Source organism: Acidibrevibacterium sp., from assembly GCF_049965395.1.
GTDB classification, from domain to species: Bacteria; Pseudomonadota; Alphaproteobacteria; order Acetobacterales; family Acetobacteraceae; genus Acidibrevibacterium; species Acidibrevibacterium fodinaquatile.
In genome coordinates this window covers 1-56469 of the sequence record NZ_JBMFWJ010000013.1, presented here as the reverse complement: position 1 = coordinate 56469, position 56469 = coordinate 1, and the positions used below count along the sequence as shown (strand labels likewise).

The 56469-nt window shown below is 66.9% G+C and carries 51 protein-coding genes (1 of these 51 only partly in view); 27 read left to right on the top strand and 24 right to left on the bottom strand.

The window, feature by feature from the left end; translation table 11 throughout:
- From ACP5M5_RS06210 to speE, 3 genes are all read left to right on the top strand, one after another.
- Nucleotides 1-2899, top strand: partial view of a hypothetical protein gene (locus ACP5M5_RS06210; protein WP_427936220.1) — the 3' portion only. 200 nt of this gene lie to the left of the window's left edge; only the last 2899 of its 3099 coding nucleotides appear in the window; its start codon lies off the left edge, out of view; its stop codon occupies nt 2897-2899.
- Nucleotides 2900-3023: 124 nt separating this feature from the next.
- Entirely contained in the window at nt 3024-3491 is a 468-nt protein-coding gene (speD, locus tag ACP5M5_RS06205) for an adenosylmethionine decarboxylase (protein ID WP_114912570.1), read from the top strand.
- Nucleotides 3491-4354 carry a polyamine aminopropyltransferase gene (speE, locus tag ACP5M5_RS06200; RefSeq protein WP_427936219.1) on the top strand — a complete coding sequence of 288 codons (864 nt, stop codon included), beginning with the start codon at nt 3491-3493 and terminating at the stop codon, nt 4352-4354. Before speD ends, speE begins: the two co-directional genes overlap by 1 nt.
- Nucleotides 4355-4363: 9 nt before the next feature.
- On the opposite strand, the gene ACP5M5_RS06195 is transcribed toward speE, so the two are convergent.
- The 6 genes from ACP5M5_RS06195 to ACP5M5_RS06170 form a co-directional block, all read right to left on the bottom strand.
- Nucleotides 4364-5242: a LysR substrate-binding domain-containing protein gene (locus ACP5M5_RS06195; RefSeq protein ID WP_427936218.1), complete on the bottom strand. Its 879-nt coding sequence runs from the start codon at nt 5240-5242 to the stop codon at nt 4364-4366.
- Between the two features lie 10 nt (nt 5243-5252).
- Complete coding sequence (locus ACP5M5_RS06190; RefSeq protein ID WP_427936217.1) at nt 5253-6017, bottom strand: DUF2076 domain-containing protein; 765 nt, start codon at nt 6015-6017, stop codon at nt 5253-5255.
- Nucleotides 6018-6077: 60 nt separating this feature from the next.
- Entirely contained in the window at nt 6078-6743 is a 666-nt protein-coding gene (locus ACP5M5_RS06185) for a glutathione S-transferase family protein (RefSeq protein ID WP_427936216.1), read from the bottom strand.
- Nucleotides 6744-6760: 17 nt separating this feature from the next.
- Nucleotides 6761-9430 carry a pyruvate, phosphate dikinase gene (gene ppdK / locus ACP5M5_RS06180; protein WP_427936215.1) on the bottom strand — a complete coding sequence of 890 codons (2670 nt, stop codon included), beginning with the start codon at nt 9428-9430 and terminating at the stop codon, nt 6761-6763.
- 182 nt (nt 9431-9612) lie between these two features.
- Nucleotides 9613-11703 (bottom strand): glycine--tRNA ligase subunit beta, encoded by a 2091-nt coding sequence (glyS, locus tag ACP5M5_RS06175; protein ID WP_427936214.1) that lies wholly within the window; start codon nt 11701-11703, stop codon nt 9613-9615.
- Nucleotides 11704-12561 (bottom strand): glycine--tRNA ligase subunit alpha, encoded by an 858-nt coding sequence (locus ACP5M5_RS06170; RefSeq protein ID WP_427936213.1) that lies wholly within the window; start codon nt 12559-12561, stop codon nt 11704-11706.
- Nucleotides 12562-12666: 105 nt separating this feature from the next.
- Here ACP5M5_RS06170 and ACP5M5_RS06165 point away from each other — a divergent pair, with 105 nt between their 5' ends.
- The 6 genes from ACP5M5_RS06165 to pqqC all read left to right on the top strand — a co-directional run bounded on the left by ACP5M5_RS06165 (nt 12667) and on the right by pqqC (nt 17506).
- On the top strand, nt 12667-13101 hold the full coding sequence (locus ACP5M5_RS06165) for a ketosteroid isomerase-related protein (RefSeq protein WP_427936212.1): 435 nt from the start codon (nt 12667-12669) through the stop codon (nt 13099-13101).
- 56 nt (nt 13102-13157) lie between these two features.
- Nucleotides 13158-13922: a (Fe-S)-binding protein gene (locus ACP5M5_RS06160; RefSeq protein WP_427936211.1), complete on the top strand. Its 765-nt coding sequence runs from the start codon at nt 13158-13160 to the stop codon at nt 13920-13922.
- A 32-nt stretch (nt 13923-13954) separates the two neighbouring features.
- Nucleotides 13955-15388: a LutB/LldF family L-lactate oxidation iron-sulfur protein gene (locus tag ACP5M5_RS06155; protein ID WP_427936210.1), complete on the top strand. Its 1434-nt coding sequence runs from the start codon at nt 13955-13957 to the stop codon at nt 15386-15388.
- Nucleotides 15385-16137: a LutC/YkgG family protein gene (locus ACP5M5_RS06150; protein WP_427936209.1), complete on the top strand. Its 753-nt coding sequence runs from the start codon at nt 15385-15387 to the stop codon at nt 16135-16137. Before ACP5M5_RS06155 ends, ACP5M5_RS06150 begins: the two co-directional genes overlap by 4 nt.
- A gap of 1 nt (nt 16138) precedes the next feature.
- Nucleotides 16139-16702, top strand: a complete 564-nt coding sequence (locus ACP5M5_RS06145) for a Smr/MutS family protein (protein ID WP_427936208.1) — start codon at nt 16139-16141, stop codon at nt 16700-16702.
- A gap of 69 nt (nt 16703-16771) precedes the next feature.
- Entirely contained in the window at nt 16772-17506 is a 735-nt protein-coding gene (pqqC, locus tag ACP5M5_RS06140; RefSeq protein ID WP_427936207.1) for a pyrroloquinoline-quinone synthase PqqC, read from the top strand.
- 125 nt (nt 17507-17631) lie between these two features.
- Here the strand turns inward: pqqC and ACP5M5_RS06135 are convergent, their stop codons facing one another.
- Nucleotides 17632-18912 (bottom strand): NAD(P)/FAD-dependent oxidoreductase, encoded by a 1281-nt coding sequence (locus ACP5M5_RS06135; RefSeq protein ID WP_427936206.1) that lies wholly within the window; start codon nt 18910-18912, stop codon nt 17632-17634.
- An 85-nt stretch (nt 18913-18997) separates the two neighbouring features.
- On the opposite strand from ACP5M5_RS06135, the gene ACP5M5_RS06130 reads away from it, so the two are divergent.
- The 4 genes from ACP5M5_RS06130 to ACP5M5_RS06115 all read left to right on the top strand — a co-directional run bounded on the left by ACP5M5_RS06130 (nt 18998) and on the right by ACP5M5_RS06115 (nt 23245).
- Nucleotides 18998-19747 carry a glycosyltransferase family 2 protein gene (locus ACP5M5_RS06130; RefSeq protein ID WP_427936205.1) on the top strand — a complete coding sequence of 250 codons (750 nt, stop codon included), beginning with the start codon at nt 18998-19000 and terminating at the stop codon, nt 19745-19747.
- Nucleotides 19747-20094 carry a hypothetical protein gene (locus ACP5M5_RS06125; RefSeq protein WP_114912557.1) on the top strand — a complete coding sequence of 116 codons (348 nt, stop codon included), beginning with the start codon at nt 19747-19749 and terminating at the stop codon, nt 20092-20094. The genes ACP5M5_RS06130 and ACP5M5_RS06125 overlap by 1 nt, the downstream gene beginning before the upstream one ends.
- An 82-nt stretch (nt 20095-20176) precedes the next feature.
- Nucleotides 20177-21505 (top strand): UDP-glucose dehydrogenase family protein, encoded by a 1329-nt coding sequence (locus ACP5M5_RS06120; RefSeq protein ID WP_427936203.1) that lies wholly within the window; start codon nt 20177-20179, stop codon nt 21503-21505.
- On the top strand, nt 21506-23245 hold the full coding sequence (locus tag ACP5M5_RS06115; protein WP_427936202.1) for a methyltransferase domain-containing protein: 1740 nt from the start codon (nt 21506-21508) through the stop codon (nt 23243-23245). It begins immediately after the preceding gene.
- Between the two features lie 27 nt (nt 23246-23272).
- Here ACP5M5_RS06115 and ACP5M5_RS06110 read toward each other — a convergent pair whose 3' ends face one another.
- The 15 genes from ACP5M5_RS06110 to hrpB all read right to left on the bottom strand — a co-directional run bounded on the left by ACP5M5_RS06110 (nt 23273) and on the right by hrpB (nt 41914).
- Nucleotides 23273-24004 (bottom strand): ABC transporter ATP-binding protein, encoded by a 732-nt coding sequence (locus ACP5M5_RS06110; protein WP_427936201.1) that lies wholly within the window; start codon nt 24002-24004, stop codon nt 23273-23275.
- Nucleotides 24005-24006: 2 nt separating this feature from the next.
- Nucleotides 24007-24777: an ABC transporter ATP-binding protein gene (locus ACP5M5_RS06105; RefSeq protein WP_427936200.1), complete on the bottom strand. Its 771-nt coding sequence runs from the start codon at nt 24775-24777 to the stop codon at nt 24007-24009.
- A complete protein-coding gene (locus ACP5M5_RS06100) occupies nt 24774-26624 on the bottom strand; it encodes an ABC transporter permease (RefSeq protein WP_427936199.1) in 1851 nt (616 codons plus the stop codon). Before ACP5M5_RS06100 ends, ACP5M5_RS06105 begins: the two co-directional genes overlap by 4 nt.
- The gene (locus ACP5M5_RS06095; protein WP_427936198.1) at nt 26624-27847 is read right to left on the bottom strand and encodes an ABC transporter substrate-binding protein; all 1224 of its coding nucleotides are present in this window, start codon (nt 27845-27847) and stop codon (nt 26624-26626) included. The genes ACP5M5_RS06100 and ACP5M5_RS06095 overlap by 1 nt, the downstream gene beginning before the upstream one ends.
- Entirely contained in the window at nt 27844-28419 is a 576-nt protein-coding gene (locus ACP5M5_RS06090; RefSeq protein ID WP_427936196.1) for an amino acid synthesis family protein, read from the bottom strand. Before ACP5M5_RS06090 ends, ACP5M5_RS06095 begins: the two co-directional genes overlap by 4 nt.
- A complete protein-coding gene (locus ACP5M5_RS06085; RefSeq protein ID WP_427936195.1) occupies nt 28416-29291 on the bottom strand; it encodes a UPF0280 family protein in 876 nt (291 codons plus the stop codon). The genes ACP5M5_RS06090 and ACP5M5_RS06085 overlap by 4 nt, the downstream gene beginning before the upstream one ends.
- The gene (locus ACP5M5_RS06080) at nt 29291-30775 is read right to left on the bottom strand and encodes a 6-hydroxynicotinate reductase (RefSeq protein ID WP_427936194.1); all 1485 of its coding nucleotides are present in this window, start codon (nt 30773-30775) and stop codon (nt 29291-29293) included. The genes ACP5M5_RS06085 and ACP5M5_RS06080 overlap by 1 nt, the downstream gene beginning before the upstream one ends.
- A complete protein-coding gene (locus ACP5M5_RS06075; protein WP_427936193.1) occupies nt 30772-33522 on the bottom strand; it encodes a molybdopterin-dependent oxidoreductase in 2751 nt (916 codons plus the stop codon). The genes ACP5M5_RS06080 and ACP5M5_RS06075 overlap by 4 nt, the downstream gene beginning before the upstream one ends.
- Nucleotides 33519-34364: an FAD binding domain-containing protein gene (locus ACP5M5_RS06070; RefSeq protein ID WP_427936192.1), complete on the bottom strand. Its 846-nt coding sequence runs from the start codon at nt 34362-34364 to the stop codon at nt 33519-33521. Before ACP5M5_RS06070 ends, ACP5M5_RS06075 begins: the two co-directional genes overlap by 4 nt.
- A gap of 98 nt (nt 34365-34462) precedes the next feature.
- Nucleotides 34463-34765: a hypothetical protein gene (locus ACP5M5_RS06065; RefSeq protein WP_427936191.1), complete on the bottom strand. Its 303-nt coding sequence runs from the start codon at nt 34763-34765 to the stop codon at nt 34463-34465.
- Between the two features lie 58 nt (nt 34766-34823).
- Nucleotides 34824-36320 carry an ATP-binding protein gene (locus ACP5M5_RS06060; protein ID WP_427936190.1) on the bottom strand — a complete coding sequence of 499 codons (1497 nt, stop codon included), beginning with the start codon at nt 36318-36320 and terminating at the stop codon, nt 34824-34826.
- A 10-nt stretch (nt 36321-36330) separates the two neighbouring features.
- On the bottom strand, nt 36331-37014 hold the full coding sequence (locus ACP5M5_RS06055) for a response regulator transcription factor (RefSeq protein WP_114912546.1): 684 nt from the start codon (nt 37012-37014) through the stop codon (nt 36331-36333).
- 7 nt (nt 37015-37021) lie between these two features.
- Nucleotides 37022-38185, bottom strand: a complete 1164-nt coding sequence (locus tag ACP5M5_RS06050) for a S1C family serine protease (protein WP_427936189.1) — start codon at nt 38183-38185, stop codon at nt 37022-37024.
- Nucleotides 38186-38264: 79 nt separating this feature from the next.
- Nucleotides 38265-39353, bottom strand: coding sequence for a trypsin-like peptidase domain-containing protein (locus tag ACP5M5_RS06045; protein WP_427936188.1), 1089 nt, complete (start codon nt 39351-39353; stop codon nt 38265-38267).
- An 86-nt stretch (nt 39354-39439) separates the two neighbouring features.
- Nucleotides 39440-41914, bottom strand: coding sequence for an ATP-dependent helicase HrpB (gene hrpB / locus ACP5M5_RS06040; protein WP_427936187.1), 2475 nt, complete (start codon nt 41912-41914; stop codon nt 39440-39442).
- Between the two features lie 102 nt (nt 41915-42016).
- Between hrpB and ACP5M5_RS06035 the strand changes: the two genes are divergently transcribed.
- From ACP5M5_RS06035 to ACP5M5_RS05985, 11 genes are all read left to right on the top strand, one after another.
- The gene (locus ACP5M5_RS06035) at nt 42017-44149 is read left to right on the top strand and encodes a protein-disulfide reductase DsbD family protein (protein WP_427936186.1); all 2133 of its coding nucleotides are present in this window, start codon (nt 42017-42019) and stop codon (nt 44147-44149) included.
- A complete protein-coding gene (locus ACP5M5_RS06030; protein ID WP_427936185.1) occupies nt 44150-44998 on the top strand; it encodes an EamA family transporter in 849 nt (282 codons plus the stop codon).
- Between the two features lie 65 nt (nt 44999-45063).
- On the top strand, nt 45064-45606 hold the full coding sequence (locus ACP5M5_RS06025; RefSeq protein WP_427936184.1) for an SspB family protein: 543 nt from the start codon (nt 45064-45066) through the stop codon (nt 45604-45606).
- Nucleotides 45607-45610: 4 nt separating this feature from the next.
- Entirely contained in the window at nt 45611-47269 is a 1659-nt protein-coding gene (locus ACP5M5_RS06020; protein WP_427936183.1) for a fumarate hydratase, read from the top strand.
- Nucleotides 47269-47664 carry a VOC family protein gene (locus ACP5M5_RS06015; protein WP_274966699.1) on the top strand — a complete coding sequence of 132 codons (396 nt, stop codon included), beginning with the start codon at nt 47269-47271 and terminating at the stop codon, nt 47662-47664. The genes ACP5M5_RS06020 and ACP5M5_RS06015 overlap by 1 nt, the downstream gene beginning before the upstream one ends.
- A gap of 3 nt (nt 47665-47667) precedes the next feature.
- Nucleotides 47668-48714, top strand: coding sequence for a tRNA preQ1(34) S-adenosylmethionine ribosyltransferase-isomerase QueA (queA, locus tag ACP5M5_RS06010; protein WP_427936182.1), 1047 nt, complete (start codon nt 47668-47670; stop codon nt 48712-48714).
- Entirely contained in the window at nt 48711-49841 is a 1131-nt protein-coding gene (gene tgt / locus ACP5M5_RS06005) for a tRNA guanosine(34) transglycosylase Tgt (protein ID WP_427936180.1), read from the top strand. Before queA ends, tgt begins: the two co-directional genes overlap by 4 nt.
- Nucleotides 49838-50311, top strand: a complete 474-nt coding sequence (gene queF / locus ACP5M5_RS06000; RefSeq protein ID WP_427936179.1) for a preQ(1) synthase — start codon at nt 49838-49840, stop codon at nt 50309-50311. Before tgt ends, queF begins: the two co-directional genes overlap by 4 nt.
- Nucleotides 50298-51326 carry a tRNA epoxyqueuosine(34) reductase QueG gene (queG, locus tag ACP5M5_RS05995; protein WP_427936178.1) on the top strand — a complete coding sequence of 343 codons (1029 nt, stop codon included), beginning with the start codon at nt 50298-50300 and terminating at the stop codon, nt 51324-51326. The genes queF and queG overlap by 14 nt, the downstream gene beginning before the upstream one ends.
- Nucleotides 51323-51538: a ribbon-helix-helix domain-containing protein gene (locus ACP5M5_RS05990; RefSeq protein WP_274965796.1), complete on the top strand. Its 216-nt coding sequence runs from the start codon at nt 51323-51325 to the stop codon at nt 51536-51538. The genes queG and ACP5M5_RS05990 overlap by 4 nt, the downstream gene beginning before the upstream one ends.
- Before the next feature lie 79 nt (nt 51539-51617).
- Complete coding sequence (locus ACP5M5_RS05985; RefSeq protein ID WP_427936176.1) at nt 51618-51812, top strand: hypothetical protein; 195 nt, start codon at nt 51618-51620, stop codon at nt 51810-51812.
- A 63-nt stretch (nt 51813-51875) separates the two neighbouring features.
- Here the strand turns inward: ACP5M5_RS05985 and ACP5M5_RS05980 are convergent, their stop codons facing one another.
- A complete protein-coding gene (locus ACP5M5_RS05980; RefSeq protein WP_427936174.1) occupies nt 51876-52280 on the bottom strand; it encodes an OmpA family protein in 405 nt (134 codons plus the stop codon).
- Nucleotides 52281-52689: 409 nt separating this feature from the next.
- Here ACP5M5_RS05980 and ACP5M5_RS05975 point away from each other — a divergent pair, with 409 nt between their 5' ends.
- The 3 genes from ACP5M5_RS05975 to argF all read left to right on the top strand — a co-directional run bounded on the left by ACP5M5_RS05975 (nt 52690) and on the right by argF (nt 55577).
- Entirely contained in the window at nt 52690-53313 is a 624-nt protein-coding gene (locus ACP5M5_RS05975) for a Crp/Fnr family transcriptional regulator (RefSeq protein WP_427936173.1), read from the top strand.
- 120 nt (nt 53314-53433) lie between these two features.
- Nucleotides 53434-54624, top strand: coding sequence for an aspartate aminotransferase family protein (locus ACP5M5_RS05970; protein ID WP_427936172.1), 1191 nt, complete (start codon nt 53434-53436; stop codon nt 54622-54624).
- Nucleotides 54624-55577: an ornithine carbamoyltransferase gene (gene argF / locus ACP5M5_RS05965; RefSeq protein ID WP_427936170.1), complete on the top strand. Its 954-nt coding sequence runs from the start codon at nt 54624-54626 to the stop codon at nt 55575-55577. The genes ACP5M5_RS05970 and argF overlap by 1 nt, the downstream gene beginning before the upstream one ends.
- A 356-nt stretch (nt 55578-55933) precedes the next feature.
- Here the strand turns inward: argF and ACP5M5_RS05960 are convergent.
- Nucleotides 55934-56469, bottom strand: a 536-nt coding sequence (locus tag ACP5M5_RS05960) for an IS5 family transposase (protein ID WP_427936168.1), incomplete at its 5' end; no start/stop codon positions are given.

The following is a 56469-nucleotide window of genomic DNA, read 5'->3' as shown; positions in this document are numbered from 1 at the left end:
CGAGGATCAGGTGATTGCCCCCGGCGGTGCCGTGCCACGCAATGTGCGCGCCATTGCCGGCGGCGCCGGCCGGGCGCTGATCCGCGTCGTCCCTGGCGCCGAACTCCGGGTTACGCGGATCGGCAATCGCCTCGCGCTTGACATTCTTTCCCCGCCACCCGCGCGGGCGTCATCCGCCGCCGCCGCCGCCGCCGCCGGCCCGCCCGCCGCGGCGACGCCGGCGCCATCACATCATGCCGCCATCAAGCGGCACTTGCCCAAGGCGATGCCGGCGCTGGTGCCGGCGCCTGCGTTGCTGCCGGCAGCGGCGACGCCGGCGCCGGTCGCGCCGAACGCGGCTCCCGTCGCTGTGACCGCGACCGAAGATGTCGATGGTCTGCCCGCCGGCCCGGTTACGCACGTGAATGCCGCCGGCGAGGATGCTGACGCCGAACCGCAGCGCAGCCTTCCCGACATCGTCGCGACCCTTCCCGGTGCGGTTGGCCCGATGGCGCTGGCCGCGATGCGGGTCGACCCGCCCGCCGAATGGGGCGGGGCCGCCATTGTGTTGCCGTTCGCGCCGGGCACCGGGGCGGCGGCGTTCCGCCGCGGCAGCGAGGCGCTGGTGGTGTTCGACGAGGTCCGCCCGGTCGATCTCGCGGGTTTGCGCGGCGATCCCTTCTTTGGCCATGCGGTGGTGCAAGAGCTTCCCGCCGGCACCTTGCTGCGCTTGCCGCTGGCGCCGGAGGCGTCGCTCGCGTTGCGGCCGAGCGGACGCGGCTGGCTGGTGGTGGAGACGGTAAAGCCGCCGCCCCTGACCCCGATCGACCCCGCGACTGAACTCGCCGGCCAGGCGGCGCCGCCGCCCGCGGCCAGCGGCGGCTTGGGCAAGGCGGAGGGTCAGAAGGCGGCGCAAGCGGCCCCGGCCGCCGCGGCGCCCAACGCGTCGGGTGCAATGAATGTCACGCTGGTTGCGCATAACGCTGCCCATGTCGTGATGCTCGATGACCCGCAAACCGGCGGCAACCTCCTCGTTGGAACCCAGCGCAGCGCCGGCGAGGGGGTTGAGGTCGCGCGCCACACCCCGGAATTCGCGCTCCTTCCGAGCTGGATGGGGGTCGCGGTGGAGGCTTTTTCCGATCGCCCGGTGCTCAGGGTCACCAAAGACGGTTTTCTGCTTACCGCCGGCGGTGAGCAGCCCGGCCTCGCGGTTTCCGCGATCATGCCCGGCGCGGCGGCGTTGGCCCGGGCGATGACGCTCACCCGTCATTTCGATTTCCCCGATCTGCCAACGGCGGTGTTGCAACGCCATCTCCAGGCGGCGATTGACGATGCAGCGGCAGTTCCGGCGCGTGCGCGCGGCGCTGCGCGGCGCGACGTCGCGACGACGATGATCGCGCTCGGGCTCGGGCCGGAGGCGCAAGCCGTGCTCCGCCTCGCGACGCTCGAAGATCCCGCCGCCGCGAGCGATCCCGATATGATCGGCCTTGCCGCGATCGCAGCACTCGTCGCAGAGCGTCCGGCCGAGGCGGCCGGTATCGATGACCCGCGCCAGCCGGCCAGCGACGAACTCAACCTCTGGCGCGCCGTGCGGCACGCCATGCTGGACCCGCAGAGCGAGGCGGCGGCGGCCGGTTTCGCGGCCGAAACCCGGTTGATACTCGCCTATCCCGCCAGCTTGCGCGCGCGGCTCCTGCCGCTTGCCGGCGAGACGATGGTGCGGGGCGGTCAGGTCGCCGCCGCCGCGGCGCTGCTTGCCGACCAGAAAGGCGATCCGAGCCTGGATTTCGCCCGCGCCCTCGTCGCCGAAAAGCAAGGGGACGGCAACGCGGCGCTGGCCCTTTATGATCGGCTTGCCAATAGTCCCGACCGCTTGGTCCACGCCCGCGCGGCGCGGCGGGCGGTGGAGATGCGGCTGACGAGCGGCGCGTTGACCCCGGCGCAGGCCGCCGAGGCCGAGGACCGGCTGCTTTATGCCTGGCGTGGCGACGGGCGCGAACTGGCGGCGCGGCTGCGCTTGGCCGCACTCCGCCAGCAGGCCGGGCAATGGCGTCAAGAGCTCGCCTTGTTGCGTGAGAGCGAGTCGCTGTTTCCCGCTGAGCGGCCGGCTATCCATGCCCGCTTGCTGCAAGCCTTTGCCGATCTTCTGCAGAGCGACGGCGATACGAGTTTGTCGCCGCTCGATCTCGTCGCCTTGGTGCAGGAAAACGGCGATCTCCTGCCCGACGGGGCGGCCGGGGAGGGGCTGGTCGCGCGTTTCGCCGATCAATTGGCGGCGCTCGATTTGCCGGGACAGGCGGCGCAGGTGTTCGAGAAACTCATCAAAAACGCGACCAGCGCGAGCGCGCGTGCCAAATTCGGGGCCCGCCTCGCGGCGCTCCGGCTTGACGAGCATGATTATGCCGGCGCTCAGGCAGCGCTCGACGCCTCCAAAGGTGACGGGCTGTCGCCGGCGCTGCTCGCCGAACGGGCGCGTCTCGCCGCCCGGGTTGCGGCGGGTCGCGGCAATCTCGCGCTCGCTATGTCGCTGCTTGCCGACCAGACCGGCGTTGATGCGGCGGAAACCCGTGCGAGCCTCCTCGAGGCAGCGCATGATTGGCCGGCGGCGGAAGCAGCCCTCGCCGCCTATGTCACGGTGGCAGTGCCGGCGGATGGACCGCTGTCGGACAATAGTGGGCGCATCGTGCTACGCCTCGCCAGCGCCGCGGCGCAAGCGAATGACGAGGCGAGGCTCGCGGAACTCGCGCACACCTATGGCGATCGTTTCGCCGAGGGGCCGCTTGCGCAAATGTTCCGGGTACTAACGGGCAAGCCGGTGCAAGGGGTCGGTGATTTGCCGCAGGTGACCAAGGGGATCGCCGCCGCGCGCGCGCTTCCGGTCGCGCTCCAGGCGTTGGGCACGGGTCTGCCGACGAATTGAGCCACGTTCGCCCGAGCGCAATTTTGGCCTTGCACTGCGGGCACGCTTCGCTTATGCCCCGCCCTTCCTGGCCCAAGGGGGCAATCGCCCAACAGGCCGTCTACTGGTAGGACAGGGGTACGCGATGAACGCACTCAGCCCGCTGGGGATGGTCTCGGAGAATCCGAGCAGCAACCAGGCTTTCTCTGGCCCCGATGGGGAGCCAACCGACCCGTCGGCGAAGGATTATTTCGTCGAGCGCGACGGGCAGCGTTTCGCCGGCATGCATTTGCTGGTCGATCTCTGGGGGGCCGATAACCTCGCCGACCCGGCGCCGATCGATGCCGCCCTGCGCGAAGCCGCGCTGGCCGCGGGGGCGACCATTCTGCATAGCCATTTCCACCATTTTTCGCCCAATGGTGGGGTATCGGGCGTGGTCGTGCTGGCCGAAAGCCACATCTCCATCCATACTTGGCCGGAACGGAATTTCGCCGCTGTCGATATTTTCATGTGCGGCGCCTGTGATCCCTATCAGTCCATCGCCGTGCTTCGCGCCGCTTTCACGCCTGACCGCGTCGATCTCGACGAGCGCCGGCGCGGCCTCGTGCGCTGATGCCGAGTGAGGTCTGGGCGAACGAAACGCTGTACTCGAGTTGGGGGCAGCGTTTCGCGGTGGTTCGTGAACTCGCCCGCGTGCAAAGCGCGTTTCAGGACATCATGATCTTCGAGAGCGCGTCCCATGGGCGGGTCATGCTGCTCGATGGTGTCGTGCAGATCACTGAGGCGGACGAATTCGTCTATCAGGAAATGATCGCCCATGTGCCGTTGCTCGCGCATGGCGCGGCGCAGCGGGTGCTCATCATCGGCGCCGGCGATGGCGGGGTGTTGCGCCGGGTGCTTGCCCATCGCGGCCTCGAGCGGGCGGTGATGGTCGAGATCGATGGCGAGGTGATCCGTCTCGCCCGCGAATTCATGCCGGCGATCGCCGGCGATGCTTGGGATGACCCGCGCGCTGACATCATCGTCGGCGACGGCATCGATTACGTCAAACATGCGCCGGATGCCGCGTTCGACGTCATCATCGTCGATTCGACCGACCCGATCGGCGTCGGCGAGGTGCTGTTCACTGACGAATTCTACGCCCATTCCGCGCGGATTCTTTCGCCCCGCGGCCTGATCGTGAACCAGTGCGGCGTGCCCTTCATGCAGGCCGACGAGCTGCGCGAGACCAGCGCCCGGCGCGCCCGTTTCTTTCCTTATGTCGGCGCCTATGTCGCGGCGGTGCCGACCTATGTCGGCGGGTTCATGACCCTTGGCTTCGCCGCCAAGGTGCCGGGGCTGGACGCGGTCGCGCCCGCCGAGATCCGCGACCGCGCTGCGCGCGCCGGCATTCTCGGGACGACGCGCTATTGGACGCCGGAGATCCACACCGGGGCGTTTTCGCTCCCGCCCTATATCGCGGCGGCGTTGGCCTGAGAGCGCGCTTCACGCCGCCGGTCGCAGCCCGAGCGTTGCCGCGAGGCTCTCGCGAATGAAGCCGACCAGCGGCGCGGCAAGGGCGCTTCGCCCGGCGGCATCGCCGAAAATCGCCATCTCGGCGGTGCCGAGCGGTGGCAGGCCGGGAATTTCGCGCAAATCCGGCGGCAGCGAGGAGCGGCCGAGCACGGTTATCGCAAACCCCGCTTGCGCCGCAGCGATGACCCCGAGCAGGCTCGCCGAGGTATAGACGATCTCATGCGCGAGATTGTTTTGGCTGAGCAGGGTGAGGGCGCGGTCGCGGAACATGCAACCCGCCGGCAGCATGGCGAGCGGCAGCGGCCGGCCGCGCGGATCGGGGGGCGTGAAATCCTCGGCGCCGACCCAGGCGAGGGTCTCGGTCCAGATCGGCGTGCCCGCGGTTTCGCCCTCGCGCCGCTTGCCGATGGCGAGATCGAGCAGCCCCTTCTCGCAGGCGGCGCGCAATTCCTGGCTGCGCCCGACCTCGACCTCGAGCCGCACCTCGGGATAGGTGCGGGCGAAGCGCGAGAGGATCGGCGCGAGGTGCTGCGGCACGAAATGATCGGCGACGCCGAGGCGCAAATGCCCGCTCATCGGCGGCGTGATCAGCCGGCGCACCGCCTCGTCATTCAATGCGAGCAGGCGACGGGCATAGACCAGCAATAGCTCGCCATCGCGGGTGAGTGCGATGCTGCGGCTGGTGCGGACGAAAACGCGCTTGCCGACCACCTCCTCGAGCCGCTTGATTTTGAGGCTGATCGCCGATTGCGTGAGGCCGAGCGCGTTGCCGGCGGCGGTAAAGCTGCCCTCGCCGGCCACCGCGACGAAGGAGCGGAGCAGATCGAGATCGAGATCGGGATAACGCACGGCGGCGGCGTCAAATATCGTCGAACGATGTATCGTCGAAGCTGGTATCGTCGGGCACATCCGCGGCGTCGTTGACGTCGCCGAAAGAGGCGTCGTTCTGGGCGGCATCCCAGCCGGCGGAAGGCTCCGGCTGATTGGCGACATTATCCCAAGGATTGGCCGCTTCCGGGGTGGCGCCTGGCGCCCCCATCGGTCCCGCCGACCAGGGCGAGGCGGATGGTTCCATCATCCCGAAGCCGCCGGCCTCGGCATGGCGGGGGGATAAAAGATCCATCAGCGCATTGCCGACCACCATGCCGCCGGCGACACCGGCCGCCGTGGTTAGCGCCGAGCCGAGAAAGCCCGAGCCTTGGCGCTGAAACATCCCGGGCTGATAATTTGGTGGGTATTGCGGGGGTGGCGGCGCATAGGCCGGCTGTGGCCCCGGCGCTTGCGCCTGCCCACCGCCGAACATGCCACCGAAAAAGCCGCTTGGGCGGGATTGCGCCGCGGCCGCTTGCGCCTGCCCGCGTGCCTGCTCGAGATCGGCTTGGAGCTGGCGGATGCGGTTCTGCGCTTCGGCGAGCGCATGTTCTTGCACGAAAGCAGTCTGGGTGATGCGATATCGCGCCGCCGGATAGCGTGTGAACAACTCGGCGATCAGCGCATCCGCTTCCGGGTCGATCGGCGGCAACGCCGATGCCGTCGCCGGGACCGAGCCCGCGAAGCCGCTACTCTCAGCGCCGGCAATACGGGCGATGAAGCGGGAAATGATGTCGCGTTCTTCATTGGTCATGGCTGTCTCCCACTTCCGGGTGGCGCACTGGCTCGCATGTGGCGGCAGGTTTGCGGCAGTTCAAGCCGGGTCGGCCTCGTATTTGGCGATGCGCCAGGCCGCGGGCTCAGCGGCAGCGGCCTCGTACCACTCCGCGATCAGCGGAAAGGCGCGGATGGCGGCGGCGTAAGCGCGGCTGGCCGGGCCGAGCGGTGGCTCGTAGCTCAGAAACCGCGCGACGACCGGCGCATACATCGCGTCCGCGATCGTGAAATGTTCTCCAAACAGGAACGCGCCGCCGGCGCCGAATCGTGCCCGCGTCTCGCCCCAGATCGTCTCGATCCGCGCAATATCGGCGCGCACTTCGTCGTTTTGGCCGAACCCCGGCGCATGGCGGCCGAGATTCATCGGCATGCTTTGCCGCAGCGCCCGGAATCCGGCATGCATCTCGGCGCTGATCGCGCGCGCATGGGCGCGGGCGATGCTGTCCTCGGGCCACAGCGCGGGCGCGATCTCGGCGCAGTATTCGGCGATCGCGAGCGACTCCCAGATCGCGTGGCCGCGATGCTTGAGATAGGGGACGAGGCCGCTCGGCGAGGCCGCCCTGATCGCCGGCGTCGCCCCGGTGCCCGAGACCGGGATCACCACCTCCTCGACCGCAAGGCCGGCAAGACGGACCGCGAGCCAGCCGCGCAGCGACCAGGAGGAATAGCGTCGCGACCCGATGACAAGGCGACCCTCCGGCATCGACTGCCCCTCCCTGCTCAGGCGGTGCGATCGCCCTTAGCGCCGAGCGCCGCTTGCGCCGCGGCAAGGCGGGCCACCGGCACCCGATACGGGCTGCAGGAGACGTAATCGAGGCCGACACTCTCGCAAAACGCGATCGAGGCGGGATCGCCGCCATGCTCGCCGCAAATGCCGAGCTTGATCGCCGGTTTGACACGCCGCCCCTTCTTCGCCGCCATGCGCACCAGCGCGCCGACCCCCTCGATATCGAGCGAAACGAACGGATCCTTCGGCAAGATGCCGCTTTCGATATAATGGGGGAGGAATTTCCCGGCGTCATCGCGCGAGAGGCCGAAGGTGGTCTGCGTCAAATCATTGGTGCCGAAGCTGAAGAAATCAGCGCTCTCGGCGATGCTATCGGCGATCAGGGCTGCGCGCGGCAGCTCGATCATGGTGCCGATCGAGTAGGTGAGGGTGCGGCCGGCGGCGGCGAACACCTCACCCGCCACGCGCTCGATCTGAGCACGGGTGATCTCAAGCTCGCGCCGCGTCCCGACCAGCGGGATCATGATCTCCGGCACGGGCGCGGCGCCGGTTTCCTCGGCGACCGCGAGCGCCCCTTCGAAAATCGCGCGGGCCTGCATCTCGTAGATCTCGGGATACGAAATCCCGAGGCGGCAGCCGCGATGGCCGAGCATCGGATTGGCTTCGGCAAGTTCGGCGACCCGCCGCTCCATCGCTGCGACGTCCTGGCTGAGCGCGCTTGCGACCTCGGCGATCTCCTGCGCGCCATGCGGGAGAAATTCATGAAGCGGCGGATCGAGCAGCCGGATGGTGACCGGAAGCCCCGCCATGATGCGAAAGAGGGCGACGAAATCCTGGCGCTGGAAGGGCAACAGCCTCTCCAGCGCCGCCCGCCGCCCGGCCTCGTCATGCGCCATGATCATCTGGCGCACCGCGCCGATCCGTGCCGGGTCGAAAAACATGTGCTCGGTGCGGCAGAGCCCGATGCCCTCGGCGCCGAATTTGCGCGCGGTTTCGGCATCCAGCGGGGTTTCGGCATTAGCCCGCACCTTGAGCCGGCGATGGCTGTCCGCCCAGCCCATCAGCACTGCGAAATCGCCCGAGAGCTGCGGCTCGATCATCGGCATGGCGCCGACGAACACCTCGCCGCTGGCGCCATCGAGCGTAATGGTCTCGCCGGCGCGCACCATACGCCCGCCAGCCGAGAGCGTCTGCGCCCCGTAATCGACGGCGATGCCGCCGGCGCCGGCGACACAGGGCCGGCCCATCCCCCGCGCGACAACCGCCGCGTGACTGGTCATGCCGCCGCGCGTCGTTAGAATGCCACGCGCGGCGTGCATGCCGTGGATATCCTCGGGGCTGGTTTCGATGCGCACCAGAATGACCGCCTCGCCTTTGGCGGCGCGACTTTCGGCCTCGTCGGCACTGAAGACGGCGGCGCCGACCGCTGCCCCCGGGCTCGCCGGCAGGCCCTTGGCGAAGACTTGGCGCGCTGCTTTCGGGTCCAGCGTCGGGTGCAGGAGTTGGTCGAGGGAGGCGGGATTGACGCGGCGCACCGCTTCCTTCTCGTCGATCAGCCCCTCGCGCGCCATCTCGACCGCGATCCTGAGGCTCGCCGCCGCCGTCCGCTTGCCGCTTCGCGTTTGCAGCATGTAGAGCTTGTTTTTTTCGACGGTGAATTCGATGTCCTGCATGTCCTGGTAGTGTTTTTCCAGGGTTTCGCGGACTTTCAGCAATTCCTTGTACGCCGCCGGCAGGGCGCGTTCCATGCTGGTCTCGCCCGGTTTCGCTTGCGCTTCTGAGAGCGGCTGCGGCGTGCGGATACCGGCAACCACGTCTTCACCCTGCGCGTTGACCAGGAATTCACCGTAAAACACGTTCTCGCCGGTCGAGGGATTGCGGGTGAAGCAAACGCCGGTTGCGCAATCATTGCCCATATTGCCGAACACCATCGCCTGCACATTCACCGCCGTGCCCCATTCGGCGGGAATGTCATGCAGCCGCCGATAGGTGATGGCGCGCGGGTTCATCCAGCTCCCGAACACCGCGCCGATCGCGCCCCAGAGCTGATCCTCGGGGTCCTGCGGGAAGGGTTTTTTCGTCTCCTCCTCGATCATGTCCTTGTAGGCGGCCACCACACGATGCCAGTCCTGAGCGGTGAGGGCGGTATCCTCGGTCGCGTCCTCGTCGAGCTTCACATGCTCGATGATTTCCTCAAACCGGTGATGATCGACGCCGAGCACGACAGAGCCATACATCTGAATGAACCGCCGATAGCTGTCCCAGGCGAAGCGGGCATCACCGGAGGCATTGGTCAGCCCCTCGACGGTCGCGTCATTGAGGCCGAGATTGAGGACGGTATCCATCATCCCCGGCATCGAAACCCGCGCTCCCGAGCGCACCGAGACCAGCAGCGGCTTGTGCCGGTCCCCGAATGTCCGCCCCGTCGCCTGCTCGACGCGCGCCAGCGCCGCTCGCACCTGCCCGGCCAGCGCCTCGGGATAGCGGCGGTCATTCTTGTAAAACTCCGTGCAGACCGCGGTGGTGATGGTAAAGCCCGGCGGCACCGGCAGGCCGATCGCCGCCATCTCGGCGAGATTGGCGCCCTTGCCGCCAAGCAGATCACGCATCTCGGCGCGGCCTTCATTGTGGCCGGCGCCAAAACTATACACCCACTGGGTCATGCTGTGGCCCTCCTCAGGATGTTATTTGTTGCGTTACAAAAAAATGAAGAGAAAATCTTCTTTTTCTGAAGAAAAAGAAGCAAAAAGACTTTTCCCCGTTCTCTCGGCGTAACAACGCCGCAGGCACTGCGGCAAAGGATAAAAGTTTTTTGGTTCTTTTTTTCAAAAAAGAACATTTTTCCCTAACCTTCGATGAGCGAGAAATCGGCGACGCGGTTCATGGTATCGCGGATGCGTGAAAGAAGCCTCAACCGATTGCGGCGCAAGGCGGGATCGGGGTCGTTGACGGTGACTTTCTCGAAGAAGGCATCGATCGGCGGGCGAAGCCGCGCCATCGCGCGCATCACGGACGCGAAGTCTTCGTCGGGCATGGCGTTCTCGATGTCGCGGCTCGCCACGCTGAGCGCTTCGTAAAGCGCGTGTTCCGCGGGTTCCGTAAACGCGGCGGGATCGGGCTCTCCCGTGTGCGGCCCATCTTTTTTGTCCTCGATGCGGACGATATTGACCGCGCGGCGATAGCCCGAGAGGAGGTTCATGCCATCCTCCGTTTTCAGAAGATCGTCAAAGGCTTCGGCCTTCGCGATGAGATGCAAGAGGTCATAGCGCCGTTCATTCGCGCGCTCGGCGAAGAACGCGGCCGATGCGATATCGTGGCGCAAGCCTTCTTCACGAAGCTGAATTTTCAGGCGATCCTCAATGAAGCGGGAAATGCTACCGCGAAGATAAGCGCTCCGAGCGTTTTCGTCAGGTACGGGGGATCGGCTCAGTGATCTCGATGCAGCATTGATCAACCCCCAAAGCGAAAGCCGCAAGCCATTTTCACGAATGATCCGAATAACCCCCAAAGCCGCGCGCCGCAGCGCGTAGGGATCACCGGAGCCGGTTGGTCTTTCGTCGATCGCGAAGAAGGCGGCGAGTTGGTCGAATTTGTCGGCGAGCGCAACCGCGATCGAGACCGGCGTGGTCGGCACGGCGTCGCCGGTGCCTTTGGGGAGATAATGATCGCGGATCGCCTCGGCGATTTCGCGCGGCTCTCCATCATGCTGCGCGTAATAATAGCCCATCACGCCTTGCAGTTCGGGAAATTCGCCAACCATCCCGGTGGTGAGATCGGCTTTCGCGAGAAGCCCGGCGCGGGCGGCCTGCTCTGGATCGGCGCCGACGAGGGGCGCGATATCCCGAGCCAGCTCCGCGAGGCGCTGCGCGCGGTCATATTGCGTGCCGAGCCTGGCGTGGAAAGTGACCGATTTCAGCGCTTCGACCCGGCTTTCCAGCCGCACCCGCCGGTCGAGATCATAAAAATGCCGCGCATCCGAAAGCCGCGCGCGCAACACCCGTTCGTTGCCGGCGATGATCGCGGCACCCTCATCCGCAGCCACGATATTGGCGACGAAAGCGAAACGCGGTGCCGGCGCGCCGTCCGCATCGAGCATCGCAAAATAGCGCTGATTGACCCGCATCGAGACTTGGCGGACCTCGGCGGGAAGGTCCATGAACGCGGCGTCGATCGTCCCGAGGAGGGCGACCGGCCATTCGATGAGGCCGGTGACTTCCTCGAGCAAACCCTCATCGGCGACGACGCTCAGGCCCTTCGCCTGCGCAATTTTCCTGATACCGTCTTCGATCAGGCGGCGGCGCTCGGTGGGATCGGCGATGACGAAGCGTTCCCGCAACGTATTCTGCCACTCCTCGGCGCCGTGGACGGCGAAAGCGCCCGGCGCCATGAAGCGATGCCCCTCGGTCTCGTTGCCCGAGACCAGCCCATGCCCGTCATCCTCGCCCTGGCGGAGGTCGAACGTTACCACCTCGCCATCGAGCAGAGCGACGATCCGCCGCAAGGGCCGCACCCAGGTGAACTGGCTTTTGCCACCCCAACGCATCGATTTCGGCCAAGGGAAGCGCCAGAGCACGCCCGGCATCGCCGCCGCGATCAACGCCGCCGCCGTCTGCCCCGGGATGGTCCGGCGCAGCACCCAGTAATCGCCCTCGGCCACCAAATCCTCGCGTGCCGCGCCGTGTTTGCGGAGGAAGCCCGCGAGTGCTGCCTCCGGTGCGCCTAAACGCGGCCCACGCTCGGCGCTCTCGCGCGCCGCGACCTCACCCCGCACCTGGACCGCGAGCGCGATCCGCCGCGGCCCCCAGAACAGCGTTGGAACACCCGGCATCAGCGGCGCCAATGCCTCAGCGATCAGGCGCGCGACGGTCTCGGCGCCGCGCTGCTGCAGCCGCGCCGGGATTTCCTCGGAGAAGAGTTCCAAAAAAAACGCCGGCATTTATGTGGCCTCGCCGGCGAGCCACGCCTCGGCGCAGCGTTTGGCGAGCGCCCGGACGCGCCCGATATAGGCGGCGCGCTCGGCAACGCTGATCACGCCGCGCGCGTCGAGCAGATTGAAAAGATGGCTCGCCTTGATGCACTGGTCATAGGCCGGCTGCGCGACCCCGGCCTCGGCCAGGCGGGCGCATTCGGCTTCCGCGTCGGCGAAATGGCGCGCCAGCATCGCGGTATCCGCCAACTCGAAATTATGCCGCGAATAGTCGCGCTCGGCGCGCAGAAAGACATCGCCATAGGTGACGCCGGCACCGTTGAAGTCGAGGTCAAAAACGTTTTCGACGCCCTGGACATACATCGCCAAGCGCTCCAGCCCATAGGTCAGCTCGGCGCTGGGGAGCACGCACCCGATCCCGCCGACCTGCTGGAAATAGGTGAACTGTGTCACCTCCATCCCGTCGCACCAGACCTCCCAGCCGAGCCCCCAGGCGCCGAGCGTCGGGCTCTCCCAATCATCTTCGACGAAGCGGATATCGTGTCGCTGAGGGTCGATCCCTAGGGCGCGATAGCTTTCGAGCAACAACGCCTGCGGATCGGCCGGGCTCGGCTTCAAAATCACCTGATACTGATAATAATGCTGCAAGCGGTTCGGATTCTCGCCATAGCGCCCGTCACTCGGGCGGCGGGAGGGCTGCACATAGGCCGCCCGCCAGGGTTTTTCGCCGAGTGCCCGCAGCGTCGTCGCCGGGTGAAACGTGCCGGCGCCGACCTCCATGTCATAAGGCTGTAAAATGAGACAACCCTGCCGCGACCAGTAGTCATGCAGGCGAAGGATCAGCTCCTGAAAGCTCGGCGCGGCCATGGGCTCCATTGACGAATTGGGGGCAGGGCGTCTCAGATGGCGCGCACCATAGGGGCGAAGCCCGGGCCCGGCAAGGCGAGCGCCTTGCGGAAAGAAAGGACGACGATGACCGCGACGACGACCGAGCACCTGATCCGCGCGTATTACGACGCCTTCAACCGCGGCGACCGGGCGGGTTTCCTCGCCCTCCTCGCCGATGACGTGATCCATGACGTGAGCCAGGGCGAGCGCGAGATCGGTCGCGCCGCCTTTGCCCGCTTCCTCGAGCACATGGACCGCTGCTATCGCGAACGGATCGAGGACATCGTCGTCATGACCACGCCGGACGGGCGGCGGGCGGCGGCGGAATTCGTCGTCCACGGCACCTATCTCGCGACCGACCCCGGCGTTCCGCCCGGCACCGCGCCGGCGAGTGGCCAGCGCTACACCCTTCCCGCCGGCGCTTTCTTCGAGATCCGTGACGGCAAGGTCGCGCGCATCAGCGTTCACTATAATCTCGGCGACTGGATCGCCCAGGTGAACGCTGGCGCGACGCCATGACCGCCGGACGACGCGGCCCCTTTCGCCGGCGCCCCTCCCTCGGCTAGAGTGGCGCCATGTTGCAAGCCAGTCCGCGCGTCGCGCTGTTCGTCACCTGCCTCGTCGATCTGCATCGGCCGACGGTGGGGTTCGCCGCCATCCGCCTGCTCGAACAGGCGGGCTGCCAGGTCGAGGTGCCACGGGCACAGACCTGCTGCGGCCAGCCGGCTTATAATTCCGGCGATCGCGAGACTGCGCGCGACCTCGCCCGTGGCATTCTCGATGCCTTTGGCGGCTATGATTACGTGGTTGTTCCCTCGGGGTCCTGCGGCGGGATGCTGCGCCACCATCTGCCAACCCTGTTCGAGGACGACCCCAATCTTCGCGCCCGCGCCGAAGCGCTCGCCGAGCGCACCCACGAGCTGGTGAGTTTTCTGACCGATGTCATGGGCTTGGATCGGGTCGCTGGCGCCTTCTCCGGCACCGTCACGTATCATGATAGCTGCTCGGGGCTCCGCGAACTCGGCATCAAGGCGCAGCCGCGCCGCCTCCTCGAAGCCCTCGGCGCGACGGTCAAGGAAATGGCCGACCCCGAGGTTTGCTGCGGCTTCGGTGGCACGTTCTGCGTCAAATACCCGGAAATCTCCACCCGCATGGTTGCCGACAAAGCCGCCGATATCGCCCAGAGCGGCGCCGAGACGCTGCTTGCCGGCGATCTCGGCTGCCTCCTCAACATAGCCGGGCGGCTGAAGCGGGAAGGGAGCGCGGTCAAGGTGCGCCACGTCGCCGAGGTTCTTGCCGGTATGACCGCTGCTGTGCCGCCGATTGGCGAAGCCGGCTGAAAAGCCGGGCGAAAAAGACAGGGAAACGCGACATGCTCTCGACCTCGCCCGCCTTCAAAGAAAACGCCCATCAGGCGATCGCCGATGCCGGCCTGCAAAAGGCGCTGACCCGGACCCGGCCGCATTTTCAAGGACGGCGAGCCAAGGCCGTAGAGGCATTGCCGGAGTTCGAGCGTCTGCGCGACATCGGCCGCGACATCAAGAACCACACCCTCGCCCATCTCGATTTCTATCTCGAAACCTGGGCCGCGAATGTCGAGCGCGCCGGCGGCCAAGTGCATTGGTGCGCGACCGCCGATGAAGCCCGCGCCGCCGTTCTCGGCATTTGCGAACGCGCCGGCGCGAAGACCGTGACCAAGGGCAAATCGATGATTTCCGAGGAACTCGGGATCAACGAGCATCTCGAACAGCACGGCATCACCCCGGTCGAGACCGATCTCGGCGAATATATCCTCCAGCTCCGCCATGAGCCGCCGAGCCACATCATCGCGCCCGCGTTTCATCTCAACCGCGAGGATTGGGAGGAGAGCTTCCGCCGCTCCCATACCGATCTTCCCGCCGACCGCGTCTTTCGCGAACGCCGCGACATCCTGACGGAAGCGCGCAGCAAGCTGCGCGCCCGCTTCCTCGCCGCCGATGTGGGCATCACCGGCGCCAATTTCCTGATCGCCGAAACCGGGTCCTCGGTGATCGTGACTAACGAAGGCAATGGCGATCTGACCCAGACCCTGCCGCGCGTTCATATCGTGCTTGCCAGCATCGAGAAAATGGTGCCGACGCTGGAGGACGCGACCAACATGCTGCGTCTGCTGGCGCGTTCGGCGACGGGGCAGGATTTCTCGGTCTATACCACGTTCTCGACCGGTGTGCGCCGCGCGGGCGATCTCGACGGGCCGGAAGAATACCACGTCATCCTGCTCGATAATGGCCGCAGCGCCATGCTCGGCACCGAGTTCCAGGACATGCTGCGCTGCATCCGCTGCGCCGCCTGCATGAACCATTGCCCGGTTTATAACGTCGTCGGCGGCCATGCGTATGGCTGGGTATACCCGGGGCCGATGGGGGCGGTGCTGACGCCGACCCTGATCGGCGTCGATCAGGCCGGCAATCTCCCCAACGCCTCGACCTTCTGCGGCAAATGCGAAAGCGTCTGCCCGGTGAAGATCCCGCTGCCCAAGATGATGCGCCATTGGCGCGAGCGCGAGTTCGAGCGCCATCTGACGCCAAGCACCGTTCGCACCAATCTCGCGCTCTGGGGCTTTTTCGCCCGCCGCCCGGGGCTTTACCGGCTGGCGACGCGGATCGGCGTTGGCGTCCTCGGCTGGCTTGGGCGCCGGCGTGGGCGGCTTTCGCGCCTTCCCTTCGCCGGTGGCTGGACCGCCGGGCGCGATCTGCCGACGCCGGAGGGTGAGACCTTTTTCGCCCGCTATGCGAAGGAACAGCGGCGCCAGCGGGGCGCGTCGTGAGTTCTCGCGAAGCCATTCTCGGCGCCATTCGCCGCCATCTTCGCCGCGGTCCCCTGCCCGCGGATCAGGCGGCGATGCTGCGCGGGCGCCTTGACGCCCATCCCCGTCATCTCATCCCGGCCCGCTCGCGGCTTTCGCGCGCCGGCCAGGTCGCGCTCTTCATCGCCAATGTCGAGAAGGAATTCGGCAGCGTCGTCCGCCTGCCCGACGCGGAGGCGGTGCCCGGCGCGATCGCCGATTATCTCGCGCAGCAGAATTTGCCGCCCGAAATCGTCATGGCGCCGCATCCCGAGTTGCGGGCGATCCCCTGGTCGGCGCGGCCGCTGCTCAAGCTCCGCGCCGGGCGCGCCGAAGCGAGCGACCTCGTCAGTCTCCAGCAGGGTTTCGCGGCCATCGCCGAGACCGGCACGCTGATGCTGCCGGCGGCGCCCGAGCGGCCGACGACGGTCAATCTCCTCGCCGATACCGCCTTGGTTCTGCTCCGTGCGAGCCGCATCGTCGGCGCCTATGAGGAGGCGTGGGATCTGCTCCGCGCCGAGCGGACCGACCCGATGACCGGCGGCTTCATGCCGCGCAACGTCATGCTGGTGACTGGGCCGTCGCGCTCGGCGGATATCGAGCAGACGCTGGAACTCGGCGCGCATGGGCCGCGGCGGCTGCATATCCTGCTGCTCGAAGACGACGCCGAGGCCAAAATAGCGCCGGAAAGCGCTGCCCCGCACGGCGATGGCGCGGGAGACGCCCCGTGACATGTCAGGTGGGCGCGGGCTGAGCGAGGCCGATCTCGCGCTCTGGGCGGCGTTTGTCGAGACGATCCGCCCGCTTCGCGGCCGCGCGCCACCGCTATTGCGAGAAACGCCACCGGTAATGCCGCCGCCGGCGGCGCCCGCGCTGGCGGCGCCGGCGCGGATCATCCCTGAGCCTGCGCCCCGCCGCCGGCCGCCGCTTTCTCTGCTTGCGATCGGGGTCGCGCCGCCCGGGCTCGATGGCGCGACCTGGGAGCGGCTGCGCTCAGGCCGGCTCAAGCCGGCGCGGGTCTTTGATCTCCATGGCTTGACGCTGGCTGAGGCGCATCGTGTCTTGCTCGACGCCGTGGCCGCGGCGCGGGCGGAACAATGGCGCTGCATCGAGATCATCACCGGGCGTGGCAGCGGCGCCGAGGGCGGCGCGATCCGGCGCGAATTGCCGCATTGGCTAAACTTGCCGACACTTCGCCCACTTGTGCTCGCCGCCGCTCACCCGCATCCGGCCAACCCCGGCGCGACCCGGCTTCTCCTGCGCAAATCGACATCTCCGCCTCGTCGCGCGGTTTGATCTGGATCAAGGTCGCCCGCTCCTGTCCCCCGGAAGATGCGCCGGCAACGTCCAGGAGAACGCATTTTCATGACTGACGTGATAAGTCCCGAGGCGCTGGAGCGTGCGCTCCGCAAAATTGGCGAGGAGCGCTATCACAATCTCCACCCCTTCCATAAAATGCTGCATGGCGGGCGGATGAATTTCGGGCAGGTACAGGCCTGGGCGCTCAACCGCTATGTCTATCAGGCGGCGATCCCGCGGAAGGACGCGGCGCTCATGGCGCGGCTTGAGGATCGGGCGCTGCGACGCGAATGGATCCATCGCATTCACGACCATGACGGCATCGCGGCCGACAGCGGCGGCATCGAGCGTTGGCTCAAGCTCACCGACGGGCTGAAGCTCGACCGCGCCTATGTGATTTCGCAGGAAGGCGCGCTGCCGGCGACGAAATTCGCGGTCGAGGCTTATGTGCGTTTCGTTTATGAGCGCCCGACGCTGGAGGCGATCGCATCCTCGCTCACCGAACTCTTCGCGCCCGCGATTCACGCCGAGCGTATCGCCGGGATGCTCGAACATTATGATTTCATCAGCGACGAACTCGTCGCTTATTTCCGCAAACGCCTCGATCAGGCGCCGCGCGACTGCCGTTTCGCCCTCGCCTATGTCCAGGAACATGCGCGCACGCCCGAGCAGCAAGCGGCGGTGTTGGCCGCGCTCCGCTTCAAGACCGATGTCCTCTGGGCGCAGCTCGATGCGCTCTATTTCGCTTATGTCGAACCCGGCTTCATCCCGCCGGGAGCGTTTCGGCCAGCACCAAAATAAAAAAATCTTCTTTTGACTTAGGAAAAACAAGCAAAAAACTTTTATCCTCGGACAGCGCCGCAGGCGCTGTCCAAAAGGGAAAAATTTTTTTGGTTCTTTTTTCAAAAAAGAACCGCTTTTCTTTCTTACCCCTCCATCCGCAGCAACGAACCGTCAGGCTGGAGCTGATAGCCGAAGCGGCGCATGGCGGCGAGAAAATGGAACGAAGCCTTGAAGGCCAGCACCGGCGGGCGAAGGCGCCGCGTCTCGATGTCGCCGGCAAGGAGCGAGACCAGCCCGCTGCGCATGCCGAAACGGTCTTGCGGCGCCATGAACATGTCGCGCAGCGTCGGGGTGTTGATCCGGCGGATCAGCCAGTCGAGACCGTCCAGCGAGCGGCGCATGCGCGCCTCGGCTTGACGGGCGAGGCGCTTTCCGGCGCGCGGGGAGGCGAGCCAGGCGCTCGCGACCGCGGCGCCGAGTTCGGCGCTACGCATCGCCAGCATGACGCCGCTTGAGAAAATCGGGTCGATGAAGGCGAAGGCGTCGCCGATCAGGAAATAGCCGTTGCCGCTCGCCGCGCGGGCGCAATAGGAATAATTGCCGGTTGCGGTGACGGCGCCGAGCGCCACCGCCGCTGCCATGCGCGCCGCAACGCTCGGGCTCGCCGCGATGCGGGCCCGAAAAAAGCTCTCGAGATCGGCGCCGCGGCTGCGGAACGCCGTCTGATTGCCGACGAAGCCGACACTGGTCACCTCGTCGGGAAGCGGGATGAACCAGAACCAGCCATTTTCGGCGAGATGGATGCTGATATACCCGTCTCGCCCGTCGCGATGGCAGGCGACGTTGCGGAAATGGCCAAAGACGGCGGCGGTGTTGTTGTGTTTGTGCGCGGTTTTGAGGCTGGCGCGGGTGGCGAGGAACGTGTCGCGCCCGGAGGCATCGAGCACGAAGCGCGGGGCATAGTGGATGGTCTCGCCACCGTCGCTGATCGCGGTGATCTCCGCCCGTGCCCCCTGGCCAAGGCGGGCGGCGGTGACCCGCGTGTTTTGGACGCCGCGCGCTCCGCGGCGGAGCGCGTTCGCAAACAGGATGGCATCGAAGGCGGCGCGCGGCACCTGATAGCTGAAATCGGGGCGGGCGCCGCCGGCGGCTGACGCGAACGGGTAGGCGATGGCGCGCTGATGGGCGTCGGAGACGAATTCGGCGCCGGGCTTTTTGACCCCGATCGCCGCGACCTCGGCGGCGATGCCGAGCCGCTCCAGCAAAGGAAGGTTGGCAGGCAGCAGCGATTCGCCGATGTGAAAACGGGGATGCTGCGCTTTTTCGAGGATGACGACGTCATGGCCGGCCTCGGCGAGCAAGGCGGCAGCGGTGGCGCCGGCCGGGCCGCCGCCGATCACCAGGATATCGCAAGGAACCGACAAGGCTGGCTTTCCCTATGCATTGGCCACCATGGCGGCACTCTCTATAGCGCGATCATGCCTGGCTGCGATATCGCTCTTTCCCGAGATGGCAGAAGATCCGGCAAGGGTGGTGGTGGTTATTCCGGCGTGCGAGGAGGCGGGCAGCATCGCCGTGATCGTCGCCGGCTGTCTTTCCTTTGCCGCGCCGGTGATCGTCGTCGATGACGGCTCTCGGGACGCGACCAGCGCCTGCGCCGCGGCGGCCGGCGCGCTGGTGCTCCGCCATCCGGTGCGGCGCGGCAAGGGGGCAGCGTTGGAGACCGGCTTTGCCGCCGCTTTGGCCGCCGGTGCCGCCTTCGTCGCGACGCTCGATGGCGACGGCCAGCACCGACCGGAGGATCTGCCACGCCTGCTTACGGTTGCCCGGCGCGCCTCACACCGCATCGTGATCGGCTCGCGCCGGTCCAGCCGATTGCCGGCGCCGCGCGGCCGGCGGGTCGCCAACAGGGTCGCGGATTTCTGGATCTCCTGGGCCGCTGGCCACCCGGTCGCTGACAGCCAGTGCGGTTTTCGCGTCTATCCCGCCGATTTGCTGCGCGCTCTGCCGGCGCGCCGCCGCCCGCGCGGTTTCGCGTTCGAGGCGGCGTTGCTGATCGAGGCGGCGCGCGCCGGCTATCGCACCATTGCGGTCGACGTGCCGGCGCTTTATGGAGGGCCGAGCCAGCGGGCCAGTCATTTCCGCCCGGTGGCAGATGTGACCAAGATTGTTCTGGTGGTCGCCGCCCGGCTGCTCGCCCGCGGGCTTTCGCCGTGGTCGCTGTGGCGGGCGCTCACCCTGCCCGAGGAGCGCGCTTGATGCCGCCACGTTTTTTGGTTTTGCTCGGCCTTCTGGTGATCGCCGGCTGCTCGGTCACCACCCCCTATGAGGTGATCGCCGAGCCCTTCGCGACCGCCACCGGAACCCTCGAGGCCCGCCAGGCGCAAATCCGCCGCGCCGCGACCGGTCTCGGCTGGACCATCACCGAGGACGATCCCGGCCATATGCTCGCCCACAAGGGCGATGTCACGGTGCTGGTGGAATACGACCCCACCGGCTTCTCGCTGCATGAGACCAATCCGCCTGAAAACACCAATGAAATCGAGACTTGGAACACCGCCGCCGAGGCGCTTGAGAAAAGCATCCTCGCGCAGTCGAAAGCGTGAGACTCATACGTTAAATTCACCTAGGAGAGGCTAGGTTCGGGCCGGTATCGCCGGGGTTTCGTGTCAGGGGGAAGGGCTGCGCATGCGCATTGCGATGATTGGCGGCGGCTATGTCGGGCTGGTCTCGGCCGCGTGTTTCGCCGAATTCGGCGTCGAGGTCGCCGTGGTCGAGGCCGATCCCGGGCGGCTCGCGTCCTTGCATGCCGGACGCATGCCGATCTATGAGCCTGGGCTCGATGCGCTGGTGGCGGGCAACGTCGCTGCCGGCCGGCTCTCCTTTACCGATGATCTCACGTCCGCCCTCGCCGGCGCCGAGGCGGTATTCATCGCCGTCGGCACACCGAGCCGGCGCGGCGATGGCCATGCCGATTTGACCTATGTCTATGCCGCCGCTGAGCAAGTTGCCCGCGCGCTGACGCACCCCGCGGTGATCGTCACCAAATCGACGGTGCCGGTCGGCACCGGCCGGCGGATCGCGGCGATCCTTCGCGATGTCCGCCCCGATCTGCCTTGCGCCGTTGCTTCCAACCCGGAATTTTTGCGCGAAGGCAGCGCGATCGCCGATTTCATGCACCCCGACCGGGTGGTGATCGGCGTCGAGGACGAGGGCGCGCGCGAGGTGCTGCGCCTTCTCTATCGCCCGCTTTATCTGATCGAGACGCCGATTGTCTTCACCAATCTCGAAACCGCCGAGTTGACCAAATACGCCGCCAATTCCTTTCTCGCGATGAAGGTCGCGTTCATCAACGAAATCGCCGATCTCGCCGAGAAGGTCGGCGCCGATGTCCATGATATCGCGCGTGGGATCGGGCTCGATGGCCGCATCGGGCGCAAATTTCTCCACCCCGGCCCCGGCTTCGGCGGCTCCTGCTTCCCGAAGGACACGCTCGCTCTGGTTCGCATCGCGCAAGACGCCGGTGCCCCGAGCCGGCTGATCGAGACCGTGGTCGCGGTGAACGAGGCGCGCAAGGCCGGGATGGCCGGGCGCGTCATCGCCGCTTGCGGCGGCAGCGTGCGTGGCAAGACCGTCGCCGTCCTCGGCCTCACCTTCAAGCCCGAAACCGACGATATGCGCGATTCACCGGCGATTCCCATCGTTTCGCGCTTGGTCGGGGATGGCGCCCGGGTTCAGGTCTATGATCCGCAAGGCATGGACCAGGCGCGCCCGATGCTGCCCGAGACCGTCGTCTATTGTCAGAGCGCTCTCGCGGCGGCGGAGGGGGCGGCGGCGCTGGTGGTGGTGACGGAGTGGAACGAGTTTCGCGCCCTCGACCCGGCGCGCCTCGCTGAGACCATGCGCGGGCGGGCGGTGATTGATCTGCGCAACATTTTCGACCCCGTGACGATGCGCGAAGCCGGCTTTGCCTATTACGGCATTGGTCGCCCGGCCGGCAGCCAGCCGGGCGGTTGAATGTCGGCGCCGGCTGCGCCCTATCCCTACGCTGACGGCTATAACGCAGATCTGCTGGAGCGGATTCCGCCCTCGGCCGGCCTGGTGCTCGATATCGGCTGCGGCACCGGCGCGCTCGGCTTCCAATTCAAGCAACGCAATCCCCGCGCGCGGGTTTTCGGCGTCGAGGGCGATGCGCGCGCGGCAATGGTCGCGGCCGGCCGGCTCGACGGCGTGATCACCGGCGATATCGAGACCCTCGCGCTCCCTGACAGTTTCACGGGTGCCGTCGATTGCCTGGTCTATGGCGACGTGCTGGAGCATTTGCGTGACCCGTGGGCGCTGCTTCGCCGGCATGCCGCGCTGCTGTCGGCAAATGGCGTGTTGCTCGTCTCGCTCCCCAATGTCGAACATTGGAGTTTTGCCGCCCGTCTTCTGCAAGGCGGCTGGCACTATGAGGAGAGCGGCCTTTTCGACCGCACCCATCTGCGCTGGTTTTCGCGCGACAGCGCCGGCCGGGCGCTCGCCGAGGCCGGCTATGTGCCGCTCGACAGTGTCGGGCGGGTGTTTGAGGCCGAACGCGGCCGACGCTTCATCGCCGCCATCACCCCGGCGCTCGCCGCCCTCGGCGTCGATCCCGAGAGTTATGCGCGCCGCGCTCTGCCGCTCCAATATGTCTGGCGGGCAACGCGGACCGCACCGGCGCGGCTGCAGATTTTTTCCACCATGCTGGCGCCGGTCGGGGGGGTGAGCCATGTCCGCGTCGTCGAGCCAATGCAGGCGCTGGCCGCGGCCCCCGGCGTTACGGCGCGTCTCACCAATCTCCGGGACTTGCCACGGCCGGCGCCGGGGGTGCCGCACATCCTGATCCTCCACCGCCCAGCACTCCTCGGCGAGGCTGGGCTTGCGACGCTGCGGGCGGTGATCGCGGCGGGATATCTCGTGGTGTGCGAGTTTGACGATCACCCCGATTACATTCCCATCCTGCAACACCCGGAGATGCATAATTTCCGCGCCGTGCACGCGGTTCAGACGACGACGCCGATGCTGGCCGAGGTGCTCGGGCGCGCCAACCCTGAGATCGCGGTGTTTCCCAACGCGGTGAGCGTGCTCCCGGTGCCGCGAAATTTCGCCGATCCCGCGCATCTCACGCTGTTTTTCGGTGGCATCAACCGCGAAGCCGACTGGCCGGACTTCATGCCGGCGTTAAACGAGGTCGCGGCGGTGGCGGGAGACCGGCTCCGCTTCGTCGTCGTTCATGATCGCGGGTTTTTCGACGCTCTGGCGAGCCCGCACAAGCGTTTTCACCCGATGCTCGACTATCCGGACTATCTCGCACGCCTCGCCGAGGCGGAGATTTCGTTCATGCCGCTCGGTGACACGGTTTTCAACCGCTGCAAATCCGATCTCAAATTCATCGAGGCGGCGGCGCGCCGGGTCGCGGCGCTGGCGAGTGAGACGGTCTATGGCAACATCATCACCGACGGCCGCGATGGCGCGGTGTTTCGAGATCGTTACGAACTGCGGACCATATTGCTCCGCATGATCGAGACCCCTTCCTTGCCGCGTCGCCTTGCCGAGCAAGCGCGCGCGCTGGTCGCCGGCCGGCGCATGCTCGCCGAGCAAATTCCGCCGCGCCTTGCCTGGTATCGTGATCTTTGGGCGCGGCGTGCGGCGCTCCACGCGGCGCTGATCGCGCGGATACCCGCCTTCGCCGATCTGCCGCCGCCGGGGGAGGATGTCTCGTCGCCGTCGTCGTGACGGTGCAGCGGCCTTCGTTCTGGTTTCTCAGGTCTCCGCGCCGACGGCGAGGAAGCGCTGACGGGCAGTGTCATCGGCGGCGAGCGCCGCGAGGCTGCCGGCCCAGACCGCTTCGCCTTTCTCGATCACCACCGCGCGATCGCCGAGGCGCTCGGCGAAATGCAGATTCTGCTCGGCGAGCACGATCCCGACCCCCTCCGCCTTCAGCGCGATAATGGCCGCCGCCATCTGCTCGACGATCAACGGCGAGAGCCCCTCGCTCGGCTCATCGAGGAGCACGAGACGCGGGTTGCCCATCAATGTGCGCGCGATCGCGAGCATCTGCTGCTCGCCGCCGCTCATCTGCCCGGCCAAGCGGTCCCGCGCCGCAGCGAGATTGGGGAAAAGCGCGTAAAGCCGCGCCGGTGTCCATGGCGCGAGCCCCGGGCGCGGCGCCTGACGGCCGATATCGAGGTTTTCGGCGACCGTGAGCCCGGCAAAAATGCGCCGCTCCTCGGGCACATAGCCGAGGCCGAGGCGGGCGATCCGATGCGGCTCGGCGCCGGCGATCGCGCGCCCGGCAAAGGTTATTCGCCCGCGCGCCGGGCGCACGAGGCCGATCACGGATTTCATCGTCGTGCTTTTGCCGGCGCCGTTGCGCCCAAGCAGCACCAAAACCTCGCCGGCGCCGCAGGTGAAGGAAATCCCGTGCAGGATCTGCGCCCGGCCGTAGAAAGTGGTCAGATCCTCGACCGCGAGCAAGGCCGTTTCCGCCGTCATCGTCAATGCCCGCCGCTGGTCGCGCCCGAGCCGAGATAGACCGTGCGCACCTTGGCATCGGCGCGGATCTCGGCGCCACTTCCCTCCGCGATCAGCCGACCGCGATCGAGCACCAGGATGCGGTCGGCGACCCCGAACACCACATCCATGTCGTGCTCGGTGAACAGAACCGCGATCGCGCGCTCGCTGGCGAGGCGGCGGGTGAGGTCCATCAGCCCGCCGCGCTCGGCCGGCGCCATCCCGGCGGTCGGCTCGTCCATCAGCAAGAGGCGCGGCGCGTTCGCGAGCGCGATCGCGAGTTCGAGGCGCTTGAGATCGCCATAAGCGAGTTCGCCGGCGGCGCGCTCGGCTTGGTCGCGCATGCCGACCGGGGCGAGCAGGGAGTCGGCCTCGGCGGCGAAATAATGCCGCGCCGGGCGCACGAAGCGCCAGATCCGGCGATGATGCGAGAGCAGCGCCATTTGCACGTTTTCGCGCACCGTCATCGAGGCGAAGGTCGCGGTGATCTGAAACGTCCGCCCGACGCCGCGCCGCCAGATCGCGCGCGACGAAAGCCCGGTAACCGCCTCGCCGTCGAGAAAAACCGCGCCGCGATCGGGGCGGATCTGGCCGCTCAGCAGGTTGAAACAGGTGGATTTGCCGGCGCCGTTCGGCCCGATCAGGGCGAGCATCTCGCCGCTCGCGACCGCGAAGCTCACGTCCTGGACGGCGGCGACGCCGCCGAAGCTTTTGGCAAGGCCCCTTGCCGCGAGCACCGGCGCCATCGGTTTCATGCCGGGCGAAACCGCTGCCAGAGCCGCGCAATCCCGCCGGCGATGCCTTCCGGGGCGGCGAGCACGAGCAGGATGATCGCCGCGCCCAGCACCAGCCGCCAAAGGCTGATCGTGCTCAAGAGCACGTCATAGAGCCCGGTATAGGCGAACGCGCCGAGGACCGGGCCGCTCATCGTCGCGACCCCGCCGAGCAGAACCATGAGCAAAGCATCGACAGAATGGCCGAGGCTGATATAGGTCGGAAAGACACTGCCCTTGGCATAGGCGTAAAGCCCGCCGGCGAGCCCGGCGGCGGCGCCCGAGAGGGTGAACGCGGCGAGCTGGAGCCGCGTTGCGGGAAGGCCGATCGCCTCGGCGCGCAGGCGCTGGTCACGCACCCCGCGCAGCGCATAGCCGAAGGGCGCGGCGAGGATGACGCGAAGGCCCATCGTTCCCGCTGTCGCAAGGAGCAGCGCGAGCCAATAAAAGCCACGCGGCCCGGCGACCAGCGGTGCCGGCCAGACGCCGAGGATGCCGTTATCGCCGCCGGTGAGATCGACCCACTGAAATGCGATCGCCCAAACGATCTGCGCGAAAGCCAGCGTCAGCATGGCGAGATAGACGCCCGAGAGCCGGACCACGAAAGCGCCGAAGAGGGCCGCCATCACGCCGGCAGCGAGCGGGGCGAGCACGAGGCCGAGCGGCATCGGCGCCGCGAGCAGATGGACCGCAAACGCGCTGGCGTAGGCGCCGATACCGAACCAGGCGGCGTGGCCAAAGCTCGCCATGCCGCCCGGTCCCATCATGAAATGGAGGCTGGCGGCAAACAGCATGGCGATCAGCATCTCCGTCCCGATGGCGAGCGGGTAGGGGCCCAGCCAAAACGGCGCCACGGCCGCGAGCGCCAGCGCGCCGAGGCCGATGAAGCCGAGCACGCGCGGCGCCGGCCGCACCACCGCCCGTGCCTCGCCGCCGCCGGCCGCGCGTCCCGGCGGCCGGCCGAGCAGGCCGTTTGGGCGCAGCACCAAAACCACCGCCATCACCACGAAGACCAGCGCCAAGGTCGCGCGCGGCACCAGCATGATGCCGAACGCCTGCAAAAGCCCGATCAGAAGGCTTGCTGCCGCCGCCCCCGGCAGGCTCCCGAGCCCACCGACCACGACGACGACGAAGGCATCCGTCACCGTCGTCAGATCCATGCCGAGATTGGCCGAGGCATCGGGCAGCATGAGCACGCCGCCGAGCCCCGCGAGCGCCGCCCCGAGCGCGAACACCGAGGTGAAGAGAAAGCGCTGATCGACGCCGAGCGCCGCCACCATCTCGCGGTCCTCGGTCGCGGCGCGCACCAGCCGGCCCCAACGGGTGCGCGCAAATACCAGCCAGAGCGCGAAAAAGACCAGCGGGAACAGCGCGATGACGATGAGGTCAAAGCGCGGAAAGCGCGCCCCCCCGATGGTGACGAAAGCGCGCAGCCAAGGCGGGCGGCGGAGCGAGAGATCCTCAACCCCCCAGAGCCATTGCACGATGTCTTGCGCCATCAGGACGACGCCGAAGGTCGCGAGCAGTTGGAACAATTCCGGGGCGCGATAGATCCGGCGCAACAGGCCGATCTCGAGCCCGGCGCCGATCACGGCGAGGATGGCCATCGTCGCCAGCGCCCCGAGCGCAAAGCCGAGCGGGGTCGGCGGCAGGCGCGAGATCAGGCTCCAGCCGCAATAGGCGCCGAGCATGGTGAGGCTGCCATGGGCGAAATTCACCACCCGCGTTACGCCAAAAATCACCGTGAGCCCGGCGGCGACGAAAAACAGCCCGGCGGCATCGGCAAGCCCGGTCAGCAACGGAAGAAGGGCCTGGCCGAATCCCGCCATTATTGGCCGGCGCCGGGGCGGAGTTTTTGCACCTTCGTATCCGGCGGCATCACCGAGGCGCCGTCGACATAGCGCCAATCGACCATCACCCCCTTGCCATCCTTGAGTGCGGTCTTGCCGAGGAAGGTGCCGAGCGTCGATTGGTGATCGAGGGGGCGGAACATCGCTGGGCCGAACGGCGTCTCGAAGGTCGCGCCGGCGAAGCCATCCGCGAGCCGATCCGGCGCCATCCCGCCGGCGCGACCGATCCCGGCGGCGATCGCCTGAATCAGTGAATAGCCGACCACCGAGCCCATGCGCGGATAATCGTTGAATTTTTTCTGATAGGCTTCGCGGAAGGCGACATGCGCCGGCGTATCGAGGCTCGCCCAAGGATAGCCGGTGACGATCCAACCCGGCGGTGTCTCCTCGCCGAGCGGGTCGAGATATTCCGGCTCGCCGGTGAGGAGCGAGACCACCGAACGCCCCTCAAACAGGCCGCGCGTATTGCCCTGGCGGACGAAATTGGTGAGATCGGGGCCGAAGGTGACGTTGTAGATCGCGTCTGGCTTGGCGCTCGCCAGCGCCTCGGCGACCGCGCCGGCATCGATATGGCCGAGCGCCGGCCATTGCGCCGCCACAAACTCGACATCCGGGCGCCGCGCCTTAAGGAGGTCGGAGAACCATTTCACCGCCGATTGACCGTATTCATAATTGGGCGCGACGGTGACCCAGCGCTTGGCCGGCAGTTTCGCCGCCTCCTCGACCAGGATCGCCGCCTGGACATAGGTCGACGGGCGGAGGCGAAAGCAGAATTTCTGTCCCTTCTGCCACACCAGGGCATCGGTCAACGGCTCGCCGGCGATGTAGATCACCTGTTTCTGGGCCGAGAAATCCGACAGCGCGAGACCGACATTGGAGAGAAACCCACCGGCGAGGAGATCGACCTTGTCGCTCTCGATCAGTTCGCCGGCGAGGCGGACGGCGTCCTGCGGCTTGCCGGCGTCATCGCGCGAGATCACCTCGAGCTTGCGCCCGCGAACCCCGCCGGCGGCGTTGACATGCTCGAGCGCCAATTGCCAGCCATTGCGATAGGGGAGGGTGAAGGCGGGAACCGCGCTATAGGAATTGATCTCGCCAATGCGGATCGGCGTGCTCGCTTCGGCGCGGGCAAGCCGGGGTGCGGCCAGCGCCGCCGTGCCGGTGGCGAGAAGCGCGCGGCGGGAGAGGGTGGTTCTGATCATCGCAATCCGTCCTTGCCTTCGATGTCACTGACTTGAAGCCCGCCGATGCGCGGAAGTGGCCGGCCGCTATCGGTCACGACCACGGCGACGACGATTTCATCGCGCCGCGGCGCGTCGGGAACGCGCACCTCCATTGCATCGAAATGGCTGCGCACGAAAGCCGCGTCCTTGTGGCCGAGCGGCACGTCGATCGCGGTGCCCATGCCGCCGCGTTTTTTCGCCGAGGGAACGAGAGCGGCGCCCTTTTCGACGGCACGGCGGAGCGGGGCGCCAAGTTTCGGGTGGAGAATCGCCGCGGCATGTTCGAGTTCGCCGTCTTCCCCGACGATCGCCGCCTTGCCGTAGCTCTCGGCGGCGCCTGGCGCGATGCCGAGCGCCCGAACGGCGCGCTCGCCGAGCAGGCTTCCCAGCATCTCGCCGGCTGCGATTAATTCCTCGAGATCGGCGACATGGCGGCCGGCGAAGGGATTGGCGATCACCGCGACCGCCGCAGCCTTGCGAGTCGGCGGCTTGATGTCTTGATCGGCTTCGCGATGGGTCTCCTCGACCATGGTCAAGAGCTTGCGGATCATGCGACCTCCAGGAACGAAATAGTGTCCTGCCGGGCAGGAAGGACGGTGGCGATCACGCCGCGAAGCGCGAGCACCGCGCCCGCGATCAGCCCGGCGTCGCGCAGAGCTTCGGCGAACTGCCGCCCGGCGTCCAGCGCCGCCCGGATCTCCGCCGGCGTGAGATCCCCGAGTGCGAAGGTGACCAAACGGTCGCCGAGATCGCTCGCGGCGTCGATCTCGCAAGCCGGGCGGCGGCGGATGGCGGGATGGCCGGGGAGATCGATCGCGTTTCCTATCATCGTCGCCGCCGCATCCGCCGCCGCGGCGTTGCGCGCCAGCACGCTGGTTGCATCGGCGATGCCAAGGGAAAAGCTCTTTCCCCCGTTCCCCTTGCACGCCCGCCCCGAGGTCGCAAGGCCGCGCGCGGGAAGGTCGGCCTCGAGCAGAAAGACGCCATCGAGGGCAGGTGCCGCGAGATCGGCGACCAATCCGGCGCGGAGCGTGGCGCCGGGCGCGAGATGAAAGGCGATGTCGCCGCCATTATTGACGAAAGCGCGGGTGAGAGTGCGCCCTTCGATCATTGCCGCGAGCACCGCATCGGCAACCGCACCGGCGACCGCCGCCATCGGCGTGATAAAGTGCGCGGCGAAGGGCAGGCAAGCGGCGTGCATCGCCCGCGCGATCGCGCCCGCCGGCCGGGGGGTTGGCAGCGGGGCGCGAAGATGCGGCAATTCGGCGCAGAGCGCGGGAAGAATGGCCGGGAACGCCGCTTGCGCCTGCGCATAGGCGCGGGCGACCTCATCGGCCTCGCCCTCGGCGCGGCAGAGGCAATCGATCGGCCCGTGCTGAAGATGGAGCCGTCCATCCCGGAGAAGGGCGGCCTGCGCGGTCATCACCAGGGGAACCCAGCCCCGGGACGAGGGGGCTCAAGCCGCGGCCGCGCCGTTTGCAGGATGTCGGCAAGCGGGCGGATGCGCGAGACATGGCCGCCGATCGCGGCATAAAGGCGGCGCGGCAGGGTGAATTCGATCGGCGCGACCAAAGCCGGCGTTGGCACATGGCCAAAGGCGCCGGCGGGGAGAAGCGTGACATCGACCATATAGGTGATGCCGCCGCCCGGCCACAGCATCACCGGCGCGCCGCCGGCGGTGACACGCGTCTCGCCACGATGGATGCTCTCTGTGAGCCGCACCGGGTTTTCCGTCGCCCCGGCGCGAAGGCTGCCGCCGGCGCCGGCCATGAACAGCACCGAGCAGAGCGCCGGCTCGCAATTCTCGCCGATCCGGGCAACGATGTTCGCGATCGCATCCGGCATCGGCGCGGGCTCGGGGACCAGCGCGTCATTGAGGACGAACCAGGCCGCGTGCTCACCGGTGGTCGAGACCATGAGAAGGCGAAGGCCCGGCCAGGCGAGACGCGGATCGATGCGTTCGATGATGGCAAGCGGATCGGTGATGTCGGTGCCGCCCCAGGCGAGGCCGGGGGCGGCGACCTGGAAATACCGCCCCGGCGTCGAGCGCCGGCCGCGCACGCGGATGCCGGAGGGGCGCATGTCGAGGAAGCGCCCCGCCTGATGCTCGGTCAAAACGCCAGTGATGTGGTCATCGACGACGATCACCTCATCGGCGACGCCCTGCCATTGCTGGGCGAAGATCCCGATCGTTGCCGAGCCGCAGCCGACCCGCATGCGGACCTCGCGGGTGCCGTCGATGACCGGCGCTTTTCCAGCTTGCACGATGATCGTGGCACCGCCATCGATACTGAGTTCCGCCGCATCGCCATTGGCGAGCGCAAGCAGGGTCGCGCACGTCACCACCCCTTCGCGTTTGCTGCCGCCGGTCAGGTGCCGCACGCCGCCGAGCGAGAGCATCTGGCTGCCATATTCGGCGGTGGTGACATGGCCGACCGGCTCGCCTTCTGCCCGCACTGTCGCGCATTCGGCGCCGAGATGGCGGTCAGTGTCGATCTTCACCTTGAGGCCGCAATAGGAGAAAATCCCCTCGCTCACCACCGTCACGGTATCGACGCCGTCGATCTCGGCGCCGACGATGAAGGGTGCCGGCTTGTAATCGGGATAGGTGGTGCCGGCGCCGATCGCGGTGACGAAAACCTCGCGCGAAGGGAGCAGGCCGCCTTCGTCATCGGCCCCGAGAAAGCGCACCTGCTCGGGATTTTTGGCCAAAACCGTGAGCGGGTCCATGCGGGTGAGCCGGCCTTCGACATTGCCGTAGCGATCGCAGGCGCCGGTCTGGTCTAAGCGGATGCGGCACAGCACCGGGCAGGCATCGCAGATGACGATCCCGGGATCGGCTTTGCCGGCTGCGGCCAGCGCTGCGGCATCCGGCGCATCGGTGCTGGCATGGGTATGCGGGGTCATCGCGCTGTCTCCCGGGCGGCATCGAGCAGAGCGAGCAGGCGGTCCGGGGTGCAGGGCGCGGCGGTCGGGCGCACGCCGGTGGCATCGGCGATGGCGTTGAAGATCGCCGGTGCGGTCGCGATCAGCGCCGGCTCGCCCACCCCCTTCGCGCCAAACGGGCCGAGCGGATCGGCCTCCTCGATCAGGATGACTTCGATCGGCGGCACGTCGCCAACCGTTGGGATGAGATAATCATGCAGATTTTCGGTGCGCCCGGGCACATATTCCTCCATCAACGCGAGCCCGAGGCCTTGGGCGATGCCGCCATGAATCTGCCCCTCGACCAGGGTCGGGTTGATCGCGCGGCCGACCTCGTGGGCGGCGACGATGCGTTCGACCCGCGTCGTCCCGAGCGCGGTATCGACGGCGACGACGGCGATCTGGGCGGCAAACGCATAGCTCGCGTAAGGGATGCCCTGGCCGTTCTCATCGAGCGCCGTGGTCGGCGGGTCGAACCTGCCCTCGCCACGCAGCACCAGCCCGTCCGCGTCCGCGACCATCGCCGCCGGATCGAGCCGTGTGTCCATGCCGTCATGGCTCACGACAATCGTGCCATCGCGAAACGCGAGGGTTGCGTCGGGGGCGGCATTGGCGGCGCGGAGGATCGCCGCGCGCAAGGCTTCGGCGGCGAGGCGCGCGGCGTTGCCGCTGACGAAGGTCTGGCGCGAGGCGCTGGTCTTGCCGGCATCGCGCGTCCGATCGGTATCGCCGGTGACGAGGTCGATGACGGTGGTGGGGACACCGAGCGCCGAGGCGGCGATCTGGCGCATGATGGTGTTCGAGCCCTGACCGATATCGACCGCGCCGGAAAACAGAGTGACGCGGCCCGCCGCTGTCACCCCGATCAGCATTTCGGAGGGATTGGACATACCGGTATTGCCGATCCCGTACCACATGCAGGCGATGCCGACGCCAAAGCGTTCCGGCCCACGCACCGCCGCGTTGCGGCGCGCCGCATCAGCGCGGAGGGTTTGCCAGGCCGGCCGGAGGGCTTCGAGACAGGCGACGAGTGCCGCGCCTTCGCCGAGCACCTGGCCGGTTGCCGTCCGATCGCCCGGGCGAAGGGCGTTTTGCAGGCGAAATTCCAGCCGGTCCTCGCCGAGCGCATCGGCGAGTTGGTCCATCAGCGCTTCCGTCGCCAGCGCCGCTTGCGGCACGCCGAAGCCGCGGAAGGCGCCGGCCGGCGGGTCATTGGTGTAAAGCGCCGTTGCAAGCGCTTCGACATGCGGTACGCGGTAGGGGCCCATGGCGTGGACGGGCACGCGCCCGGCGACCGTCGGGCCCCAGCTCGCATAGGCCCCGGTGTTGAAGTCGCCATGAAAGCGAAACGCGGTGAGCCGCCCCTCGGCATCCGCCGCCGCTTCGGCGCGGATGCGGGCAGGGTGGCGCTTGGTGGTCGCGGCCATGCTTTCGGGGCGGGAATAGATCTGGCGCACCGGCTGGCCGGTGAGCCAGGCGGCAAGGCAGAGCAAAGGCTGCAGCGACAGATCGAGCTTGCCGCCAAACCCGCCGCCGACCGCGCTCGGGATGACCCGCACCTGATCGGGGCGCAGCCCGAGGATGCCGGCGAGTTCGTCACGATCCATATAAGGCGTCTGGGTGCAGGCGAAGATTTCAACGCGGTCGTCGACCCGCCTCGCATAGCCGGCCTCGGGCTCGATATAGGCGTGTTCGACGAAGCTGGTGGTGACCGCGATGTCGGCGCGAACGGCGCCCGCAGCCAAGCCCCGCGCGACATCGCCGGCAACCACGCGGCCACGGCAGAGCACATTGCCCGGCGATTGCGGGTGCAATTGCACTGCCTCGGGCCCCGCCGCGTCGGCGAAGGTCACTGGCGGCAGCGGTATCCAGCGGATCGGGATCTCATTTTCGGCGATCTCGGCGAGGGTTTCGGCATCACCGAGCAGGGCCAAAACCGCCTCGCCGCGATAGCGCGCGAGGTTTTCGGCGAGCACCGGCTGATCCTTGCCAGTCGAATAGATACCGAAAACATTGCGCGGGACATCGGCGGCGGTCAGCACCCGCACGAGGCCGGGGTGCGCGGCGATCAGGGGTGCAAGATCGCCGAGCACGAAACGGGCATGCGGGTGGGGGCTGCGGATCACGCGGAGCGAGAGGAACGGCGCCGGCGGCTCACGATCGGCGCCGAACGCTTCGCTGCCGGTGATTTTCGCGGCGCCATCGACTTTTTCCGCCCGCGCGCCGACCCCGTCGCCTAGCGTCGGCGCGGCTACGCCGCCACTGCCGACATCGAGTACCGCCTCGACGATCTTGCGATAGCCGGTGCAGCGGCAGAGCACGCCGCCGAGCGCGTCCTTGACCGCCGCCTCATCGGGATAGGGGACGCGGGAAAGGAGATCGGCTGCCGCCATCAGCATCCCCGGCGTGCAGATGCCGCATTGCGCGGCACCATGGCGCAGAAACGCGGCTTGCAAGGCGGAAAGCTGGCCGTGCTTGGCCAGTCCTTCCACGGTTACCACCGCGCGGCCTTCGACCTGTCCCGCCGGGATGAGGCAGGCGCAGACTTGGCGGTTATCGACCAGCACCGTGCAGGCGCCGCAATCGCCGGCATTGCAGCCGATCTTGGTCCCGGTCAAATGCAAATGATCGCGCAGCAGATCGGCGAGCCGCAGCATGGGGTTAGCGATGGTCGCGACCGCGCGGCCATTGAGGGTGAAGCGGAGACGGGCGGCGGGAAAATCCTTCATGTCGGGCCGCATCCAGGCTCATCGAGCGACGTAACCGCCCGGCGCAGTAGGGTGAGGGCGGCGCTGCGACGGTAGGCGGCGCTGGCGCGCACATCGTCGATCGGGCGCAACGGGGCGAGATGGTCGGGCTGCACCAGATCGGGGTCGGGAAACCGTCCGCACAGGGTCGCTTCCAGCGCCGGCAGCCGGAGCGCGCGGCTCGAACAGGCGCCGACCGCAACGCGCGCCGCGGCGATCCGCCCATCGGGCAGGAATTCGGCGGCGAGCGCGACCATGACGATCGAAATCACCAGATAGGCGCGGGCGCCGAGTTTCATGAACACGCTCCGCGCCGGGAGGGCGGGGGCGGGGATATGAACGCCGAGCACGAGTTCGTCGGGCGCGCGCGCGGTGCGGCGATTGCCGAGCACGAAATCCGCGACCGCGATCCGTCGCCGCTCGCCGAGGCGGGCGAGTTCAACCTCGGCATCGAGGGCGAGGAGCACCGGAATCCCATCCGCCGCCGGGCTCGCATTACAGAGATTGCCGACCACCGTCGCCGCATTCTGCACCTGCAGGCCGCCGATCTGCCGCGCCGCCGCAACCAGGGCGCCGGCGAACGGCGGCAGGCCGGCGTCGCTCACCGCCCGCCAGGTGGCCCGCGCCGGGAGCCAGATCCCGCCCGCATCGACGCGAATGACGTCGAGATCGGCGACGCCGCTGATGTCGAGGATGTCTTCCGCCGGTCTCGTGAGAACACGCGCCGGGAAATGGTCGGTTGCGCCTGCGAGGACGGTGTAGCGCCCACCGGCGAGCGCGGTGAGCGCGTCTGAGACTGTCTGAGGGCGCAGATAGAAGCCCATGCCGCCGGCTCCGATTGTTCGTGTGCATACAATCCGGCGACGGCACGCGCTTGTCAACGCCGGTAATGGCTTTGGGCGGCGAAAAACGCGCGGGGACGCTACCGGCCGGCGACCGGCGGCGGCAGGTGCATCAGCATGAGCGCCCGGCGCAGGCGGATGATGCCGCCGCGGATCTGCCCGGCGTGGCACATCTCTCTCCCCCGCTCGATGAGGGTATTGACCTCGGGGGCGAGCGTGATCGGCGCTTTCTGCGCTTCGGTGCTGGCTTGATGATAGAGTTGATTGCAGTAATCCGGCGTATCGGTGATGACGCGGGTTGCTTCTTCGACCGGCAGCAGGCTGATCACGATCGCTGCCGCCAGCACCACGGCGCCCCCGGAGGTGAGGAGAAATGAACGCATCCGACGGGGTTTACGCCCGCCGGCCTCACCCGTTGCTGTGCGGCGGATGAACACGCGGTCAGGCATCGGCGTACCCCCCGCGTGAGGGAAGGGTGAGGATGGCGCGCAGGCCGGGGGCGTTGTCGTCGAGCGTGAGTGTGCCGTCATGCAATTGCGCGACCGCGACCGCGAGCGCGAGCCCGAGACCAGACCCCGGGGTATTGCGAGCGCTTTCGCCGCGATAAAAGCGCTCCGTAACATGGCGGCGTTCCGCCTCCGGGATTCCCGGTCCCTGATCGGTGACGATGATCCTGACATGCGCACCGGCATCTTCGCCGATCAGGCTGATCTCGCTGCCCGGAGGAGAGAATTTGAGCGCGTTATCGAGCAGATTGGCGACCGCCTGCTGGATCATGTCGCGATCGCCCGAGACCGCGAGCCGGGGCGGACAGCGCACGGTAAAGGCGATCTGCCGCTCTTCGGCGACGGCGCCATAGAGTTCGGCAAGATCGGCGAGCAGGGGCGCGAGATCGACGCTGGTGAAGGCCGAACGCCGCGCCCCCGCCTCGATTTCGGCGATCCGCAAAATCGCCTGAAAAATCGCGACGATACCGTCGAGGTCGGCCTCGGCGCGCTCGATCGCGGCGCGGAGATCAGCCTCGCCCGCGGCATGCGCGAGCGCATCCTCGAGCCGGGCTCGGGCGCGGGTGATCGGGGTGCGGAGATCATGGGCGATGGCGTTGGAGACCTCGCGCACGCCATCCATCAGCCGGCCGATGCGCTCCAGCATATCGTTGATGGTTTCGGCGAGATGATCGAACTCGTCACCACGCCCGGAAAGGCGCACCCGCCGCGAGAGATCGCCAGCACCGATCGCCGCCGTGGTGCGTGAAATATCGGCGAGCGTATTCTGCAGCACGCTCCGCACTAAAAGCGCGCCCGCGACGCCGAGCCCGGCGATCACCAAAAGCGCCCAAAGCAGAGCATCGGTCAGGACATGGCGGAGCCTGACGCGCGCCTCGACGTCGCGCCCGACCAGAAGATGAAAGCCGCCGGGAAGATCGAAGGTGTGTACCCGCGCCAACGAGCGGATATTGTCGCGCACGATCGGCAATTCATACCAATCGTCATTGGCGGCAACCCCCGGCGGCCAGCGATCGAGATTGCCGGCCAGCCGATGACCGCCGCCATCGACCAGCAGATAGATCGCGTCGTCATCGACATTCTCGACGAGGCGGTCACGGATGGTGACGATCAGCGCCGGCAACCCGCCCGCCTGCCAGCGTTCGTTCAAGCCTTCGGCATCGGCGTGGATCGAGGCATCGACCTGGCGATCGAGGAGGGCGGCGGTGTCCCACCAGAGAAAGACGGCGAGCGCGAGCGCGCTCAAGCCGAACAGCGCCGCATAGAGGCCGGCGAAACGCAGACCCGCCGAGCGCAACAGCGCCGGCGGCGTCCAGCGCCCAGGTAGCCAGTGCCTTGGCAATCTTTGCCGGAGCCGGCCGAAAACGCCCTGCCGCCAACGATGCGTGCGTCGCCCGGGGACGAGGCTTTCGGCCGGGCCGGCTTCACGCATGCCGTCCGCCCTAATCCTCTTCCGGCCGTAGCATGTAGCCGGCGTTGCGGATGGTATGGATCAGTGCGCCTCGGAAGGGCTTGTCCACTTTTTGGCGCAGGCGCGAGACATGCACGTCGATCACGTTGGTCTGGGGATCGAAATGATAGTCCCAGACCCCTTCGAGCAGCATGGTGCGCGTCACGACCTGGCCGACATGGCGCATCAGATATTCGAGGAGGCGGAATTCGCGCGGCTGCAGGTCGATTTTCTGGCCGGCGCGGCGCACGCTGCGGGCCAGCAGATCCATCTCGAGATCGCCGACCGTGAGCTTGGTCTGCGGCCCTTCGTTCTTGCTGCGCCGGGTTAGCGCCTCGACCCGGGCGAGAAGTTCGGCGAACACGAAGGGTTTGGTGAGATAATCATCGCCGCCGGCCTTGAGGCCGCGAATGCGGTCATCGACCTGGGCGAGAGCCGAGAGGAACAGCACCGGGGTATGGTTGTTCTGTGCCCGCAGCGTTTCCAAAAGGCGCAGACCATCGACACCGCCCGGCAGCATGCGGTCAAGGATGATGGCGTCGAAATTTTCGCTGGCGGCGAGAAAGAGCCCATCGCGGCCGTTATCCGCATGTTCGACGATGTGCCCCGCCTCGCGCAGCCCCTTGGCGACGAAGCCGCCGACATCTTTGTCATCCTCGACCAGCAGAATGCGCATATCCGCTCTATCCTCCTCCGAGTTGCGGCCGCCGGCCGATGATCACCGGCAATTCAATGTCGTTTCCCTTGCGCCGCACCGTCAGCGTGGCGGCGCTTCCCGGCGGGAGGGCGGCGATGGCGCGTACCACGTCGCGCGGCGTGTCCATTTCCATGCCATTGACCGCAAGGATGCGGTCACGCACCCGCAGGCCCCCGTTGGCGCCCGGGCCGCCCGGCTGCAGCGCATCGATCTCGACCCCGTCATCCTGCGCCGCCAGCGGATTGCCGGTAAAGCGGATGCCGAGCCAGCCACGTTCGATATGATGTTCGGCGCGCAGGGTGTTGATCACGGAAAGGGCGAATTCGCTCGGAATGGCAAAGCCGATGCCGACCGAACCGCCGTTGGGCGCCTCGGTCGCGGTGTTGATGCCGACGACGCGGCCCTTGGCGTCGAACAGCGGGCCACCGGAATTGCCGGGATTGATGGCGACATTGACCTGCAGGAAATCATCATAGGGATCGGCGCCGATATCACGGCCGCGGGCAGAGAAGACGCCGGCCGAAATCGAGGTGCCGAGGCCGAACGGGTTGCCGATCGCGATCACCCAGTCGCCCGGCCTGAGGCCCGCCGACGGCGCCCAGGCTACCACCGGCAGCGGGTGCGGCGGATCGACGCGGAGGATGGCGATATCGCTGAAATCATCGACGCCGACGACGCGCGCTGGCAGAATGGTGCCGTCGGCGAGCGTCACGTCGAGGGCGGCGGCTTTGGCGATGACGTGATTATTGGTGACGATCAGGCCGGAGCGGTCGATAATGAAGCCGGAGCCAACCAGCTTCACATGCCGCGCGCGCATGCGCTCACGGAACAGTTTTTCCATCGGCGTGCCGTTCATGGTGTTCGGCATCGCTGGCGTCGCGGTATTCGGCGTGCCGCTCACGCTCTTTTGTTCGCTCTTTGGTTCCGAAGGCGGCGGGGGTGCGGCCGCTTGCTCGGTCACCGGATCGTCGATCAGGGCGGTGATCGCGATATTGACCACCGAAGGCCGGACTTTCTCAACGACATCGGCGAAGCTCGCCGGCATGTCATCGGCCTTCGTCGTGCCGCCGCAGAAGAGGAGGAGCGGCAGCGCCACCGCAGCGATGACAGTGGCCTTCGCGCGCCGAAAATCTGTCTTCTTACGGGTCATGGGTGCGTTTCCTCCGGGCCCTCGTCACCGATTATGAGAGAGTCGCCAATCATATGCATGATGATACGCCAAAGCGCCATCAGTCGGCACGCATCGGCGGGCGATGGCCGACGGTGACGTTGATCTGGATAGCCTTGCCACCGCGAAACACTGTGAGACGCGCGTTATGCCCCGGCGGGATGGCAGCAACGGCACGGATCAAGCCCTGCGTATTATAGACCGGCTGGCCGTTGACCGAAAGAATGATATCGCCGCTGCGCACGCCCGAGAGTGCCGCCGGACCGGCCTGCACGATTTGGGTCACGGCGACGCCGGGGTCATTGCCGTTGTCGGGCAGATCCTCGAGCGCGACCCCAAGCCAGCCGCGATCGATATGGCCATGCGCGACCAGAGCGGCGACGATACTGCGCGCCTCGTCGCTCGGGATGGCGAAGGCGATGCCGACCGAGCCGCCGGAGGGCGAGACGATGGCGGTGTTGATGCCGACTACCTCCCCCTTCATGTTGAAGATCGGGCCGCCGGAATTGCCCGGATTGACCGGGGCGTCGATCTGCAGGAAATCATCGAACGGGCCGGTCTCGATGTCGCGCCCGCGCGCCGAGACGATGCCGGCGGTGATCGAATTGGCGAGGCCGAACGGATTGCCCGCCGCCAGCACCCAGTCCCCGACCTCGACATTGCGCGAACTGCCCCAAGCGACCACCGGCAAGGCGCGCGGTGGGGAGACCTTCAACACCGCGAGATCGGTGAGTTCGTCGGCGCCGATCACCCGCGCCGGGAGCGAGGTGCCGTCGGCGAGCGTCACCTCGATATCCTTCGCGACCCCGACCACGTGGTTATTGGTGACGATGAGGCCGCTGGCATCGACGATGAAGCCGGCGCCGGCGTCGGTCGCCTTCTCGGGGCGACGGCGGAGCTGCTCGCGGAACTGCTTTTCGAACGGCGTGCCGCGCAACGCCGGCGGCAGCGCATCGAGCGCCTCGTTGGTGTTGAGCGGCTCGGTGACGGCGATGCTGACGACGCCGGGCAAAACCTTATGGACCAGCGGCGCGAAGGAGGGCGGGCCATCATCAGCCCAAGCCGGCAGGGCGGCCGCGGCGATCGGCATCGCGAGCAGCAAGGCGCCGGCCGCATGTATCCAGCCAGACAATGTTATAGGCCCACGCATCGTATTTCTCCAAGCCTTTCGCGTCTTCGCCGAAATGGCACCTCGCCGCCGCCGAAACAAGGCTCTGATACCACGATATCAGGCGGTTAGGGCGGATTTTTACGACACATCGGCGCCGTCGCGGGGTTTTCCGGCCAGGGGTGACGCGGATAGCGCCCGCGCATGTCGCGCCGCACCTCGGCCCAGCCGCTCCGCCAAAATCCGGCGAGGTCGCCGGTGATCGCGATCGGCCGCCCGGCAGGGGACAGCAGCGCGATACGAAGCGGGATACGCCCGCCGGCCAGACGCGGCGTCGTCTCAAGGCCAAAGAAGATTTGCGCGCGAGCGGAGGCAAGCGGCGTCTCGCCGGTGTAATCGATTGCCGCCCGGCCGCCGGGCAGCTCGAGAGACTCGGGCAAATCGCGTGCAAGTGCCGTCCGCTGCGCGTGATCGAGGCTCGCGAGAAGAAACCCGGCAAGATCGAAGCCGGCGAGATCGGCGGCGCGTTCAAGAACTATGCTTCCTTCGGCGAGCGCGGCCGCAAGGCGTGCGGCAATCGCCGCGTCGGTCATCTCGGGCCAGGGGGCGCGCGATGCGTCAATGGCGGCGATCCGGGCGATCCGCGCCTGGGTCTGGCGGGCGCGATCATGCCAGGGGAGCCGCGCGGGATCGGCGGTGATCCAGGCGCCGAGACCGGCCGCGCGCGCCTCGGTGGACGCGGGAAGGGTGCGATCCTCGAGGATCAGCGCGCCGAGGCGGCGGCGACGACGGGCAAAAACCTCGCCGCTCGCCGGATCGACGCTGGTCTCGACGGTTTCGCTGATGCGCGCCGCGAGGGCGGGTGGCAGGCACGCGGGATCGAGGGCGGCGGCGAGGCGAATCCGCGCAGCCCCCTTTGCGTCGAGGCTGGCCGCGACCAAAAGCGGGGCGCGGGCAAGCGGATCGCTTGGCGAAAGCCGCGCGCCACCGCCGCCCGAGAGCCGGAAACTGCCCGGCTCGCCGCGCCGCGCCGCGATGCGATCGGGAAACGCGGCGGCTAGCAAGCGCCCGAGTGCGCCCGGATCGAAGGCGGCGTCCCTTCGATTGTCGTCCGTGACGCCGAGGCGGCGGCGATAGTGCCGCGCCGTCTGACGGAGGCGCGCGATCGCGCCACCGGCATCGCGCCCGGCGTCAGCCAAAAGCCCGAGGCGAAGCGCGATATCGGCGGGCGCATCGGGCCCGCCGAGCGGGTCTCTTTCCTCCAGTAATGCAGAAAGATCGGCTGCTAGAGCTTTATCAGAACTATCATTCGCCGCCAGCATCATCGCCGCGAGGCGGGGTGCCGCGCCAAGTTCAGCCATCGCGCGCCCGGCTTCGGTCAGATGGTTGTCGTCGTCCAGCGCGCCGAGCGCGCGGAGCAGGGCCTGGGCTGCCGCCAGCGCGCCGGTGGGCGGTGGGTCGAGGAAGGGCAGGGCCTCGGGGGCGGTACCCCAGGCGGCGGCGGTAAGCGCCAGGGATGAAAGCTCCGCGTTGTAGATTTCCGGCGGATCGGCGGGCGGAAGTCCCCGCTCCAGCGCTGCCGTCCACAGCCGAAGCGCGCGCCCCGGACCCTCCCGCCCGGCGCGGCCGGCGCGTTGGGTTGCGCTCGCGCGGCTGATCCGCCGCGTCGTCAACCGGGTGAGACCCGTCCCCGGATCGAGCACCGGAGCGCGACGAAAACCGCCATCGATGACCACCCGCACGCCGGGGACGGTGAGCGAGGTCTCGGCGATAGCGCTCGCGAGAACGACGCGCCGCCCGGCGGCCGGGGTCAGCGCGCGGTCCTGCTCGGCGGGGGGGAGATCGCCGTGCAAGGCGAGCAAAGTCGCCTTGCATCCCTCTAAGAGCGCCATCACCCGGCGGATTTCCGCCATGCCGGGAAGAAAGGCGAGAATGTCGCCGGCCGCGTCTCCGGTGGCGGCAAGAACGCCCTGGATGGCGCGCGCCATCGCCTCGGGCAGCTCGCGCGGGCTCGCGAGATCGCGCGTGGCGTGGCTGATCTCGACGGGGTGTGGGCGGACCTCACAGGTGATCACGGCGGCATCGAGCCGGCGCGCGAGGCGATCGCTGTCGGCGGTCGCCGACATCGCGATCAGCCTGAGATCGGGGCGGAACAGGGATTGCGCATCGCGCAGCAGCGCGAGCGCGAGATCGACCTCGAGCGAGCGCTCATGCACCTCGTCGAGAATGACCGCGGCGACCCCTTCGAGCCCGGGATCGGCGAGCAGCCGGCGAAGCAGAAGGCCCTCGGTGATGACCTCGATCCGGGTCGCGGCGGAAACCGCGGCGTCGATCCGGGTGCGATAGCCGATGACGCGGCCGACGGCCTCGCCGCGCAGCGCCGCCATACGCCGTGCCGCAGCACGCGCGGCCACGCGCCGCGGCTCCAGCATTAAAATGCGCCCGCCCGCGACCCAGGGTGCCTCGAGAAGGGCGAGCGGCACCAGCGTGGTCTTGCCGGCGCCGGGCGGAGCGACCACAATGGCGTTAGGTCGCGCCCGCAACGCCTCGCAGAGTTCGGGCAGGGCGGCGGCCATCGGCAGCTCGGAGAAAGCGGCGTCCATGCCGCGCTTCCTAGCATGTGCTTTGCCGCCGCGAGAGAGGGCGGACGCGGCCACGCCAGGGTGTGACACGCGGACCTATGATGGGGAAATGGGAAGCTCGCGATGCGTTTTGACGTGCGGTTGAAGCGATGGGCGCTGGCGTTCGCGATCGCGGCGCTGCTTGGCCTGTGCGTGCTGGCGCCGGCGTCGGCGGCGGAAAGCACGCCGGCCGTGACCGCGCGCGACACCGTGACCCTGGTCAGCGAGAGCAATTCCTACATGCCGGGCGCGCCGTTGCGGCTCGGGCTCCGCTTCCGACTCACCCCGGGCTGGCACATCTACTGGAAAAACCCCGGCGCCGCCGGTGCGCCGCCGACGCTTTCGCTCACGCCCGGCGACGCCGGCGATTTCGTCTGGCCGGCGCCAGAGCGGATCACCGAGGGGCCGGTCACGGTCTATGGCTATACCGGCGAGGTGCTGCTGGCGCGGCGTTTCACGCCGCCAGCGGGGCAAACCGGCGCGCTCGCCATCACTGCCCACGCCACCTGGCTGGTCTGCGCCAAGCTTTGCGTCCCCGAGGAGGCAGAGTTTCATCTCACCTTCGCGCCTGGCCCGGTGACGCCAGCGGCGGAGTCGGCTTTGTTCGCCGCCGCCGAAGCGCGCCTGCCGCACCGCCTCGGCTGGCCGGCGGTGGTCACGCCGGAGGGTCGCCTCATCGTCACCCCGGCGATCGCGAAGGGCGATGAGATGGCCCGGGTTTTTGCCGGGCGGCCGTATTTTTTTCCTGATCGCCCGGGAGTGATCGACCCCAATGCCGAGGAGATGCGCGAGAAGGCGGGGCGGCGGTTTTTTCTCTCGCTCGCAACGCTGCCGGGCTTTGACGCCAACGCCGATCTTTCCGGCATCATTGAATTCGATGGCGATCCAAAACGCGCCGTTGCCATCATCGCCCATCCTGGTGTCGTGCCGCTACCCTCCACCACCGCGCTGCCGCTGTGGCAGAGCCTGATCTTCGGCCTGCTGGGCGGGCTGATCCTCAATTTCATGCCGTGCGTTTTTCCGGTGCTGGCGATGAAAGCGATCGGCCTTGCGCAGTTCGGTTATGCCCGGCGCCGCGCCGTGATCGTCCATGCGCTTGCCTATGCTGCCGGCGTGATGGCGACGTTCGTCGTCCTCGGCGGCATCTTGATCGCGCTCCGCGCGAGCGGCGCTGCCGCTGGTTGGGGGTTTCAGTTTCAGTCCCCGGCCTCGGTCACCGCCATGGCGTGGCTATTGTTTGGCGTCGGGCTCAATCTTTCTGGTGTGTTTTCGCTCGGCGGCGGGGTGACTGGCCTTGGCCAGAGCTTCGCCGGGCGGCATGGTCTTGCCGGCTCGTTCTTCACCGGTCTGCTCGCGGTTCTGGTCGCGACCCCGTGCACGGCGCCGTTCATGGGGGCGGCGCTGGCGGCGGCGATGGTTGCGAAGCCGGCGGCGGCGCTTGGAGTCTTTCTCGCAATGGGGCTTGGGCTCGCGGCACCCTATCTGCTGCTCGCTCTGTTGCCTGGGCTCGGGCGTGTCCTGCCGCGGCCGGGCCGGTGGATGGAATGGCTGCGTCAGGGGCTGGCGTTTCCGATGTATGGCGCTGTTGCCTGGCTCGCATGGGTGGTCTCGCGCGAGGCGGGATCGGCCGGCGTACTCGGGCTCGGCGCCGGGCTTGTATTGCTCGGCTTCGCCGGCTGGCTGCTCGGCATCGGCCAGCAGAGCCCAACGCCGCGGCTGCGCCGGATCGCGCAATCGGTGATGGTGACCGCAGTGCTGGCGGCGCTCGCGATTCTTTCCGGCCTCGCCGCCGTCGCCGCGCCGCCGTCGCTCCTCGCCGAGGCCAATGGCGGGGAGGGGGGCGCGACCCCCTATTCCCGCGCGACGCTTGCCGCACTGCGCGCCGCCGGGCGGCCGGTTCTCGTCAACATGACCGCGGCGTGGTGTGTCACCTGTCTCGTCAATGAGCGAATGGCGCTGGATTCGGCGGAAATCCGCCGCGCGCTCGCGGATCGCGACGTCACCTACATGGTCGGCGACTGGACCCGCCAAGACCCTGAGATCACCGCCTTTTTGCGCCAGTTCAACCATGATGGCGTGCCGCTCTATGTCCTCTATCCCGGTGGCGACCGGCCGCCGGTGGTGTTGCCGCCGATCCTCACCGAAACCTCGGTGCTTGCCGCTCTCGAAACGGTGCGCGAGAAATCCGCCCTCGCCGCGGGCGCCGGAACCCCCTGAGTGCCGGCCGGCGGTCTGCCGCTCGACGTCATGGCGGCGGTGCTCGGCGGCGCGCTTTTGCACGCCGGCTGGAATGTCGCGCTCAAAGCGGGGTCGGACAAAGGGCTTGAAACCGCGGCACTGCTGGCTGGCGGGGTGGTACTCGCGCTCGTCCTGCTGCCCTTTCTCGGTCTGCCGGCGGCGGCGAGCTATCCGGCGCTCGCCCTCTCCACCCTCTTGCACGTCGCTTATTTCTTCCTGCTGATGAAGGCGTATCAGACCGGCGAGATGGCCCATCTCTACCCGCTGATGCGCGGTTTGCCGCCGCTCGTCCTTGCGCTGCTCGGGCTGGTCTGGGGCGAGGCCCTGGCGCCGGCGCGCTGGCTCGGGGTCGCGCTGATTTCGCTCGGCGTGCTCTCTCTGTCGCTGTCACGAGGGGCGGCGCCGCATGGCCGGGCGACCCTGTTCGCCCTCCTCAATATCGCCGTCATCGCCGCCTATACGCTCAATGACGGGATCGGGGCGCGGCTTTCGCGGGCGCCGTTTGCCTATACCTTGGCGACGTTCTTCGCGACAGGTGTCTTGTTCATGGGCGCGACGGCGTTCGGGCGCGGCCGGGCGCTGGCGGCTTTGCCGCGCCGGCGCTGGATGATCGGCTTGGTCGCGGCGGGGAGCGCCATCGGCTCCTACGGGCTTGCGCTGTGGGCGATGACGCGGGCGCCGATCGCCGCAATCGCCGCCTTGCGTGAGACCGCGATCCTGTTCGGCATGGTGCTCGCGCGCGTCGTGGTCGGCGAACGGCTGGGCCCGGTGCGGTTGGCCGCTGGCGCGCTTATCGTTGGCGGCGCGGTGATCCTGCGCCTGTTTTGACCGCTGAGCGCGGCGCTTTGCCTCTCTGACGCGGGCGCGCTAAGGGAACGGCGATAAACGAGGACATGATGGAAGACGATAGCGAAAGTAACGACCACGAGACGCCGCCGGAAAGCCTGCTGCCGTATGACGCATGGGCGGAGGCGGCGCTGCGCGAGGTGGTGGCGCGCGCGATCGAGTACGCCGAGCGCCATGGCCTGCCCGGCACGCATCATTTCTTCATCACCTTCCGCACCGACCAGCCAGGCGTCGAGATTCCGGCGCGGCTGCGCGCGCAATACCCACGCGAGATCACCATCGTGCTTCAGCATCAGTTCTGGGATCTGGCGCTCGATCGGAAGCGGGCGCAGTTCAGTGTCGGGCTCTCGTTCGGCGGGGTGCCCTCGCGAATTACCGTGCCGCTCGCCGCGATCAGCGCGTTTGCCGACCCCGCGGTGCAGTTCGGCCTGCAGTTCCGTGTCCCCGAGGCGCCGGCGGAGACGAAGGACGAAAGCACCGCGACACCGCCGCCCGACGCCGAACCGGCCGCCGAACCTGCCGCCGAGACGCCGCAGGTGGTGCAGCTTTCGGCATTCCGCAAGCGCCCGCAATCCGATGCCAAGGAGTGAGAGGATGGATACCAAAGCCGCCAAGCCCACCCCACGGCCGACAGAATTCCGCTATGCGCCGATGTTTCCCCTCGCCGCCGGCGAGGTGCCGTGGAAGCGGCTCGATCTTGCCGGCGTGAGCGTTACAACCCACGCCGGGCGCCATATTCTTCACATCGCGCCCGAGGTTTTGAGCGAACTCGCCTTCCAAGCGTTTCACGATGTCTCGCATCTGCTTCGCCCTGGCCATCTCCAGCAATTGCGGGCGATCCTCGATGATCCCGAGGCGTCGGCGAATGATCGCTTCGTCGCCTTGCAATTCCTCAAAAACGCCGCGATCTCCGGCCGCGGCGTTTTGCCGATGTGTCAGGATACCGGCACCGCCATCGTGTTCGGCAAAAAGGGCCAGCGCGTCTGGGTCGAGGGCGACGAGGAGGAAGCGCTCGCTTATGGCGTTCATCGCACCTACACCGAAACCAATCTCCGCTATTCGCAGATGGCGCCGCTTTCGATGTTCGAGGAGGTGAACACCGGCAACAATCTCCCGGTGCAGTTCGATATCCTCGCCGCTCCCGGCGAGGCGCATGCCGAGGAATTTCATTTCCAGTTCATCGCCAAGGGCGGCGGCTCGGCGAACAAGACGTTTCTTTATCAGGAATCGCGCGCCGTGCTGACGCCGGAAAAGCTGCTCGGCTTCATCGAAGCGAAGATGAAGACGCTCGGCACTTCGGCCTGCCCGCCCTATCATCTTGCGGTGGTGATCGGCGGCACCAGCGCCGAGATGACGCTGAAAACCGTGAAGCTCGCTTCGACCCGCTATCTCGATGGCTTGCCGACGGCGGGCGATCGCTCCGGCCATGCCTTCCGGGATCTCGCCTGGGAGCAGAAAATCCTCGAGCTTTCGCGCAAAATCGGCATCGGCGCGCAATTTGGCGGCAAATATTTCTGCCATGACGTGCGTGTCATCCGTCTGCCGCGCCATGGCGCCTCGCTGCCGATCGGCATCGGTGTCTCGTGCAGCGCCGATCGCCAGATTCTTGCCAAGATCACTCGCGATGGCGTTTTTCTCGAGCAATTGGAGACCGATCCCGCGCAATATCTGCCGGAGATCACCGAAAAAGATCTTGGCGGCGAGGTCGTGAAAATCGATCTCAATCAGGGGATGGCGGAGATCCGGCGCACCCTCTCGCGCTATCCGATCAAGACCCGCCTCGCGCTCACCGGGACGCTCATCGTCGCGCGTGACATCGCCCATGCCAAGCTCAAGGAGCGGCTCGATCGCGGCGAGGCGCTACCCGATTATTTCAAGAACCATCCGGTCTATTACGCCGGGCCGGCAAAGACCCCGGCCGGCTACGCGACCGGCGCCTTCGGCCCGACGACCGCCGGGCGGATGGACAGCTACGTCGCGGATTTCCAAAGAGCCGGCGGCTCGCTGGTGATGCTCGCCAAGGGGAATCGCTCGCGCGCGGTGCGCGAGGCCTGCAAGACCTATGGCGGCTTCTATCTCGGCAGCATCGGCGGCCCGGCCGCCATCCTCGCCGAGCAAAACATCAAGAAGGTCGAGGTGCTGGAATATCCCGAACTCGGGATGGAGGCGATCTGGCGCATCGAGGTCGAGAATTTCCCGGCCTTCATCGTCATCGACGATAAGGGCAATGATTTCTTCGACGGGCTCGAATGATGCGCTTCACCGTCGACCGTCTCGATCATCTCGTGCTCACCTGCCGTGATCTCGATGCCACGGCCGCCTGGTATCAGCGCGTGCTCGGCATGGAGCGCGAAGTGTTCGGCGCCGAGCAGCGGACGGCGCTCAAATTCGGCGGCCAAAAGCTCAATCTCCATCAGGAGGGGCGGGAATTCTCGCCGCGCGCGGCGCAAGCCCTGCCGGGCAGCGCTGATCTCTGTTTCATCACCGCCGTTAGCCCCGCCGATGTCGTCTCGCATCTTCTCGCGCAGGGGGTTGCGGTCGAGGTGGGGCCGGTTGCGCGCACCGGCGCGCTCGGGCCGATGATGTCGGTCTATTGCCGCGATCCGGACGGCAATCTCGTCGAGATCGCGAGCTATCTGCCCGATTGATCAGTGCCTGATTTTGCCGTGAACGAGGCGGATTTCGATTTCGATCTGCCGCCGGAGCGGATCGCGCAGCACCCGGCGCGCCCGCGCGATGCCGCGCGTCTTCTCCGGGTTGCGCCCGCGGGGCTTGAGGATCGGGTGATGCGCGATCTGCCGGCGCTGCTCGTGCCGGGGGATGTGATGGTCGTGAACGATACCCGCGTGATCCCGGCGCAACTCGCGGCGCGGCGCGGAGAGGCGCGGATCGGCATCACCCTCGATCGCCCTTTGGCCGATGGAAGCTGGCACGCGCTGGCGCGGAATGCGCGGCGGCTTCGCATCGGCGACAGAATAATCTGTGATGGCGGCTTGAGCGCCGAGGTTAGGGCGCGCAATCCCGATGGCGGCGTGATCCTGCGTTTTGATCGCGATGGCGAGGCGTTTGCTGCGGCGCTGCGCGAGGCCGGCGCGCTTGCCCTGCCGCCCTATATCACCCGCCCCGACGGCCCGAGTGCTCAGGATGCGAGCGATTACCAGACGATTTTCGCGGCTCGCGAGGGTGCGGTCGCTGCGCCGACGGCGGGGCTCCATTTCACGCCGGCCTTGCTCGATGCCATTGCCGCGCGTGGCGTTGCACGCGTCACCGTCACGCTTCATGTCGGCGCGGGGACGTTTCTGCCGCCCCGTGGCGCCGATCTCGCGCGCCATCGCCTGCATGCCGAGCGCGGGGAGATCAGCCCGGCGGCGGCGGCGGCGATCAACGCGGCGCGGGCGCGCGGCGGGCGGATCGTCGCCATCGGCACGACGACACTCCGGCTTTTGGAGAGCGCGGTGAACGAGACCGGCGACGTCCTGCCGTTTGCTGGCGAGACCGATATTTTTCTCCGCCCCGGCCACGTCTTCCGCACCGCCGATCTCTTGCTCACCAATTTTCATCTACCGCGCTCGACCTTGTTCATGCTGGTCGCGGCGTTCTCGGGCCTGGCGCGCATGCGCGCGGCATACGCCCATGCCATCGCCGCCGGCTATCGTTTCTATTCCTATGGCGATGCCTCGCTTCTGACGCGCGCATGAATTTCTCCTTCACTCTCGCCGGGCGCGATGGCGCGGCGCGCGCCGGCACACTGATCACCGCGCACGGCGCAGCCGCGACGCCGTGCTTCATGCCGGTCGGGACGGCGGCGACGGTGAAGGCGATGACGGCGGACGCGGTGCGCGCGACCGGCGCTGCAATCGTGCTCGCCAACACCTATCATCTCATGCTCCGCCCCGGCGCCGAGCGGGTCGCCGCTTTGGGCGGACTCCATCGCCTGATGGATTGGCCGGGGCCGATTCTGACCGATTCCGGTGGGTTTCAGGTGATGTCGCTTGCCAAATTGCGCAAGCTCGACGCCGATGGCGTCACGTTCCGCTCGCATATCGACGGCAGCGCCCACCGCCTCACCCCCGAGCGCGCGATCGACATTCAGAGCAAGCTCGACGCGACGATCAGCATGGTGCTCGATGAATGCACCGCGTTTCCGGCGAGCCACGAGACCGCCGCGCTGTCGCTCGATCTTTCGCTGCGCTGGGCGGAGCGTTGCCGCGCGGCGTTTCCCGACCGCCCCGGCTATGGCCTGTTCGGCATCGTCCAGGGCGGTGTCTATGCCGATCTGCGCGCCCGCGCGTGCGAAGCGCTGATGGCGATTGGTTTCGAGGGCTATGCCGTCGGCGGGCTCGCGGTCGGTGAGGGGCAGGCGATGATGCTTTCGGTCCTGGAGGCGACGGTGCCGCTCTTGCCGGCGGAAAAGCCGCGCTATCTCATGGGCGTCGGGACACCGGATGACATCATCGCCGCCGTTCTGCGCGGGATCGACATGTTCGACTGCGTGATCCCGACCCGCGCCGGGCGCACCGCGCGTGCCTATACGTCACGCGGCGTCCTCAATGTGCGCAATGCCCGTTTCGCCGATGATCCGGCGCCGCTCGATCCTGACTGCGCCTGTCCGGCCTGCACCCGCCACGCCAGGGCTTATCTCCATCATCTGTTTCGGTCTGGCGAAATCCTCGGGCCGATGCTGCTCACCTGGCATAATCTCCGCTATTATCAGGATCTGATGCAGCGCCTGCGGGCGGCGATCCTTAACGGGCGGCTGGCGGCGACGGCGGCGGCGCTTCGCGCCGGTTGGGGGGCTGGGGCAAAGGAGGGAGATCGCGGATGACGGAAAGCGGAGCGGCGGCACCCGCCGGGTTAACCCAGCTCGGCGCGCGCGTGTCCCTGCCGGCGAGCCCTGAGGCGGCGGTTCTGGAGCGGGTGGCCAATCCGCATCCTGGGCTCGATTATGTCGTTCGCTTCACTTGTCCGGAATTCACCTCGCTCTGCCCGATCACCGGCCAGCCGGATTTCGCGCATCTCGTGCTCGACTACATCCCGGGTGATTGGATCCTCGAGAGCAAATCGCTGAAGCTGTTCCTCGGCGCATTCCGCAATCACGGCGCCTTTCATGAAGATTGCACGCTCACCATCGCCACGCGCGTCGCGGACGCGATCGCGCCGCGCTGGCTTCGCATCGGCGGCTACTGGTATCCGCGCGGCGGCTTGCCGATCGATGTTTTTTGGCAAAGCGGCGCGCCGCCTGCGGGGATTTTTCTGCCGCCCCAAGGCGTTGAGCCCTATCGTGGACGCGGCTGAGGCGATCCGCACCAAGGCGCTGGCGCTCGGCTTCGATGCCGTCGGGTTCGCGACCGCCGATCCCGATCCCGCCGCCGCCGACCGGCTCAAAGCCTTCCTCGATGCGGGATTTCATGGCGAGATGGGCTGGCTCGCTGCCCGCGCCGAGGCGCGCGCAAGCCCGCGCGCGCTTTGGCCGGCGGCACGCAGCGTTATCGCACTTGCCCTCAACTACGCGCCGGAGGGGGATGCGCTTGCGACCTTGGCGCGGCCCGGGCATGGCAATATCTCGGTCTATGCCCGCAATCGGGACTATCACGATCTGATCAAGGGCCGGCTCAAGCATCTCGGACAATTCATCGTCTCGCGCTTCGGGGCCGAGGTCAAAGTGTTCGTCGATACCGCGCCGGTGATGGAAAAGCCGCTGGCGGCGCGCGCTGGCCTCGGTTGGCAGGGCAAGCACACCAATCTCGTCTCGCGCCGCTTTGGCTCATGGCTGTTGCTCGGGGAAATCTATACCACGCTCCCGCTCGCGCCGGCGGCGCCGCATGCCGATCGCTGCGGGCGTTGCCGGCGCTGTCTCGACGTCTGCCCGACCGACGCCTTCCCCGCGCCTTATCGGCTCGATGCCAGGCGCTGCCTTTCTTATCTCACCATTGAGCATGCCGGCCCGATCCCAGCGCCGTTGCGCGCCGCGATGGGCAACCGCATCTATGGCTGCGATGATTGCCTCGCGGTCTGCCCGTGGAACCGCTTCGCCGTTGCCGGGCGAGAGGCGAAGCTTGCCGCGCGGGCGGATTTGATCGCGCCGCCCCTCGCCGATCTCGCGGGGCTCGGCGAGGAGGGGTTTCGCCGCCATTTCAGCGGCTCGCCGATCAAGCGGATCGGGTGGCGAAGATTTCTCAGAAACGTGCTGTATGCTATTGGCAATTCAAATAATATCAATCTCGCAGCGGTCGCACGCCGGCATTATGCGGCAGATGATCCGGTGATCGCCGAGGCAGCTTCTTGGGCGCTCGCGCGACTTGCGGCATGAGCGGGCTTGTCAAACGCAGTGTGACGCTAGCCGGCCACCGCACGTCGATCGCGCTCGAGGCGGAATTCTGGGCGGCACTGGTCGCGTGCGCCAAAGCGCGCGGGATGGCGCTCGCGGCCTTGGTGGCTGAGATTGATGCCGCGCGAACTTCTGAACAAGGGTTGGCCTCGGCCTTGCGGGTCTTCGTTTTGCGGAATTTTTCGTGCCGTTAACTATTGTACAAGGAGTTTGTTTGACACTTTCCCTGATGGTCGAGGAAACGCCTCGATTGTGAGAGAGGGGAAAAATCCGATGCTTACTTTGACCGATGCCGCTGTCGATGGCGTTTCCGCCGATGCCAGCAAAGTCAGCCCGCTTTTGATCGCCGACCGGCTGATCACCCTGGCCCAGGATGCCGATCGGGCTGGCTATTCCGCCACCGCCGACCGTCTGATCCGGCTCGTGAACCGGGTGTTCGACGAGGAACGCCGGCTCGCGCCAGTCTGAAAGCCTCTCGGTAATCACCGCCAAACCCGGATTTTAAGGGTTTGGCGGCGCGGCTGGCGTATCTCAGCCGCCGATGGTGATGTCGACGCGGCGGTCGGCCTGGCCGCTGAGCAAGGCATCGCTGGGGCCGTTGGCGTTATAGTGGATCCGTTCACGGGCGACGCCGTCGATGACCAGCTGCTCGGTCACCGCTTTCGCGCGTTCGGCGGAGAGGGCAGCGTTGGCGGCGGCGCTACCCGAGAGATCAGTATAGCCGTTGACCACAACGTTTTGATTAGTATGCTGTTTCGCGTAATCGGCGGCGACCTGAATGACCGCTTTGGCGGTTTCGTTGAGTGCCGCCGAGCCCGGGGTGAAGAACACCGGATAATCGGAGAGGGTTTGCCGCCACCAGGTATTGCACCCGGCTACGGCGATGGCTGCCGACAACAGCAGAGCGGCGCGCAGGGACAAGAAGCGCGAAAGCATAGTTTCCTGGGTCTTTCTACCGATTTCTTTGTGGTCTGATAGCGCGCGCCAAACTGCCCGGATTGTACCGGTACGTCAATCAGGCGGCGGCGCTCTGCCATCGGATGCGTATTTCGATCGACAATCGCCGCCGCTGCGCGCAAATTGCTGCGTAAGGTCGGCTATTCCCAACGACGGGCAGTGCCAGCCTTAGCCTCCCGCGTGGCATGTCGCATGACCGGGAGAGCTGGCGCAGAAAGCCCGGTGTAGAAAGATCGGCGTAGAAAGTCCGGCGTAGAAAGACGAGCGATATCCTATGGCGAATTTACGACACAGAACCATCGATACCCATGCGCTCCAACATGACACCGTTTGCAAATCGTGTTGGGCGAGGCGTTTCAGCTTCTGCGAAACCCTGCATAACAAAAGCATGCAGGCGTTCTTCGATGCCGCGTCCTATACCAAGGTCGGGTCGGGAACCGTTTTTGTCCATGAAGGCGAGAAATTCCCATTCTATTTCAATATAAACCGAGGTATGACGCGCTCTTTCAAAATCCTTCCCGACGGACGCCGGCAGATCTTGAATTTTGGGATGCCGGGGACATTGATGGGTCTATCGCAAAAAATGGATTTCGATTTCAGTATAGAATCGATCACTGATGTTTCGCTATGCCGATTTTCAAAAGATAAAGTCGATTTCTATTCGAATAAACATCCTGAATTGCGAAAAGCGATCATGGACAAGCTGACGTATGAGCTTGCCGAATCACGCATGCATATTTTGGCGCTCGGAAAAATGAGCGCCAAGGAAAGATTAGCCTTCTTCTTGATAAAGCAAAACGCGATAGGAATGAAAATTTATGGGCAGATGAATAAAATTATTTTGCCGATGAGCCGCTATGATATTTCAGACTATCTTGGCGTGACCACCGAAACGATTAGCCGGACATTCACGCAATTTGAAGCGGAGGGATTAATAACCTCATTCAAGGCCTCGGAAATCATCATTCGTGACCGTCGGCGCCTTGCGGCGCTGGCCGGCGGCATGACATGATCAGCGCCGATCGGCTGACATCGCTGCCTTTTCGCCGCTGACGGTTTGACGAAAGCCGGTATGGACGGCAAACTCGCACTTTTCGCGAAGTGTTCCCTGCCCGACAAGAGGGGAGTTCCCATGATTCCCGCCCTGATGCCGACCTATAACCGCGCCGACCTCGCTTTCGTACGGGGTGAAGGCGTTTGGCTATATGCGGCGGATGGGCGACGATTCCTCGATTTTGGCGCCGGAATCGCGACCTCCTCGCTCGGCCATAATCACCCGCATCTCGTCGCCGCGATCACTGATCAGGCGAGCCGGGTGATGCATGTCTCTAACCTCTACCGCGTGCCCGAGGCTGAGCGCCTCGCCGAACGCCTGGTCGCCGCGAGCTTCGCCGACAGCGTGTTTTTCTGCAATTCCGGCGCCGAGGCCAACGAGGCCATGGTCAAAATGATCAGAAAGACCATGGCCGAAACCGGGCAACCCGACCGCTACCGTGTGATCTGCTTCGAAGGCGCTTTTCACGGCCGCACGCTCGCCATGCTGGCGGCGACCGGCAATGCCAAATATCTCGCTGGCTTCGGCCCCTGCGTTGAAGGCTTCGACCATGTCCCGTTCAACGATATCGAAGCCGTGCGCCGCGCCATCGGCCCGGAAACCGCCGGCATCATCGTCGAGCCGATCCAGGGGGAGGGGGGTATCCGCCCGGCGCGGCTAGAATTCCTGCGGGCGCTCCGCGACATCTGCGACGAGCATGGCCTCGTCCTCGGGATGGACGAAATCCAGAGCGGCATGGGCCGCACCGGCCGGCTTTTCGCCCATCAATGGGCCGGCATCACGCCGGATGTGATGTCGCTCGCCAAAGGCATCGCCGGCGGGTTTCCGATGGGCGCCGTGCTGGCGCGCGAATGGGTCGCGAAACATCTGACCGCCGGCAGCCACGGCACCACGTTCGGCGGCAATCCGCTCGCCTGCGCTGCCGCCAATGCCGTGCTCGACGTCATTCTTGCGCCGGGCTTTCTCGCCGGGGTGGAGCGTGTCGCCGACCATTTGTGGAACGCTTTGTCTGCCGTGGTTGAAGAATGTCCTGCGATCTTCGAGGAAGTGCGTGGCGCCGGCCTCATGCTTGGCCTCAAATGCCGCGTGCCGCAGGCGCACGTGCAGCAAGCTTGGTTGGAAGAAGGCTTGCTCGCCGTCAATGCCGGCGAAAATGTCGTGCGCTTGGTTCCGCCGCTTATCGTCTCGGCGGCGGAGTGCGATCAGGCGGTGGCGATGATCCGCGCCGCCTGCCGCCGTCTTGCCTCTGCCAGCGCGGCGGCGGCGTGATGAGCAGTACCCTGCCACGCCCGAGCGCCGTCGGCGCCGAGCGTCCGGCGCCACGGCATTTTCTCGATCTTCGCGATTTCGATGGCGCGACCTTGCGGCATATGCTCGATGTCGCGGTGGGCTTCAAGCGCGCCGGGACATCCTCGCGCCCGCTCGCGGGGAAAACGCTCGCGCTGATTTTCGAAAAACCGAGCACCCGCACGCGGGTCAGTTTTGAAGTCGCCATGCGCCAGCTCGGCGGCGATGTCGTCGTGCTGATGGGCAGCGAGATGCAGCTTGGTCGCGGCGAGACGCTGGCCGATACCGCCCGCGTGCTGTCGCGCTATGTCGATGCCATCATGCTGCGCACCGACCGCGCCGCGAAGCTGCACGACCTTGCCGCCCATGCCAGCGTGCCGGTGATCAACGGCCTCACCGAGCTTTCGCACCCGTGTCAGATCATGGCCGATGTCATGACCTTCGAGGCGCATCGCGGCGCCATCGCCGGGCAGCGCCTCGCCTGGTGCGGTGATGGCAACAATGTCGCGCGAAGCCTGATCGAAGCCGCGGTAAGGTTTGGCTTTTCGCTTCGCCTGGCGACGCCTGCCGCCCTTGCGCCGCCTCCGGCGTTGCTCGCCTGGGCGCGGGCCGAGGGCGGCGACATCACGGTCACCGCGGAACCTCGTGATGCGGTTGCCGGCGCGCGGGCGGTGTTCACCGATACCTGGGTGAGCATGGCCGATGAGCGCGCCGATGAGCGCCGGGCCCTGCTCGCGCCCTATCAGGTCAACAGCGCGCTGATGGCGGCGGCAGCGCCGGATGCGCTGTTCCTGCACTGTCTCCCCGCCCATCGCGGTGAGGAGGTGACGGACGAGGTGATCGACGGGCCGCAATCGGTGGTGTTCGACGAGGCGGAAAACCGCTTGCACGCGCAAAAAGGCATTCTCGCCTGGGTGCTCGGCGCGGCGCGGTAGGTGCGCCGGCCCCTGCGGACTCTGTAAACCTCTCTGGGAGCCGTGATGTCGCGTTTCGTATGGCTATAAAATAAGAAGCCAACCCTGCCCTCAAGGCAGGCAGTGCGCCGATCGTTGGGGAAATCCTGGTTGAAGCCAGTCAGGGAGGCAAAAGCCGATGTCTGCTCTCGATACCCTTGCGTGGCCGCGTGTCTAATCTCACTACGATGAACGCCTACAGATTCATAAAGGGCTGCTGGACCAACGAAAGCAAGGAAACACCCGAGAGTTTGTCGCGCTTCTGTTGGAGTCTGACTCGGATCGCTTCCGGAATTCCAACGCTTTGATTCATTTTGGCTATCTGCGTTCATGGCGCGTCAGGCGGCGGCGAGGCGGCGAGACATCAGCTTGACGCTGGCGATGTAGAGCCAAGTCACTGCGCTTTCGATGGTCGCTTCGACATCCTTTGCCAAGCGGCGGTTGCGGTTCAGCCAGGCGAAGGTGCGTTCGACCACCCAGCGGCGTGGCAACAGAACAAAGCCACGGGCCGCGTTGGACCGTTTGACGATCTCGATGGTCCAGTTTCCGAGGCCGGTCATGGCTTGCTTCAGCTTGTCACCGGCGTAGCCGCCATCGGCGAAGACATGGCGCAACCAAGGGAATGCGCTGCGTACGCTCGCCAGCAGGTCGGGCGCACCGTCACGATCCTGCCTATCCGCCGGGTGGACGATCATCCCGACCGGCAGGCCGATGGTGTCGGTGAGGAGATGGCGCTTGCGCCCTTTGATCATCTTCTCCGCCGCATAGCCGCGCGGTCCACCGGATTCGGTCGTCTTGACTGACTGGCTGTCGATCACGCCCGCCGTCGGACTTGCTTCTCGGCCGACGGCTGCGCGCACGTCCATGAGCAGCA

Excerpts from the sequence above, each read along its gene's own strand:
- speD (WP_114912570.1), top strand. The coding sequence starts at position 3,024 with ATGAACGCACTCAGCCCGCTGGGGATGGTCTCGGAGAATCCGAGCAGC.
- speE (WP_427936219.1), top strand. The coding sequence starts at position 3,491 with ATGCCGAGTGAGGTCTGGGCGAACGAAACGCTGTACTCGAGTTGGGGG.
- ACP5M5_RS06190 (WP_427936217.1), bottom strand. The coding sequence starts at position 6,017 with ATGACCAATGAAGAACGCGACATCATTTCCCGCTTCATCGCCCGTATT.
- ACP5M5_RS06185 (WP_427936216.1), bottom strand. The coding sequence starts at position 6,743 with ATGCCGGAGGGTCGCCTTGTCATCGGGTCGCGACGCTATTCCTCCTGG.
- ppdK (WP_427936215.1), bottom strand. The coding sequence starts at position 9,430 with ATGACCCAGTGGGTGTATAGTTTTGGCGCCGGCCACAATGAAGGCCGC.
- glyS (WP_427936214.1), bottom strand. The coding sequence starts at position 11,703 with ATGCCGGCGTTTTTTTTGGAACTCTTCTCCGAGGAAATCCCGGCGCGG.
- ACP5M5_RS06170 (WP_427936213.1), bottom strand. The coding sequence starts at position 12,561 with ATGGCCGCGCCGAGCTTTCAGGAGCTGATCCTTCGCCTGCATGACTAC.
- ACP5M5_RS06165 (WP_427936212.1), top strand. The coding sequence starts at position 12,667 with ATGACCGCGACGACGACCGAGCACCTGATCCGCGCGTATTACGACGCC.
- ACP5M5_RS06160 (WP_427936211.1), top strand. The coding sequence starts at position 13,158 with ATGTTGCAAGCCAGTCCGCGCGTCGCGCTGTTCGTCACCTGCCTCGTC.
- ACP5M5_RS06155 (WP_427936210.1), top strand. The coding sequence starts at position 13,955 with ATGCTCTCGACCTCGCCCGCCTTCAAAGAAAACGCCCATCAGGCGATC.
- ACP5M5_RS06145 (WP_427936208.1), top strand. The coding sequence starts at position 16,139 with ATGTCAGGTGGGCGCGGGCTGAGCGAGGCCGATCTCGCGCTCTGGGCG.
- pqqC (WP_427936207.1), top strand. The coding sequence starts at position 16,772 with ATGACTGACGTGATAAGTCCCGAGGCGCTGGAGCGTGCGCTCCGCAAA.
- ACP5M5_RS06130 (WP_427936205.1), top strand. The coding sequence starts at position 18,998 with ATGGCAGAAGATCCGGCAAGGGTGGTGGTGGTTATTCCGGCGTGCGAG.
- ACP5M5_RS06125 (WP_114912557.1), top strand. The coding sequence starts at position 19,747 with ATGCCGCCACGTTTTTTGGTTTTGCTCGGCCTTCTGGTGATCGCCGGC.
- ACP5M5_RS06120 (WP_427936203.1), top strand. The coding sequence starts at position 20,177 with ATGCGCATTGCGATGATTGGCGGCGGCTATGTCGGGCTGGTCTCGGCC.
- ACP5M5_RS06115 (WP_427936202.1), top strand. The coding sequence starts at position 21,506 with ATGTCGGCGCCGGCTGCGCCCTATCCCTACGCTGACGGCTATAACGCA.
- ACP5M5_RS06110 (WP_427936201.1), bottom strand. The coding sequence starts at position 24,004 with ATGACGGCGGAAACGGCCTTGCTCGCGGTCGAGGATCTGACCACTTTC.
- ACP5M5_RS06105 (WP_427936200.1), bottom strand. The coding sequence starts at position 24,777 with ATGAAACCGATGGCGCCGGTGCTCGCGGCAAGGGGCCTTGCCAAAAGC.
- ACP5M5_RS06100 (WP_427936199.1), bottom strand. The coding sequence starts at position 26,624 with ATGGCGGGATTCGGCCAGGCCCTTCTTCCGTTGCTGACCGGGCTTGCC.
- ACP5M5_RS06095 (WP_427936198.1), bottom strand. The coding sequence starts at position 27,847 with ATGATCAGAACCACCCTCTCCCGCCGCGCGCTTCTCGCCACCGGCACG.
- ACP5M5_RS06090 (WP_427936196.1), bottom strand. The coding sequence starts at position 28,419 with ATGATCCGCAAGCTCTTGACCATGGTCGAGGAGACCCATCGCGAAGCC.
- ACP5M5_RS06085 (WP_427936195.1), bottom strand. The coding sequence starts at position 29,291 with ATGACCGCGCAGGCCGCCCTTCTCCGGGATGGACGGCTCCATCTTCAG.
- ACP5M5_RS06080 (WP_427936194.1), bottom strand. The coding sequence starts at position 30,775 with ATGACCCCGCATACCCATGCCAGCACCGATGCGCCGGATGCCGCAGCG.
- ACP5M5_RS06075 (WP_427936193.1), bottom strand. The coding sequence starts at position 33,522 with ATGAAGGATTTTCCCGCCGCCCGTCTCCGCTTCACCCTCAATGGCCGC.
- ACP5M5_RS06070 (WP_427936192.1), bottom strand. The coding sequence starts at position 34,364 with ATGGGCTTCTATCTGCGCCCTCAGACAGTCTCAGACGCGCTCACCGCG.
- ACP5M5_RS06065 (WP_427936191.1), bottom strand. The coding sequence starts at position 34,765 with ATGCGTTCATTTCTCCTCACCTCCGGGGGCGCCGTGGTGCTGGCGGCA.
- ACP5M5_RS06060 (WP_427936190.1), bottom strand. The coding sequence starts at position 36,320 with ATGCGTGAAGCCGGCCCGGCCGAAAGCCTCGTCCCCGGGCGACGCACG.
- ACP5M5_RS06055 (WP_114912546.1), bottom strand. The coding sequence starts at position 37,014 with ATGCGCATTCTGCTGGTCGAGGATGACAAAGATGTCGGCGGCTTCGTC.
- ACP5M5_RS06050 (WP_427936189.1), bottom strand. The coding sequence starts at position 38,185 with ATGACCCGTAAGAAGACAGATTTTCGGCGCGCGAAGGCCACTGTCATC.
- ACP5M5_RS06045 (WP_427936188.1), bottom strand. The coding sequence starts at position 39,353 with ATGCGTGGGCCTATAACATTGTCTGGCTGGATACATGCGGCCGGCGCC.
- hrpB (WP_427936187.1), bottom strand. The coding sequence starts at position 41,914 with ATGGACGCCGCTTTCTCCGAGCTGCCGATGGCCGCCGCCCTGCCCGAA.
- ACP5M5_RS06035 (WP_427936186.1), top strand. The coding sequence starts at position 42,017 with ATGCGTTTTGACGTGCGGTTGAAGCGATGGGCGCTGGCGTTCGCGATC.
- ACP5M5_RS06025 (WP_427936184.1), top strand. The coding sequence starts at position 45,064 with ATGATGGAAGACGATAGCGAAAGTAACGACCACGAGACGCCGCCGGAA.
- ACP5M5_RS06020 (WP_427936183.1), top strand. The coding sequence starts at position 45,611 with ATGGATACCAAAGCCGCCAAGCCCACCCCACGGCCGACAGAATTCCGC.
- ACP5M5_RS06015 (WP_274966699.1), top strand. The coding sequence starts at position 47,269 with ATGCGCTTCACCGTCGACCGTCTCGATCATCTCGTGCTCACCTGCCGT.
- tgt (WP_427936180.1), top strand. The coding sequence starts at position 48,711 with ATGAATTTCTCCTTCACTCTCGCCGGGCGCGATGGCGCGGCGCGCGCC.
- queF (WP_427936179.1), top strand. The coding sequence starts at position 49,838 with ATGACGGAAAGCGGAGCGGCGGCACCCGCCGGGTTAACCCAGCTCGGC.
- ACP5M5_RS05990 (WP_274965796.1), top strand. The coding sequence starts at position 51,323 with ATGAGCGGGCTTGTCAAACGCAGTGTGACGCTAGCCGGCCACCGCACG.
- ACP5M5_RS05985 (WP_427936176.1), top strand. The coding sequence starts at position 51,618 with ATGCTTACTTTGACCGATGCCGCTGTCGATGGCGTTTCCGCCGATGCC.
- ACP5M5_RS05980 (WP_427936174.1), bottom strand. The coding sequence starts at position 52,280 with ATGCTTTCGCGCTTCTTGTCCCTGCGCGCCGCTCTGCTGTTGTCGGCA.
- ACP5M5_RS05975 (WP_427936173.1), top strand. The coding sequence starts at position 52,690 with ATGCAGGCGTTCTTCGATGCCGCGTCCTATACCAAGGTCGGGTCGGGA.
- ACP5M5_RS05970 (WP_427936172.1), top strand. The coding sequence starts at position 53,434 with ATGATTCCCGCCCTGATGCCGACCTATAACCGCGCCGACCTCGCTTTC.
- argF (WP_427936170.1), top strand. The coding sequence starts at position 54,624 with ATGAGCAGTACCCTGCCACGCCCGAGCGCCGTCGGCGCCGAGCGTCCG.